The organism is Streptomyces sp. NBC_01288 (genome assembly GCF_035982055.1).
Taxonomy (GTDB): Bacteria; Actinomycetota; Actinomycetes; order Streptomycetales; family Streptomycetaceae; genus Streptomyces.
This window is the reverse complement of sequence record NZ_CP108427.1, coordinates 6,913,884-6,971,554: the sequence shown is the minus strand read 5'-3', so window position 1 is coordinate 6,971,554 and position 57,671 is coordinate 6,913,884. Positions and strand designations below refer to the sequence as shown.

Annotated in this window: 48 protein-coding genes and 2 tRNA genes (1 of these 50 only partly in view); 11 read left to right on the top strand and 39 right to left on the bottom strand. The window is 70.5% G+C overall.

Annotated features, from left to right (window positions below; translation table 11 throughout):
• Window positions 1–17: 17 nt before the first annotated feature.
• The gene (locus OG194_RS31565; protein ID WP_327404171.1) at window positions 18–1,307 is read right to left on the bottom strand and encodes a glucarate dehydratase family protein; all 1,290 of its coding nucleotides are present in this window, start codon (window positions 1,305–1,307) and stop codon (window positions 18–20) included.
• Window positions 1,304–2,200, bottom strand: a complete 897-nt coding sequence (locus OG194_RS31560) for a 5-dehydro-4-deoxyglucarate dehydratase (RefSeq protein WP_327407269.1) — start codon at window positions 2,198–2,200, stop codon at window positions 1,304–1,306. Before OG194_RS31560 ends, OG194_RS31565 begins: the two co-directional genes overlap by 4 nt.
• 147 nt (window positions 2,201–2,347) lie before the next feature.
• Between OG194_RS31560 and OG194_RS31555 the strand changes: the two genes are divergently transcribed.
• Both OG194_RS31555 and OG194_RS31550 read left to right on the top strand, forming a co-directional pair.
• Window positions 2,348–3,130 carry an IclR family transcriptional regulator gene (locus tag OG194_RS31555; protein WP_327404170.1) on the top strand — a complete coding sequence of 261 codons (783 nt, stop codon included), beginning with the start codon at window positions 2,348–2,350 and terminating at the stop codon, window positions 3,128–3,130.
• A gap of 256 nt (window positions 3,131–3,386) precedes the next feature.
• Window positions 3,387–4,721, top strand: coding sequence for an MFS transporter (locus tag OG194_RS31550; RefSeq protein WP_327404169.1), 1,335 nt, complete (start codon window positions 3,387–3,389; stop codon window positions 4,719–4,721).
• Between the two features lie 115 nt (window positions 4,722–4,836).
• Here OG194_RS31550 and OG194_RS31545 read toward each other — a convergent pair whose 3' ends face one another.
• The 10 genes from OG194_RS31545 to hrcA form a co-directional block, all read right to left on the bottom strand.
• A complete protein-coding gene (locus tag OG194_RS31545; protein ID WP_327404168.1) occupies window positions 4,837–5,829 on the bottom strand; it encodes an adenosine deaminase in 993 nt (330 codons plus the stop codon).
• 20 nt (window positions 5,830–5,849) lie between these two features.
• Complete coding sequence (locus tag OG194_RS31540; RefSeq protein ID WP_327404167.1) at window positions 5,850–6,755, bottom strand: ribonuclease Z; 906 nt, start codon at window positions 6,753–6,755, stop codon at window positions 5,850–5,852.
• A gap of 6 nt (window positions 6,756–6,761) precedes the next feature.
• Window positions 6,762–7,115, bottom strand: coding sequence for a histidine triad nucleotide-binding protein (locus OG194_RS31535; RefSeq protein WP_327404166.1), 354 nt, complete (start codon window positions 7,113–7,115; stop codon window positions 6,762–6,764).
• A 120-nt stretch (window positions 7,116–7,235) separates the two neighbouring features.
• Window positions 7,236–10,454 carry a S41 family peptidase gene (locus tag OG194_RS31530; RefSeq protein ID WP_327404165.1) on the bottom strand — a complete coding sequence of 1,073 codons (3,219 nt, stop codon included), beginning with the start codon at window positions 10,452–10,454 and terminating at the stop codon, window positions 7,236–7,238.
• Window positions 10,455–10,499: 45 nt separating this feature from the next.
• The gene (locus tag OG194_RS31525; protein WP_327404164.1) at window positions 10,500–11,060 is read right to left on the bottom strand and encodes a hypothetical protein; all 561 of its coding nucleotides are present in this window, start codon (window positions 11,058–11,060) and stop codon (window positions 10,500–10,502) included.
• A gap of 88 nt (window positions 11,061–11,148) precedes the next feature.
• Window positions 11,149–11,541: a VOC family protein gene (locus OG194_RS31520; RefSeq protein WP_327404163.1), complete on the bottom strand. Its 393-nt coding sequence runs from the start codon at window positions 11,539–11,541 to the stop codon at window positions 11,149–11,151.
• A 16-nt stretch (window positions 11,542–11,557) separates the two neighbouring features.
• Window positions 11,558–12,316: a 16S rRNA (uracil(1498)-N(3))-methyltransferase gene (locus tag OG194_RS31515; RefSeq protein WP_327404162.1), complete on the bottom strand. Its 759-nt coding sequence runs from the start codon at window positions 12,314–12,316 to the stop codon at window positions 11,558–11,560.
• Window positions 12,313–13,434 carry a nitronate monooxygenase gene (locus OG194_RS31510; protein ID WP_327404161.1) on the bottom strand — a complete coding sequence of 374 codons (1,122 nt, stop codon included), beginning with the start codon at window positions 13,432–13,434 and terminating at the stop codon, window positions 12,313–12,315. Before OG194_RS31510 ends, OG194_RS31515 begins: the two co-directional genes overlap by 4 nt.
• 144 nt (window positions 13,435–13,578) lie before the next feature.
• The gene (gene dnaJ / locus OG194_RS31505; protein WP_327404160.1) at window positions 13,579–14,712 is read right to left on the bottom strand and encodes a molecular chaperone DnaJ; all 1,134 of its coding nucleotides are present in this window, start codon (window positions 14,710–14,712) and stop codon (window positions 13,579–13,581) included.
• A complete protein-coding gene (gene hrcA / locus OG194_RS31500) occupies window positions 14,713–15,729 on the bottom strand; it encodes a heat-inducible transcriptional repressor HrcA (RefSeq protein WP_327404159.1) in 1,017 nt (338 codons plus the stop codon).
• Window positions 15,730–15,902: 173 nt separating this feature from the next.
• On the opposite strand from hrcA, the gene OG194_RS31495 reads away from it, so the two are divergent.
• Both OG194_RS31495 and OG194_RS31490 read left to right on the top strand, forming a co-directional pair.
• Window positions 15,903–16,622: an MBL fold metallo-hydrolase gene (locus tag OG194_RS31495; protein WP_327404158.1), complete on the top strand. Its 720-nt coding sequence runs from the start codon at window positions 15,903–15,905 to the stop codon at window positions 16,620–16,622.
• A 34-nt stretch (window positions 16,623–16,656) separates the two neighbouring features.
• On the top strand, window positions 16,657–17,466 hold the full coding sequence (locus tag OG194_RS31490; RefSeq protein WP_327404157.1) for a DUF3097 domain-containing protein: 810 nt from the start codon (window positions 16,657–16,659) through the stop codon (window positions 17,464–17,466).
• Here the strand turns inward: OG194_RS31490 and OG194_RS31485 are convergent.
• The 3 genes from OG194_RS31485 to OG194_RS31475 form a co-directional block, all read right to left on the bottom strand.
• Window positions 17,444–18,013, bottom strand: a complete 570-nt coding sequence (locus OG194_RS31485; RefSeq protein WP_327404156.1) for a Uma2 family endonuclease — start codon at window positions 18,011–18,013, stop codon at window positions 17,444–17,446. The two genes, OG194_RS31490 and OG194_RS31485, sit on opposite strands and share 23 nt — an antisense overlap.
• A 67-nt stretch (window positions 18,014–18,080) precedes the next feature.
• The gene (gene hemW, locus OG194_RS31480) at window positions 18,081–19,313 is read right to left on the bottom strand and encodes a radical SAM family heme chaperone HemW (RefSeq protein WP_327404155.1); all 1,233 of its coding nucleotides are present in this window, start codon (window positions 19,311–19,313) and stop codon (window positions 18,081–18,083) included.
• Between the two features lie 31 nt (window positions 19,314–19,344).
• Window positions 19,345–21,276: a SpoIIE family protein phosphatase gene (locus tag OG194_RS31475; protein ID WP_327404154.1), complete on the bottom strand. Its 1,932-nt coding sequence runs from the start codon at window positions 21,274–21,276 to the stop codon at window positions 19,345–19,347.
• 102 nt (window positions 21,277–21,378) lie between these two features.
• Here OG194_RS31475 and OG194_RS31470 point away from each other — a divergent pair, with 102 nt between their 5' ends.
• Both OG194_RS31470 and OG194_RS31465 read left to right on the top strand, forming a co-directional pair.
• Window positions 21,379–25,548, top strand: a complete 4,170-nt coding sequence (locus OG194_RS31470; RefSeq protein ID WP_327404153.1) for a HAMP domain-containing protein — start codon at window positions 21,379–21,381, stop codon at window positions 25,546–25,548.
• Between the two features lie 12 nt (window positions 25,549–25,560).
• A complete protein-coding gene (locus tag OG194_RS31465) occupies window positions 25,561–26,136 on the top strand; it encodes a response regulator (protein ID WP_327404152.1) in 576 nt (191 codons plus the stop codon).
• A gap of 119 nt (window positions 26,137–26,255) precedes the next feature.
• Here the strand turns inward: OG194_RS31465 and OG194_RS31460 are convergent, their stop codons facing one another.
• Window positions 26,256–28,142 (bottom strand): AMP-dependent synthetase/ligase, encoded by a 1,887-nt coding sequence (locus OG194_RS31460; protein ID WP_327404151.1) that lies wholly within the window; start codon window positions 28,140–28,142, stop codon window positions 26,256–26,258.
• Window positions 28,143–28,426: 284 nt separating this feature from the next.
• A complete protein-coding gene (gene lepA, locus OG194_RS31455; RefSeq protein ID WP_327404150.1) occupies window positions 28,427–30,301 on the bottom strand; it encodes a translation elongation factor 4 in 1,875 nt (624 codons plus the stop codon).
• Between the two features lie 489 nt (window positions 30,302–30,790).
• Here lepA and rpsT point away from each other — a divergent pair, with 489 nt between their 5' ends.
• Window positions 30,791–31,057, top strand: a complete 267-nt coding sequence (gene rpsT, locus OG194_RS31450; protein ID WP_019064182.1) for a 30S ribosomal protein S20 — start codon at window positions 30,791–30,793, stop codon at window positions 31,055–31,057.
• Window positions 31,058–31,468: 411 nt separating this feature from the next.
• Here rpsT and holA read toward each other — a convergent pair whose 3' ends face one another.
• From holA to leuS, 8 genes are all read right to left on the bottom strand, one after another.
• A complete protein-coding gene (gene holA, locus OG194_RS31445) occupies window positions 31,469–32,458 on the bottom strand; it encodes a DNA polymerase III subunit delta (protein WP_327404149.1) in 990 nt (329 codons plus the stop codon).
• A gap of 165 nt (window positions 32,459–32,623) precedes the next feature.
• Complete coding sequence (locus tag OG194_RS31440) at window positions 32,624–32,869, bottom strand: hypothetical protein (protein ID WP_327404148.1); 246 nt, start codon at window positions 32,867–32,869, stop codon at window positions 32,624–32,626.
• Window positions 32,866–33,726: an arylamine N-acetyltransferase family protein gene (locus tag OG194_RS31435; protein WP_327404147.1), complete on the bottom strand. Its 861-nt coding sequence runs from the start codon at window positions 33,724–33,726 to the stop codon at window positions 32,866–32,868. The genes OG194_RS31440 and OG194_RS31435 overlap by 4 nt, the downstream gene beginning before the upstream one ends.
• Before the next feature lie 4 nt (window positions 33,727–33,730).
• Window positions 33,731–36,331, bottom strand: a complete 2,601-nt coding sequence (locus OG194_RS31430; protein WP_327407268.1) for a ComEC/Rec2 family competence protein — start codon at window positions 36,329–36,331, stop codon at window positions 33,731–33,733.
• Window positions 36,332–36,414: 83 nt separating this feature from the next.
• On the bottom strand, window positions 36,415–37,530 hold the full coding sequence (locus OG194_RS31425; protein WP_442811812.1) for a helix-hairpin-helix domain-containing protein: 1,116 nt from the start codon (window positions 37,528–37,530) through the stop codon (window positions 36,415–36,417).
• Window positions 37,531–38,134: 604 nt separating this feature from the next.
• Window positions 38,135–38,980: a DegV family protein gene (locus OG194_RS31420; protein WP_266856636.1), complete on the bottom strand. Its 846-nt coding sequence runs from the start codon at window positions 38,978–38,980 to the stop codon at window positions 38,135–38,137.
• A gap of 108 nt (window positions 38,981–39,088) precedes the next feature.
• Window positions 39,089–39,820 carry a hypothetical protein gene (locus OG194_RS31415; protein ID WP_327404145.1) on the bottom strand — a complete coding sequence of 244 codons (732 nt, stop codon included), beginning with the start codon at window positions 39,818–39,820 and terminating at the stop codon, window positions 39,089–39,091.
• A 152-nt stretch (window positions 39,821–39,972) separates the two neighbouring features.
• Window positions 39,973–42,861, bottom strand: a complete 2,889-nt coding sequence (leuS, locus tag OG194_RS31410; RefSeq protein ID WP_327404144.1) for a leucine--tRNA ligase — start codon at window positions 42,859–42,861, stop codon at window positions 39,973–39,975.
• 444 nt (window positions 42,862–43,305) lie between these two features.
• Between leuS and OG194_RS31405 the strand changes: the two genes are divergently transcribed.
• Both OG194_RS31405 and OG194_RS31400 read left to right on the top strand, forming a co-directional pair.
• A complete protein-coding gene (locus OG194_RS31405) occupies window positions 43,306–44,625 on the top strand; it encodes a cytochrome b/b6 domain-containing protein (protein WP_327404143.1) in 1,320 nt (439 codons plus the stop codon).
• Window positions 44,622–46,235 carry an NADH-ubiquinone oxidoreductase-F iron-sulfur binding region domain-containing protein gene (locus tag OG194_RS31400; protein WP_327404142.1) on the top strand — a complete coding sequence of 538 codons (1,614 nt, stop codon included), beginning with the start codon at window positions 44,622–44,624 and terminating at the stop codon, window positions 46,233–46,235. The genes OG194_RS31405 and OG194_RS31400 overlap by 4 nt, the downstream gene beginning before the upstream one ends.
• A 123-nt stretch (window positions 46,236–46,358) precedes the next feature.
• On the opposite strand, the gene OG194_RS31395 is transcribed toward OG194_RS31400, so the two are convergent.
• From OG194_RS31395 to OG194_RS31380, 4 genes are all read right to left on the bottom strand, one after another.
• Window positions 46,359–46,431: transfer RNA gene (locus tag OG194_RS31395), tRNA-Ala, on the bottom strand.
• Between the two features lie 133 nt (window positions 46,432–46,564).
• A complete protein-coding gene (locus OG194_RS31390; RefSeq protein WP_003976229.1) occupies window positions 46,565–46,798 on the bottom strand; it encodes a hypothetical protein in 234 nt (77 codons plus the stop codon).
• Between the two features lie 3 nt (window positions 46,799–46,801).
• Window positions 46,802–46,975, bottom strand: a complete 174-nt coding sequence (locus tag OG194_RS31385) for a hypothetical protein (protein ID WP_327404141.1) — start codon at window positions 46,973–46,975, stop codon at window positions 46,802–46,804.
• A gap of 68 nt (window positions 46,976–47,043) precedes the next feature.
• Window positions 47,044–48,420 carry an MFS transporter gene (locus OG194_RS31380; protein ID WP_327407267.1) on the bottom strand — a complete coding sequence of 459 codons (1,377 nt, stop codon included), beginning with the start codon at window positions 48,418–48,420 and terminating at the stop codon, window positions 47,044–47,046.
• Window positions 48,421–48,628: 208 nt separating this feature from the next.
• Here OG194_RS31380 and OG194_RS31375 point away from each other — a divergent pair, with 208 nt between their 5' ends.
• Window positions 48,629–49,474 carry a helix-turn-helix transcriptional regulator gene (locus tag OG194_RS31375; protein ID WP_327404140.1) on the top strand — a complete coding sequence of 282 codons (846 nt, stop codon included), beginning with the start codon at window positions 48,629–48,631 and terminating at the stop codon, window positions 49,472–49,474.
• 70 nt (window positions 49,475–49,544) lie between these two features.
• On the opposite strand, the gene OG194_RS31370 is transcribed toward OG194_RS31375, so the two are convergent.
• From OG194_RS31370 to OG194_RS31340, 7 genes are all read right to left on the bottom strand, one after another.
• Window positions 49,545–49,617 (bottom strand) — tRNA-Ala (locus OG194_RS31370).
• 93 nt (window positions 49,618–49,710) lie between these two features.
• The gene (locus OG194_RS31365; RefSeq protein WP_327404139.1) at window positions 49,711–50,376 is read right to left on the bottom strand and encodes a histidine phosphatase family protein; all 666 of its coding nucleotides are present in this window, start codon (window positions 50,374–50,376) and stop codon (window positions 49,711–49,713) included.
• Window positions 50,373–50,816: a ribosome silencing factor gene (rsfS, locus tag OG194_RS31360; RefSeq protein WP_327404138.1), complete on the bottom strand. Its 444-nt coding sequence runs from the start codon at window positions 50,814–50,816 to the stop codon at window positions 50,373–50,375. The genes OG194_RS31365 and rsfS overlap by 4 nt, the downstream gene beginning before the upstream one ends.
• A 153-nt stretch (window positions 50,817–50,969) precedes the next feature.
• Entirely contained in the window at window positions 50,970–52,697 is a 1,728-nt protein-coding gene (locus OG194_RS31355) for an LCP family protein (RefSeq protein ID WP_327404137.1), read from the bottom strand.
• 16 nt (window positions 52,698–52,713) lie between these two features.
• Window positions 52,714–53,403, bottom strand: coding sequence for a nicotinate-nucleotide adenylyltransferase (gene nadD / locus OG194_RS31350; protein WP_026151393.1), 690 nt, complete (start codon window positions 53,401–53,403; stop codon window positions 52,714–52,716).
• A gap of 68 nt (window positions 53,404–53,471) precedes the next feature.
• Entirely contained in the window at window positions 53,472–53,633 is a 162-nt protein-coding gene (locus OG194_RS31345; RefSeq protein WP_019063258.1) for a hypothetical protein, read from the bottom strand.
• A gap of 154 nt (window positions 53,634–53,787) precedes the next feature.
• Entirely contained in the window at window positions 53,788–53,949 is a 162-nt protein-coding gene (locus tag OG194_RS31340) for a hypothetical protein (protein WP_327404136.1), read from the bottom strand.
• Window positions 53,950–54,050: 101 nt separating this feature from the next.
• Here OG194_RS31340 and OG194_RS31335 point away from each other — a divergent pair, with 101 nt between their 5' ends.
• Window positions 54,051–55,181 carry a M48 family metallopeptidase gene (locus tag OG194_RS31335; protein WP_327404135.1) on the top strand — a complete coding sequence of 377 codons (1,131 nt, stop codon included), beginning with the start codon at window positions 54,051–54,053 and terminating at the stop codon, window positions 55,179–55,181.
• Between the two features lie 249 nt (window positions 55,182–55,430).
• Here OG194_RS31335 and OG194_RS31330 read toward each other — a convergent pair whose 3' ends face one another.
• From OG194_RS31330 to OG194_RS31320, 3 genes are all read right to left on the bottom strand, one after another.
• On the bottom strand, window positions 55,431–56,519 hold the full coding sequence (locus OG194_RS31330) for an SCO2583 family membrane protein (RefSeq protein ID WP_327404134.1): 1,089 nt from the start codon (window positions 56,517–56,519) through the stop codon (window positions 55,431–55,433).
• 89 nt (window positions 56,520–56,608) lie between these two features.
• Window positions 56,609–57,190, bottom strand: coding sequence for an SCO2584 family spore wall biosynthesis protein (locus OG194_RS31325; protein WP_327404133.1), 582 nt, complete (start codon window positions 57,188–57,190; stop codon window positions 56,609–56,611).
• Window positions 57,191–57,310: 120 nt separating this feature from the next.
• Window positions 57,311–57,671, bottom strand: the 3' end of a protein-coding gene (locus OG194_RS31320; RefSeq protein WP_266856657.1) for a glutamate-5-semialdehyde dehydrogenase. Its footprint extends 926 nt past the window's final position; the window shows 361 of its 1,287 coding nt (coding positions 927–1,287); the start codon falls outside the window, past its right edge — the gene reads right to left on this strand; the stop codon is at window positions 57,311–57,313.

Genomic DNA, 57,671 nt, shown 5'->3' with positions numbered 1-57,671 from the left:
GGGAGTTGGAGCTGGAACTACCAGCGCGGCATCGACGGCGTGACCCACTCCGGGTCGGTGATCCGCATCGCGGCCGCGTCGTCGCGCTCGCGCAGCGCACCGTCGTCGTCGAGCCACCGCCGGTGCAGGAACTCCAGCTTGGCGTGGTCGAGTTCGACGCCGAGGCCGGGCGCGTCGGAGACGGTGACCTTGGCGTCGGTGAAGGTGAGGCGTTCGGTGAGGACGTCCTCCGACTGCCAGGGGTAGTGGGAGTCGCAGGCGTGGTGGAGGTTCGGGACGGTCGACGCGACGTGGGTCATCGCGGCGAGGCTGATCCCGAGGTGGGTGTTGGAGTGCATGGAGATGCCGACGCCGAACGTGCGGCAGATGGCGGCCAGTTGCTGGGTGTTGCGCAGTCCGCCCCAGTAGTGGTGGTCGGAGAGCACCACCTGCACGGCGTCCTTCGTGAAGGCTTCCTTGATCTCCGCGAACGTCGTCACGCACATGTTGGTGGCGAGCGGCACATCGGTCCCGGCGGACACCTCGGCCATGGCAGGGGTGCCCAACGCCGGGTCCTCCAGGTATTCGAGGACGTCCCCCAACTCCTTCGCCACCTTCAGCGAAGTCTCCACGGACCAGGCCCCGTTGGGGTCGAGGCGCAGGGGGTGGTCGGGGAAGGCCGCCGCCAACGCCCGTACGGCGGCGATCTCCTCGTCCGGCGGGAACACCCCGCCCTTGAGCTTGAAGGACGTGAAGCCGTACCGCTCCTTGAACTTCCGGGCCTGCTCGACGACTCCGGCGGGGTCGGTCGCGGCACCCCAGTCGTCCTTCTCGCTCGCGATGCCCTCGGGGTGGTCGGCCCACTTGTAGAACAGGTACGCGCTGTACTCGACCGCGTCCCTCACCTTGCCCCCGAGCAGGGCGTGCACGGGCAGCCCGAGGGTCTTGCCGAGCGCGTCGAGGCAGGCGACCTCGAAGGCGGAGACGACGGACAGGCGCAGCTTGTCGGCGGTCTGGACACCGCGCAGGCCGCCGACGTCGACCTGTCCGGAGACCCGCGAACTGTCGACGGCCAGCTCGTCGGCGACCGTGAACAGGCCGTTCAGGTCGCTGACTTGACGGCCGATCAGCTTCTGGGCGAAGGGGCGGGCCAGTTCCAGGTACTTGGTGTCGCCGTAGGTCTCGCCGAGGCCGGTGATCCCGTCGGCCGTCTCGATCTCGACGATCAGGCGCGGGGTGTAGGGCTGGTGGACGCCCTGGGTGTTCAGGAGCGGCGGGTCCGCGACCAGGATCGGGGTGAGGCGGACGTCGGCGATGGTGAGGTTCACAGCACGGCTCCTACGAGGTCGAGTCCGGTGGCGAGCAGGGTCGTGAGTTCGGCCAGGTCGGCGGCCGAGGGATCGGTGAGCGGGGCGCGTACGGGTCCCACCGGCTGGCCGCGCAGCCGGGCCGCCGCCTTGACCAGCGACACGGCGTATCCCGGTACCCGGTCGCGGAGTTCGACGAGCGGGACGTAGAAGTCGCGCAGTAGCCGCTCGACGGTCTTGTCGTCTCCGTCCGTCAACGCGGTGAAGAAGGCGTTCGCGATCTCGGGGGCGAAGGCGTGGACGGCCGAGGAGTACGCGGGGACGCCGACGGTGGCGTAGGCGCGGGCCTGGATCTCGGCGGTCGAGGCGCCGTTGAAGAACAGGAAGTCCTCGGGGGCGGCGAGCGTGAGGCGTTGCAGGCGGTCGAGGTCGCTGTGGCCGTCCTTGAGGCCGATGACGCCGGGGATCGCCGCGATCCGCTTCAACGAGCTTGCGGTGAAGGCGACTTGGCCGCGTTGGTAGGCGATGAGCGGGAGCCGGGTGCGGGCGGCGAGCTGCTCCAGCTGGGCCACCAGGCCGTCCTGTGGGGCGGCGACGAGGTAGTGCGGCAGGACGAGCAGCGCGTCGGCGCCCGCCTCCTCCGCGATGCGCGCGAAGCGGGCGGCCTGCGCCCAGCCGTAGCCGACTCCGGCGACGACGGGGACGCGGCCGGCCGCCTCCTCGACGGCGATGGTGACGACCGTGCGGTACTCGTCCTCGTCCAGCGAGAAGAACTCGCCGGTGCCGCAGGCGGGGAACACGGCGCCGGGGGCGGTGGCGATCCGGGCCGCGACATGAATGCGGAAGCCGGCGGGGTCGAGGGAGCCGTCGTCGTGGAAGGAGGTGAGCGGGAAGGAGAGCACGCCGCCCGTCATCCCGTCCCGGAGCCTGCGCACCACGGTCTCCGTGTCGCCGTTCACTGTGCCATCTCCCTATGTAGACGTCATCCACGTATGAAGACAGAGATTAGATACGCGAACCGCGACCGTCAATGGGGCACCCGCGCTCGCTAACATCGCCCCATGTCAGAGCCCGGTGGCGTCCGCGAGGTGAAGTCCGCCGCCCGTACGGTCGAGCTGCTCGAACTGCTCGCCGCGCGCGGCGACCGTCCCGCGCGCCTCCAGGAACTCGCCGACGAGCTGGGCGTGCCGCGCAGCTCCATGTACGCCCTCCTCCAGACCCTGATCGCGCACGGCTGGGTCCGCACGGACATCACCGGCTCGCTCTACGGCATCGGCATCCACGCCCTGCTGACCGGCACGACCTATCTGGACTCCGACCCGCGCGTGCGGGTCGTACGCCCGTATCTCGACGAGGCGTCCCAGGCGCTCGGCGAGACGATCCATCTGGGGCGGCTGGACGGGCGGGACGTGGCGTATCTGGCGACGCGGGAGTCGCACGAGTACCTGCGAACCATCAGCAGGGTGGGACGGCGACTCCCGGCCCACGTCGGCGCCCTGGGCAAGGCACTCCTCGCCGAACGGCCGGACGCCGAGCTGCCCGACGGGCCGTACGAGGCCGCGACGCCGAACACCCACACGTCCCGGTACGCGTTGGCCGCCGACCTCGCTTCGATCCGCGCCCGGGGTTACTCGGTCGATCGCGAGGAGGGTGTCGTCGGGATCGTCGGGATCGGGTTCGCGCTGCGGTACGACAACCCGCCGCTGGACGCGATCAGTTGCTCGGTGCCGGTGGCTCGGCTGACGCCGGAGCACGAAGGGCAGATCGTGGCGGTGATGCGGGAGGTCAGGGCGAAGATCGAGGGCGCGGCGTCTGCGGCCGGTGGGGCTGTGCACTGGCGGTAGTGGGCGCGCCTTCCGAGGGCTGCGCCCCCAGACCCCCGCAGCGGGCAGTCCGAATGACGCCCCCGGCACCGGAAATTGGGCGCTCGTTTACCCGGTCCCCCCTACCCCAAACTGAACGTGCCCCAGATCACACCCCCCGCCCTTCTTTCGTGAACCGCGTGCTTGATACAAATTGGCCGCGCGTCCCTGTCCGTCGACGGTCGTCGCCCCATCCCCCTTTTTTGAGCCGCTTCTTTCGCATGCCCTGGGAACGCCCGTGTTCGCCCGCAGCACCACCACGCCCTGGCCCCTCGTCGCCCTTTTCACGGCCGGGTATCTAGCCCCCTATCTCCTCCCCACCACCGTCGGCAGGCTCGACGCGGGGCTGCCGCTCTCCGCCACGCAGGCCGGTGCCGTCGGCAGTGCGCTGCTGTTGAGTTCGGCCGCGGCGGGGTTTCTGCTCGCCTCCCGGGTCGACCGGGTCGGGCCGCGCACGCTCGCGCGGATCGGTCTCGCCCTCGCCGTTCTCGGGTACGGCTCGGCCGCCCTCACCCACGCCGTCCCCGCGGTCATCGCGGGCGCGGTGGTCGGCGGATTCGGCTCGGGTACGGCCACCACGGTCGCCGCGTCCGGGATCGCCGCCGAACGGGACCCCCATCGCGCGTCCACGCTCGGCCTGTTGTGCGTGTCGGCACTCGCCGGTGCCGTCTATCTGACGGTCCCGCATCTCGGCGCGGGCCACGGCCAACCGCTCGCCGCGATCGCGCTCACGGCACTCGCCGTATGGCCACTGACCGGCCGCCTCCCGGTCCGTACGGCGAGAGAGCACACGCGCGTGGACACCTCCGGACTCCCCCACCGCCGCGCCGGACTGGTCCTCGCCGGCACCCTGCTGTGCTGGTCCCTCGCCCAGAACTCCCTCTGGGGCGTCAGCGGCCGCATCGGCATCGACCAGGCGCACCTCTCCGAGGTCACCGTCGGCGCGGTCTTCGCGATCGCGCTCGGCACGGGGCTGGTGGGCGTGATCGGCGCGGGCACACTCGGGGCCCGGCTGGGGCGCGCGGTACCGATCGGCGCGGGGACGGCGCTCATCGCGGGCTGCATCGTGCTCAGCGCGTCCGCGCACGACCTGAGGACGTTCGCGACCGGCGAGATCGCCTGGAACACCCTCTACCCGGTCGTCCTGTCCTACGTCCTCGGCCTCGCCGCCTCCCTTGATCCGCGCGGGCGTTGGGCCGTCCTCGTCGGCTCGGCCTCGTCGCTCGGCACGGCGGCGGGACCCCTGGCGGGCAGCGTGCTGTCGGCGCGGGCCGGGTTCCCGGCGATGGGCGCGATCCTCGCGGTGGGGCTGGTCGTGATCGCGGTACCGATGACCGGGGTCGCTCTCCACACCGGCGGCCGGCTGCTGGTGCCGGGTACGGTCCGGCGACGCGGGGGCACCCCGGCCGCCGTGGTCGCCTCGTCGACCGGCTCGCCCTGCGGCGCGGTCCCGCAGATCGGCGCCCCCGAACAGCCGGTCGTCGAGATCCCGATGGACACCCCGGCCGTCCCGGCGCAGGGCGCCTACGACACGGCGGGCCCTCGGCAGGCGGCCACGGCCACCGGCGGCTGAGCAGCACATCGACACAGGCCCAAGCCCAGCCCCCCAGGGGCGCGGGGCTGTATCGACGTGCGGCTCCGCCGCGGGGCGCGACCAGCCCCCACCAGCCCGCGGTGTCACCACCGACTTACGAGAACTCGTACGCCTCCACCTCGGCCAGATAACGAACCCGCCGCTCCTCGTCGTCCTCCAGGAAGGACGCGACGAAGGAGTTCCGGGCCAGCTCGCGCAACCGGTCCTCGGTCAGGCCCAGCGCCGAGCGGACCGCGTCGAAGTTGTCGCCCGCGTACCCGCCGAAGTAGGCCGGGTCGTCCGAGTTGACCGTGCAGAGCAGGCCCGCGTCCAGCATGGCGGGGAGGGGGTGCTCGGCGAGGATGTCCACCGCGCGCAGCCGGACGTTCGACAGGGGGCAGAGGGTGAGGGGGATGCGGTCGCGAACCAGGCGCGCCACCAGCTCCTCGTCCTCCATGCAGCGCAGCCCGTGGTCGACGCGCTCCACGCCGAGGATGTCCAGCGCCTCCGTGATGTAGGCCGGCGGACCCTCCTCACCGGCGTGTGCGACGCGTCGTAGACCCAGCGCGGCGGCGGCCTCGTAGACCTCGCGGAACTTCACCGGCGGGTGGCCGACCTCGGCCGAGTCGAGGCCGATGCCGGTGATCCGGTCGAGGTACGGCTTCGCGGCCTCCAGCGTTTCCAGGGCCGAGTCGGCGGACTCGTCGCGCAGGAAGCAGAGGATCAGGCGGGTCGAGACGCCGTGGTTGGTCTCGCTGCTGCCCAGGGCCCGCCACAGGCCCTCCACCACCGTGCCCATGTCCACACCCCGCGCGATGTGCGCCTGCGGGTCGAAGAAGATCTCCGCGTGCCGTACGCCCTGCGCGGCGGCGCGGGCGAGATAGGCGTTGGCGAGGTCCTCGAAGTCCCGCTCGGTGCGCAGGACGGCCATCAGCTCGTAGTAGAGGTTCAGGAAGGTCTGGAGGTCCTCGAAGAGGTACGCCTCGCGGAGTTCCTCGGTGTCCGTGTACGGCAGCTCGACGCCGTTGCGGGCCGCGAGCGCGAAGGCCAGCTCGGGTTCCAGGGTGCCTTCGATGTGCAGGTGCAGTTCGGCTTTGGGAATGGGCATCGAAGTATCGTACGGGTGTTTTACCGCCGTTTCGGAACCGGCACCCTGAGTAGATCGTGCGCCACGGTCAGCTCCCCCTCGAACCCCGCCGCCCGCGCCTGCCGCTCGAACTCCTCCGGCTCGGAGTACCGCTGACTGAAGTGCGTGAGGACCAGGTGCCGTACGCCCGCCTCCTGCGCCACCCCCGCCGCCTGCCCTGCGGTCAAGTGGCCGTGGTCTACGGCCAGTTGCTCGTCCTCGTCCAGGAACGTCGACTCGATCACCAGCAGGTCGCAGCCCTCCGCGAGGGCGTGCACCCCGTCGCAGAGCCGGGTGTCCATGACGAACGCGAAACGCTGGCCGTGCCGTGCCTCACTGACGTCGTCGAGGGTCACGTCGCCGATCGCCCCCTCGCGTTGGATGCGACCCACGTCCGGGCCCTTGATGCCGTGCGCGGCGAGGCGGTCGGGGAGCATGCGGCGGCCGTCGGGTTCGGTGAGGCGGTAGCCGTAGGACTCGACGGGGTGGGAGAGCTTGCGGGCTTCCAGGGTGTACGCGGGGGTGGTGGCGAGTACGCCGTCCTCGGACACCGGGGACTCCGTGATGCCCACCGTCTCGCGGTACGCCGTGGCGTAGCGCAGGCGGTCGAAGAAGCGCCGGCCCGAGCGTGGGTAGTGGGCGGTGATCTCGTGCGGGACCCGGTCCAGGTTGATGCGCTGGATGACTCCCGCGAGGCCGAGGGAGTGGTCGCCGTGGAAGTGGGTGACGCAGATGCGGTTGAGGTCGTGCGCGGCGACGCCGGCGCGCAGCATCTGGCGCTGGGTGCCCTCGCCGGGGTCGAAGAGGATGCCCTCGCCGTCCCAGCGGAGGAGGTAGCCGTTGTGGTTGCGGTGCCGGGTGGGGACCTGGCTGGCTGTGCCGAGGACCACGAACTCGCGTACGGACACGGCGAGTTATCCGGGCGGCCACTGCATGCCGCGGCCGCCCATGACGTGGGCGTGGGCGTGGAACACGGTCTGGCCCACGCCGCTGCCGGTGTTGAAGATGACGCGGTAGCTGTCGAGCTTCTCGTCGGTCGCCACCTCGCCTGCCTCCCGCAGTACGTCTGCGGCGATTGCCGGTTCGGCGGCGGCGAGGGAGGCGGCGTCGGGGTAGTGGACTCGGGGGATCACCAGGACGTGGGTCGGGGCCTGGGGGTTGATGTCCCGGAACGCGACGGTGGTGGACGTCTCTCGGATGATCGTCGCGGGGATGTGGCCTGCGACGATCTTGCAGAACAGGCAGTCGTCCTGCGGGTCCCCTGACATGTGGGTTTCCTCCGAGGCTGGGGGTGCTTTACGCGAGGCATCGTATCGTCGTCTGGTGCGGGTGCGTGGGGGCTGGTCGCGCCCCGCGGCGGAGCCGCAAATCGGCACAGCCCCGCGCCCCTAGGTGGGCAGGGTCGGGGGTGTTTTTGCCGGAGCGGTCTCCAGTGACTCCAGCGCCAGGCGGATTGCCTCGTCCAGCTGGGTGTCCCGTCCCGCCGCATAGTCCTGGGGGCGCTGGACCACCTCCACATCCGGGTCCACCCCGTGGTTCTCGACCCCCCACCCGTAACCCTCAAGCCAGAACGCGTACTTGGGCTGGGTGATCAGCGTGCCGTCCACCAACCGGTACCTGCTGTCGATGCCGATCACGCCGCCCCATGTGCGCGTGCCGACCACCGGGCCGATGCCGAGCGCCTTGATCGCCGCGTTGACGATGTCGCCGTCCGAGCCGGAGAACTCGTTGGCCACGGCCACTACGGGGCCGCGGGGTGCGTCCTCGGGGTAGCTGTAGGGGCGCATGCCTCGGGGGAGGTCCCAGCCGACGATGCGGCGGGCCAGCTTCTCGACCACCAGCTGTGAGGTGTGGCCGCCGCGGTTCTCGCGGACGTCGACCACCAGGCCCTCGCGGGCGACCTCCACGCGCAGGTCGCGGTGGATCTGGGCCCAGCCGGGGGCCTGCATGTCGGGGACGTGGAGGTAGCCGAGGCGGCCGCCGGACTTCTCGTGGACGTAGGCACGGCGGTCGGCCACCCATGCGTGGTAGTACAACGGTTCCTCGTCCGCCAGGGGGACGACCACCGCGTGCCTCGGGTCTCCGCCGGCTGCCGGGGAGATCGTCAGCTCGATCGGTTTGCCCGCCGTGCCGACCAGGAGGGGGGCCGGTCCCGTGACCGGGTCGACGGGCTGTCCGGCCACCGCGAGGATCGCGTCTCCCGTGCGGACCGCTACGCCGGGGGCGGCGAGCGGGGCGCGGGCGTTCGGGTCGGAGGTTTCCGAGGGCAGGATCCGGTCGATGCGCCAACTGCCGTCCTCGTGACGGGAGATGTCGGCGCCGAGCAGACCCTGGCGCTCGCCGTGGCCGTGGCCGCCGCGCGGGGTGACGTAGGCGTGCGAGGTGCCCAGTTCGCCGTGCACCTCCCAGAGGAGGTCGACGAGGTCGTCGTGGGTCGCGACGCGGTCGAGGATCGGGCGGTAGCGGTCCAGGACGCCGGTCCAGTCGACGCCGCTCATGTCCTCGCGCCAGAAGTTGTCGCGCATGATGCGGCCGGTCTCGTCGAACATCTGGCGCCACTCGGCGGCCGGGTCGACGGTCTGGCGGATGCGGGACAGGTCGACGTTGATGTTGGTGTCGTTGTCGTCGTCCTCGGAGGAGGCCCGGCGGTCGCTCGGGACGACGCGGAGTTTGTGGTCGGTCCAGAGCAGGACGCGTTTTCCGTCGCCGCTCACCTCGAAGTGGTCGGCGTCCCCGGCCAGGTGCTCGATGCGCTGCTGGGCGAGGTCGTAGCGCTCCAACTCCGTTTTGGGGTCCGGGTCTTCGGGGGTCGCGCGGGTGGCGCCGAGGACTCCCTGGACCGGGTGGCGCAGCCAGAGGACGCCGTCCTTGGCCGTGCGGAGGTTGGAGTAGCGGCCTGCCTCCACCGGGAACGCGACGATGCGGTCGGCCAGGCCTTCGAGGTCGACGCGGGTGGTGGGGCGGCCCTCGCTGTCGGGGGTCTCCTCCTTGTCGGGGGCCTCGAAGGGGCGGCCGTGCCGCTGCGGTCCGAAGGGGGACGGGGTCGTCGCGGCGAGGGTGATCAGGTGCGGGCGGTCGCCGACCACGAAGGCCAGGTCGAAGACGTGCTCGTCGTAGACCGGGTCGAAGGAGCGGGTGGAGAGGAACACCAGGTGCTTGCCGTCGAGGGTGAAGGCGGGGGCGTAGTCCTGGAAGCGGAGCGGGGTCGCCTCGGTGACCGACAGGTCTGTGGTGTTCGCCAGCTTCAACTGGCGTAGCGGGCGCGGGCCCGGGTGGGACCAGGCCAGCCAGGCCGAGTCCGGGGAGAAGGCGAGGCCCGAGGCGTCGCCGTCCTCGCTGCGGTCCACCTCGCGGACCTCGCCGGTTTCCCGTTCGACGAGGAGGACGCGGCCGTCGTGCGAGCCTACGGCGACCCGGCTGCCGTCGGGGGCCACGGTGAGGGCGAGGACGCGGCCGAGCTGTCCGGCGGCGATTCTGCGCGGGGTGGCGCCGGGGGCGAGGCCGGTGGCGGGGGCGAACTCCAGGGCGTCGTCGCCCTCGGCGTCCGTCACCCACACCACCCACTCCTCGCCGTCGGCGCGGAAGGTGCGGGGCAGCCGGGCGCGGACGCCGGGGGTGGCGGCCAGCGCGCGGGCGGGGCCGGAGCGGTGGGTGACCCAGTGGACGGCGCCGCGCACGGCGACCGCGCTGCCGCGTGCGGTGTGGTCGGGGGACGCGGACCCGAACCAGCGGGCCGCGGGCACCGGGAACGGCTGCTGGTCGATGCGCTGGCCGCCGAGCCGGATGTCGAGGCGGCGCGGTTCGGCGCCGTCCAGGTCGTCGAGGAGCCAGAGTTCACCGGCGGAGGAGTAGACGATCCGGGTGCCGTCACCGGACGCGTGCCGGGCGTAGAAGCCGTCGAGCGGGGTGTGGCGGCGGAGGTCGGAGCCGTCCGCGAGGGAGGAGTACAGGGCGCCGGTGCCCTCGTGGTCGGAGAGGAACGCGATCCGCTCCCCCGCCCACACCGGGTACTCGATGTTGCCGTCCAACTCCTCGTGCAGGCGCGTGAATTCGCCGTCGCCGTCGCGGTCGATCCACAACTTGCCCGCCGTGCCGCCCCGGTAGCGTTTCCACCAGGCGGCCTCGCGGCCCATGGGGGCGGAGAGGAGGACCGTCGCCGTCTCGCCCTGGGCGACGTCGCCGACCCAGCCGTACGGGAGGGTCGTCGCCGGTCCGCCGTCCAGCGGGACCGAACGGGCCCAGCTGCGGCGGAGGTTGGCCTGGCCGTGGGCGCTGGTCACGAGGACCTCGCCGGCGGCGGTCCAGCCGCGCACCTGGGTGCGTGAACTGCCCCAGTACGTCAGGCGTTTGGCGGGGCCGCCGTCGACCGGGGCGATGTGCACCTCGGGGGCGCCGTCGCGGGTGGAGGTCCAGGCGACGGTGGTGCCGTCGGGCGAGATGCGGGGGTGGGTCACCGGCACGTTCTCCGCGCTGACCCGCCAGGCCCGGCCGCCGCTGTCGAGGGACGCCAGCCACACGTCGTCCTCGGCGGTGAAGGCGACCGACTCGCCGTGCAGGTGCGGGAAGCGGAGATAGGCCTGGGCTGCGGACGCTGAGGGCTGAGTCACCTGATCAGGTTATGCACCGGTGCCATCCGCCGACAGCCCTTTGGATCACTTGCCCTCGACAGGCCAGCAGGTCGGGTCGCCCTTGCACCAGATCGTCTTGGTGACCGTGACGGTCGGTCCCGGGCCGTAGGTCAGCGTCGGGTTCGGGTTGTTCACGGACGACGGCGTCGCCGCGTTGCAGTCGCCGAGCCCGGTGACGTGGAAGACCTGCTTCCCTGCCACCTTGGCGACCAGGTCACCGCGCACACACGCGCCGTCGACGGCCCGGGTGACCTTGCCGGTGACGGTGATGTCCCGGTTGTCGGTCGTCTGCCCCTGGCAGTCGACGCTGACGACCGTGGTCTCGGTCGGCGAGGGCGTCTTCCCGGGCGTGTAGGCCTTGTTGTCGTTGCCGTAGTTGCCCGTGCAGGTCAGCCAGCGCACGCCCACATGGTCCCGCTTGAGCTCCGCGGTCGCCGTCTTGTCGGTGGTGTACGCGACGGTCGCCGAGCTGAGATCCCCGGGCTGGCACGCGACGGCCCCGCCCACAGCGACCACCGCCAGCCCCGCCACGGCGGCCACCCGCCGCCCGCGCGGCCGGAGCAGGTTCCGTCTCAACACCCTCATGGGCGGCAGCCTGTCACCGTCGGAGCGCGCGCGGAAGAGCGCATACGGCCACCCGCACGCCGGGGGCGCAATTCCCCGGCGGACGGCCTCAGCCGCGCAACAGCAGCCACTCCTGAAGCTCCACCACATTGCCCTCGGGGTCCTTGAGATGGGCGACCCGCATCCGGTCCGTCATCGGCGCGGGCCCGTGCAGCAGCTCCGCACCCCGGGCGGTGATCTGCTCGCAGTACCCGTCGAGACCGTCCACCCGCAGCACCACCAGCGAACGGTGACCCGTCGCCAAGTCCCCCAGTTCGCCAAGGGTTTGGGCCATCATCGCGCGGTCCTGGAGCGCGATCCCGGCGGACCCGATCGCGGGGCTGAACTTCTCGTACGGTCCCTCGGCCGCCCCCGACTGGGGCTTCAGGCCGAGGACTTCGGCGTAGAAGCGGTAGCAGGCGGCGAAGTCGGTGACGAGCAGCCGTACTTGGGCGAGTTCCACGGCGATCCCCCCTGGTTCAGGACCAGCGTCCGGTACGGCCCAGGAGCAGGGCGGTCGCCGCGGTCCCGGCCGTCGATGTACGCAGCACGCTACGCCCGAGGCGGCAGGCCTTCGCGCCCGCCTCCTCGAAGAGCGCCAACTCCTCGGGGGAGACGCCTCCTTCGGGGCCCACGACCAGCACGATCTCGCCCTCGGCGGGGAGTTCGGCGGTGGCCAGGGGCTCGCCGGCGTAGTCGCGGTCCTCGTGGAGGACGGCGGCGAAGTCGGCTTTGGCCAGAAGTGCCGCAACCTGTTTGCTCGTTGCCGCGTCCGCGACCTCCGGGAAGCGCAGCCGACGGGACTGCTTGCCGGCCTCCCGTGCGGTGGCGCGCCACTTGGCGAGGGCCTTGAGACCCCGGTCGCCCTTCCACTGCGTGATGCAACGGGCGGCCGCCCAGGGGACGATCGCGTCGACGCCGGTCTCGGTCATCGTCTCCACGGCCAGCTCGCCGCGGTCGCCCTTGGGGAGGGCCTGGACGACGGTGATGCGGGGCCGCGGCGCGGGCTCCTCGCTGACGGACTCCAGGTCCATGACGACGAGCCGGTCCTTGCCCTCGGCCGCCTTGACGACGCCCGCCGTCCACCGGCCGCGTCCGTCGGTGAGGACGATGTCCTCACCGGCCCGCATCCGCCGCACGGAAACCGCGTGCCGCCCCTCGGGGCCGTCGAGGACGATCTCACCGCCGCTGAGATCCGGGATCTTCAGGGGGTCGAGGATGAACACCGGCGCGGTCATCGGAGGTCGCCCCCGGACGACAACGCTGTCCGGGCGGAGGCGAGTTCGGCGACCAGGACCTCGACCAGTTGACCGGCGGGCAGCTCGCGTGCCATGCGGTGGCCCTGTCCGGCCCACAGGGCCATGCCCTGCGGGTCGCCGGACGCGGCGGCCTTCTTGCGGAGCGGGGAGGTGAGGTGGTGGATCTCCGGGTACGCGGCGGGGGCGTACGGGCCGTGCTCGCGCATGAAGCGGTTGACCAGGCCGCGGGCCGGGCGGCCGGAGAACGCGCGGGTCAACTCGGTACGCGTGAACAGGGGGTTGGTGAGCGCCTGCTTGTGCAGCGCGTTGGCACCGGACTCGGGGGCGGCGAGGAACGCGGTGCCGAGCTGGGCCGCGCTCGCGCCCGCCGCGAGGGCCGCGGCGATCTGGCTGCCGCGCATCAGACCGCCGGCGGCGACGATCGGGAGGTTCACGGTCTCGCGGATCTGGGCGACGAGGGAGAGCAGGCCGAGGCTCGCGCCGTCGTTCTCCGGGAGGTCGCGGTGGGTGCCCTGGTGGCCGCCGGCCTCGACGCCCTGCGCGATCACCGCGTCGGCACCGGCCCGCTCGACGGCGAGGGCCTCCTCGACGGTGGTGACGGTGACGAGGGTGAAGGTGCCGGCCCGGCGCAGCGAGTCCAACACCTCCGGGGTCGGGATGCCGAAGTGGAAAGAGGCGACCTTCACCGGGTTGTCGAGCAGGACGGACAGCTTGGCGTCGTAGCCGTCCTCACGGCCGCTGTCCGGGTCGCCGAGTTCCGTGTCGTACCACTGGGCCTCACCGGCCAGTTGGTGGGCGTAGACGTCGACCGCGGCCCGATAGGGCAGCGCGGCGACAGCCGCTCCAGTGGAGCCGGTGCTCGCACCGGGGTACTCCGGCTGCGGCATGAAGAGGTTCACGCCGAAGGGGCGGCCGGTCAGACTCCGCAGCTGCTTGATCTCCTGGTACATGCCGTCGGCCGTTTTGTACCCGGCGGCGAGGAATCCCAGCCCGCCGGCCTCGGACACGGCGGCCGCGAGACGCGGGACGGAGACACCGCCCGCCATCGGGGCCTGCACGATCGGATGAGGGAAGAGATCGGTCAGTGCGGAGGACATGACGGCATGTTGTCACGTCCTTTGAACAAGTCCGAATCCGGCCTTGGCCCTGGCACATGCCATTGCTTTCAGCCGGTTCGGCGATGGCGGACGAGGCTGTTCGGAATGAAGAGAGGGTCCGGGGGCGGCTGCCCCCGGACCCTCTCAGCGACCGTTGAAAGCGTCCTTGAGGCGCGAGAACAGCCCCTGCTGACCCGGCTGGAACGTCCCCGTGGGCCGCTCCTCGCCGCGCAGCTTCGCCAGTTCGCGGAGCAGGCGTTCCTGCTCCACGTCCAGCTTGGTCGGGGTGGTGACCTCGACGTGGACGATGAGGTCGCCCCGGCCGCCGCCGCGCAGATGTGTGATGCCCCGGGTGTGCAGCGGGATCGACTGGCCGGACTGGGTGCCCGGGCGGATGTCGACCTCCTCCATGCCGTCCAGCGTCTCCAACGGCACCTTCGTACCGAGGGACGCGGCTGTCATGGGGAGGGTGACCGTGCAGTGCAGGTCGTCGCCGCGGCGCTGGAACATCGCGTGCGGCAGCTCGTGGATCTCGACGTACAGGTCACCGGCGGGGCCGCCGCCGGGGCCGACCTCGCCCTCGCCCGCGAGCTGGATCCGCGTGCCGTTGTCCACGCCCGCCGGGATCTTGACCGTGAGCGTGCGCCGCGAGCGGACGCGGCCGTCGCCGGCGCACTCCGGGCACGGCGTCGGCACGACCGTGCCGAAGCCCTGGCACTGGGGGCAGGGGCGGGACGTCATGACCTGGCCCAGGAAGGACCGGGTCACCTGCGAGACCTCACCGCGACCGCGACACATGTCACAGGTCTGCGCGGAGGTGCCGGGGGCCGCGCCCTCGCCGTTGCAGGTGTTGCAGACGACGGCCGTGTCGACCTGGATGTCCTTCGTGGTGCCGAAGGCCGCCTCGTCGAGCTCGATCTCCAGCCGGATCATGGCGTCCTGGCCGCGGCGGGTGCGCGAGCGCGGTCCGCGCTGCGACGCCGTGCCGAAGAACGCGTCCATGATGTCCGAGAAGTTCCCGAAGCCACCGGCCCCGAAGCCCGCGCCCGCGCCGCCCGCCTGCGAGAGGGGGTCGCCACCGAGGTCGTAGACCTGCTTCTTCTGCGGATCCGAGAGCACCTCGTAAGCGGCGTTGATCTCCTTGAACCGCTCCTGGGTCTTCGGATCCGGATTCACGTCCGGGTGCAGCTCGCGCGCGAGCCTACGGAAGGCCTTCTTGATCTCATCCTGCGACGCGTCGCGACGCACGCCGAGAACGGCGTAGTAGTCCGTGGCCACTTAGGACTCCGCCAGGATCTGTCCGACGTACCGTGCCACTGCGCGTACCGCTCCCATCGTTCCCGGGTAATCCATGCGGGTCGGTCCGACCACGCCGAGCTTGGCGACTGCCTCGCCGCCCGAACCGTAGCCGACCGACACCACGGAAGTGGAGTTGAGTCCCTCGTAGGCGTTCTCGTGACCGATCCGTACGGTCATGCCCGAATCCCCCGCCTCACCAAGCAACTTGAGGAGGACGACCTGCTCCTCAAGGGCTTCCAGGATGGGGCGGATGGTGAGGGGAAAGTCATGTCCGAAGCGGGTGAGATTGGCGGTGCCGCCGATCATCAGCCGCTCCTCGGTCTCCTCGACGAGGGTCTCCAGGAGGGTGGAGAGCACCGTCGCGACCGTGCCGCGGTCCTCGGCCTCGAAGGCCTCCGGCAGGTCCTGCACGAGCAGCGGTACGTCCGCGAAGCGGCGGGCCGCGATCCGGCTGTTGAGCCGCGCGCGTAGATCCGCGAGCGAACTCTCCCCGAAGGGCGCCGGGCAGTCGACCATGCGCTGCTCGACCCGTCCGGTGTCGGTGATCAGCACGAGCATCACGCGCGCGGGGGCCAGCGACAGCAGCTCCACGTGGCGGACGGTCGAGCGGGTCAGGGACGGGTACTGCACGACGGCGACCTGCCGGGTGAGCTGCGCGAGCAGCCGTACCGTACGGCCGACGACGTCGTCGAGGTCGACCGCGCCGTCGAGGAAGTTCTGGATCGCCTTGCGCTCGGGGCCGGTCATCGGCTTGACGCCGGCGAGCTTGTCGACGAACAGCCGGTAGCCCTTGTCGGTCGGGATCCGCCCGGCGCTGGTGTGCGGCTGGGCGATGTAGCCCTCGTCCTCCAGGGCCGCCATGTCGTTGCGCACGGTCGCCGGGGAGACGCCGAGGCTGTGCCGCTCGGTGAGCGCCTTGGACCCGACCGGCTCCTCGGTGCCGACGTAGTCCTGGACGATGGCGCGCAGCACCTGAAGCCTGCGTTCGCTGAGCATCGCGCACACCTCCAGTTCTGGTCGCCGTTTTGGTGCCGGGCTGCCCTTTCCTGGCACTCTGTGCGCGTGAGTGCCAGCGTTCCCCGGCCCAGTGTACGGCCGTGAGGTACACCCCGGGCAAGGCCGGTCCTGCGATGTCACGCGCTGAGTGCCGTCACCGTTAGCGTCGCCGTATGAGGGTGACTTGGGAAGAGGCGGGGTGGGAGCGGCTGGCCGCCGGGGTGGGGCGGTGCCGACTGCCTGGCTGGGACTGCACGGTCGGGCTGGTGATCGGCGGGGACTCGGCGCTGTTGATCGACGCGGGGTCGAGCCTGGCGGAGGGCGCGCGGTTGCGTAGGCAGGCGCAGGCGCTCGCCGGGCGGCGTGTGCCATTTCTCGCGCTCACCCACCCGCATTTCGACCATGTCTTCGGGGCGGCGGCCTTTGCCGGGGCGACGGTTTTCGTGGCCGCGGGCGCGGACGAGGTGTTCGAGAGCGGTGGGGAGGAGTTGCGGGCCGACGCGGTGCGCAACGGGCTGGACCCGGAGGCCGCGGAGAACGCGGCGGACGTCCTCGTACGCCCCCGCGAACATGTGCGGGACCCCACACTGCTCGAACTCGACGACGGCCCGGCGGTCCGGCTGGTGGCGATGCGGGGGCACACCGCCCACGATCTCGTGGTCGTGGTGCCGGGCGACCCGCCGGTCGTGTTCTGCGGCGACCTGGTCGAGGAGTCCGGCGAACCGCAGGCGGGCCCGGACGCGGTTCCGGCGCTCTGGCCGGCGGCGCTCGACCGGCTCCTCTCCCTGGGCGGGGCGGACGCGGTGTACGTGCCCGGTCACGGAGCGGTGGTGGACGCGGGGTTCGTGCGGGCCCAACGGGACGCGTTGGCAACGCGTTTCGGCGTGTCGTGACGGTGGTCGGCCCGGTTCTCCTATCGTCATCCGAATGCGCCAGTACTCCGCCGACCTGACCCCGCCGTGGAAGAAGCCCAAGCCGGCCCCCGAGGTCCCCGCGGAGGCGGGCCTGGTGGTCGAGGAGCCGGGCACCGGTTTCTGCGGCGCGGTGATCCGCTGCGAGGCCGGCACGGTCACCCTGGAGGACCGCTTCGGCAAGCACCGGGTGTTCCCGATGGAGCCGCGCGGCTTCCTCCTGGAGGGCCGAGTCGTCACCCTGGTGAGGCCCGTGTCGAGTCCCCTACGGCCCACGCGTACGGCTTCCGGTTCGGTGGCCGTCCCGGGTGCACGCGCGCGTGTGGCTCGCGCCGGGCGGATCTACGTGGAGGGCCGGCACGACGCCGAACTCGTCGAGCGGGTGTGGGGCGACGACCTGCGCATCGAGGGCGTGGTGGTCGAGTACCTGGAGGGCGTCGACGACCTCCCGTCGATCGTCGCGGAATTCGATCCCGGCCCGGACGCGCGGCTGGGCATCCTGGTCGACCACCTGCTCCCCGGCACCAAGGAGTGGCGCATCGCCCGGTCGGTCACGAGTGAGCACGCGCTCGTCGTGGGCCACCCGTACATCGACATCTGGGAGGCCGTGAAACCGTCCTCCGTGGGCATCGCCGCGTGGCCCCGCGTTCCGCACGGGCAGGACTGGAAGACGGGCGTGTGCCGGTCCCTGGGTTGGCCGGAAAACACCGGTGCGGTGTGGCAGGCGATTCTGGCCAAGGTGGGGTCTTACCGGGATCTGGAGCCGGAACTCCTGGGAAGGGTCGAGGAGTTGATCGACTTCGTCACGGCCGGCGGTGAGGCGTGACGTTCTCGTAGGCGGCGAATTCGCCGGTGTCCAGTTCGACACCGATGGGCTCCAACGGTGTGAGGTCGCCGAACTCGGTGATCCGCCGGCACCGGTAGTCCGCGTTCTCGCCCGTGCCCGTCGGCTCGGTGAACAGGACGCACTGGGCCATGACCGGATCGATGATCAGGTACCCGGGTACCTTTGCCGCCGCGTAGATCGAGCGCTTCACGCTGTAGTCGCGATGGACGCTGTTGGTGGAGACGACCTCGACCGGCAGCGTGATGACCTCGGCAGGCATCAGTCTTCCCCCGTCGGGGCCGGCACCGCGCTCGATCACCACCAGGTCCGGCTGCGGCTCACTCGGCTCTTCGGGGATCGCCACCCGCTGCGTCTGAAGCCGTCTCCAGCCGCTCCAGGGAATCTGGTCCTGAACCGTCTCCACGATCGCGTTGTGTACCAGGTCACGCCTGGCCGTCAGCACGATCTCCCCCCGGAGGAGTTCAGCCCTCAAGCCCTCAGGGGGCTCGAACTCCGCAAAGAACTCGGTGATTCGCCGGTCGCTCACAACGGCAGCCCAGGAAAGTGGATCAGCGACCGGCTCGGCCTCCCGCCCCGGTTCACTCCCCGAGTGATCAGTCCACCAGATCCCGCACCACCGCGTCCGCCAGCAACCGCCCCCGCAACGTGAGCACGGCGCTCCCCTCCTCGTACGGCCCCGCCTCCAGCAGCCCGTCCCGCAGCGCCCGGCGCGAGGCCGCGAGCCCCTCCGGCCGGAGCAGGTCCAGCGGGGCACCCTCGCGGAGCCGTAGCTCCAGCAGGATGCGTTCCACCCGGCGGTCCTCCGCCGAGAGGATCTCCCGGCCCGCGCCCGGGGAGCGGCCGGCCGCCAGCGCCCCCGCGTACGCGCCCGGGTGCTTCACGTTCCACCACCGCACCCCGCCCACGTGCGAGTGCGCTCCGGGGCCCGCGCCCCACCAGTCGGCGCCGCGCCAGTACAGCTCGTTGTGGAGACAACGGCCGGAATTCGACGTTGCCCAGTTGGACACCTCGTACCAGTCGAAGCCCGCCGCCGACATCACCTCGTCGGCGATGAGGTAGCGGTCGGCGTGGACGTCGTCGTCCGTCATGGGGACCTCGCCGCGGCGGATGCGGCGGGCGAGCTGGGTGCCCTCCTCGACGATCAGGGCGTAGGCGCTGATGTGGTCGGGGCCCGCGCCGAGGGCGGAGTCGAGGGAGGCGCGCCAGTCGTCGTCCGTCTCGCCGGGGGTGCCGTAGATCAGGTCGAGGTTGACGTGGTCGAAGCCGGCCGCGCGGGCCTCCGCGACGCAGGCCTCGGGGCGGCCGGGGGTGTGGGTGCGGTCGAGGACTTTCAGTACGTGCTGTTTCGCGCTCTGCATGCCGAAGGAGACGCGGTTGAAGCCGCCGTCGCGGAGGGCCGCGAGGTAGGCGGGGTCCACCGACTCCGGGTTCGCCTCCGTCGTGATCTCCGCGTCCGGTGCCAGGCCGAACTCGTCCCGGATCGCGCCCAGCATCCGTACGAGATCGCCCGCCGCGAGCAGCGTGGGCGTGCCGCCGCCGACGAAGACCGTGCGGACCGGGCGCGGGTCGTCGCCGAGGACCTTGCGGGCCAGGCGGACCTCGTCGATCAGGGTGTCCGCGTAGTTGTCACGGGAGGCCAGCACTCCGCCCGTGCCGCGCAGCTCGGTCGCCGTGTAGGTGTTGAAGTCGCAGTAGCCGCAGCGGGTCGCGCAGTACGGGACGTGCAGATAGAACCCGAGGGGGCGGTCTACGGCCCCGGCGAGCGCCTGTGCGGGCAGTGAGCCGTCTTCGGGGACGGGATCGCCGTCGGGGAGTGCGGAAGGCATGCCTTCCATTGTCCAGCACCCGTACGACTGTCTACTCCGCCTGTTCCGCCTGGAGCACCAGCAGCGCCATGTCGTCCTCCGGGGGACGGCCGCCGAACTCGTGCACCAGGCGTTTGATGCGCTCCGCGATCAGCTCGGCGTTCAGGCCCGCGCACCCCGCGAGCGCGGTCGCGAGGCCGTCGCCGTCGTCGAACTGGACCGACCCGGAGCGGCGCTCGGTCACCCCGTCCGTGACGCACAACAGGCTGTCGCCGGGCCGCAGTTCGAAGGTCTCGCTGGTGTATGTCACGTCCTCGATGACCCCGAGGAGGGTCTGCGGGCGGGCTGCCGTGCCGACGCTGCCGTCCGGGCCGAGGAGCAGGGGCAGCGGGTGTCCGGCGGAGGCGAGGGTGCAGCGGACGCCGCCGTCGAAGGGGACCAGCTCGCCGTAGAGGAGGGAGAGGAAGCGGGGGCCGTCGCCGACCGGGCCCGGCATGCCGCCCGCCGCCACCATCGCGTGGGCGGCCGCGTCGGCGGCCTCGGTGGCGTCGTCGAGGAGGAGCTGGTTGAGGCGGTCGAGGACGTCGGCGACGCCGTAGCCCTCGCGGGCGAGGAGCCGTAGCCAGGGGCGGGCCAGGCCGATCACTACGGCGGCCTCGGGGCCCTTGCCCTGGACGTCGCCGAGGGCGAAGCACCAGCGGCCGTCGCCGGCCGGGAAGACGTCGTAGAAGTCGCCGCTGGGGCCGCCCTTGTCGCAGGGTTCGTAGACGAGGGCGCTGTGCAGGCCGGGGATCTCGGCGACGGCGCCGGGCAGCAGGCCGCGCTGGAGGACGCGGCTGATGGTGGCCTGGCGGGCGTACTGGCGGGCCGCGCCGATCGCGAGCGCGACGCGGCGGCTGAGGTCCTCGACCAGGCCGGTGACCTCGTCGGGGAAGCGGGGCAGCCCGGACCGCCCGATGACGAGCGTGCCGAGCGGGCGGCCGCCCGCGATGAGGCGGTACGACAGTGCCGCGCCGTGGGTGCCGTGCGGGCCCAGTGCGTCGGCGGGCCAGGGGTAGGAGACGGGCCGCAGGGAGTCCGGCGGGCGGGGCGGGTCCTTCTCCAGGGCGCGGCGCAGTTCCTCGATGCGGTTCTCGCTGCCGTGCCAGACGCGGGCGAGGCGCGGCCCGGCGCCGGCGCCCTCGCCCCAGCCGCCGCGGCCCGTCGCCTCGTCCTCCAGCCAGACGGCGCACCAGTCGGCGAGCCTCGGCACGATCAGCTGTCCGGCGAGCGCGGCGACGAGGTCCTCGTCGAGCTGTCCGGCGAGCAGGTCGGAGGCCTCGGCGAGGAAGGAGAGGGCGCCGCGGCCGAGCCAGTCCCGGTCGCGTTCGGCGCGATGGGGGTCCCCCCGCTTGAGTGTGTTCGAGAGTGGGGGAGGTTCGGGGGCGAGGATCTCGGCTACGCGGAGGCCGCGCTCACCGGCGTAGGTCTCCAACTCCTCGGCGGCCGGGGTGCCTTCGGCGGGCAGGCGGGCCCATACGGTCTTGACGCCGGTGCGGTAGGTGACGCCCCAGGCCTCGGCGAGGGTGGAGACGAGACGCAGGCCGCGGCCGAACTCCGGTGTCTCGTACGCCTGTTCGGCGCTGTTGTCGCGCGGGGCGCGGGAGGGGTGGTGGTCGGCGACCTCGACGACGATCGAGTCGGTGTCCTCAAGCCGGCACACCAACTCGACGTCCGTGCCCGCGTGCACGACGGCGTTGGTGACGAGTTCGCTGACGACGACCATCGCGTCGTCGGCCAGCCGGTCGGTGAGCTTCTCGGTGCCGGGCAGGCCGAGTTCGGCCCATTCACGGAGCGCGGAGCGCACCAGACCGCGGGCGGAACCGGGCGCGAGAGGGCTGCCGGAGAGCGTGGCGCGCACCGTCGTACGCCGGTCCGCGCCGTGGTGCGCGGGCGCATCGGGAGCACGCGAAGTGGTCTCCCGTTGCGTCGGTATGGCCCCCATGCGCAGCTCCCCGAGCAGTTCGGACGAATACGCCTCGATCGATGCGGACAGAGTGACAGACTGACCGCGGCCATAAGCGCCGAGTTACCGAAGTGGGCCGCCATGAGTGAGAACAGTGCTACGCGTGTGCTCGAAGACGGTCACAAAGACGACTGGATTCGAGCATCCGATCTCCGTCCGCTGCTCGCCGTGATGACGGCCGCCCGCGACGGGGACTTCACGAAGGCGCCGGAGACGGGCCACGGCATGGTGGCCGAACTGACCGCCGCCTTCAACCAGATCATGGACCGCAGCACCCACTTCAACTCCGAGACGCAGCGCGTCAAACGGGAACTGGTGCGCCACGGCCGCCTCGACGAACGCCTCTCGGCCAGCCCCGGCCAGGGCAGTTGGACCTCCCGCGTCAACGACGTCAACCAGCTCCTCGACGCCCTCGTCGCCCCGGCCGCCAACGCGACCCGCGTGCTGGACGCGGTGGCGGGCGGCGACCTGACCCAGCGGGTCGATCTGCACGACGGCAGCAGGCAGTTGCGCGGTGATCTACGGCACCTGGGCCGGGCCGTGAACAAGATGGTGGACCAACTCTCCCTGTTCACCGGGGAGGTGACCCGGGTCGCCCGCGAGGTCGGCACCGAGGGCAGACTCGGTGGCCGCGCCAAGGTGACCGGTCTGTCCGGCAGTTGGCGTGATGTGACCGAGGCGGTCAACACCATGGCGTCCCGGCTGACCGCACAGGTACGGGACATCGCCCTGGTGACGACGGCGGTGGCGCGCGGCGACCTGACCCGTACGGTCACCGTCGAGGCGACCGGCGAACTGCTCGAACTGAAGCTCACCGTGAACACGATGGTCGACCAGCTCTCCGCCTTCGCGGACGAGGTGACGCGCGTCGCCCGAGAAGTGGGCACCGAGGGGCAGTTGGGCGGCCGGGCGCAGGTGCGGGGCGTGTCCGGGGTCTGGAAGGACCTCACCGACAACGTCAACTTCATGGCCTCGAACCTGACGTCGCAGGTCCGCAACATCGCCCAGGTGACGACGGCCGTGGCGAACGGCGACCTGAGTCAGAAGATCACGGTCGACGCGCAGGGCGAGATCCTCGAACTGAAGTCGACCATCAACACGATGGTCGACCAGCTCTCCGCCTTCGCCGACGAGGTCACGCGCGTGGCCCGCGAGGTCGGCACCGAGGGCAACTTGGGCGGGCGGGCCCAGGTGCGAGGCGTCTCCGGCGTCTGGAAAGACCTCACCGACAACGTCAACTTCATGGCGGACAACCTGACTTCACAGGTCAGGAACATCGCCCTGGTGTCCACCGCCGTCGCGCAGGGCGACCTCGGCAAGAAGATCACGGTGGAGGCCAAGGGCGAGATCCTGGAGCTGAAGTCCACGATCAACACCATGGTCGACCAGCTCTCCGCCTTCGCCGACGAAGTGACGCGCGTGGCCCGCGAGGTCGGCACCGAGGGCAACCTCGGCGGTCAGGCGCAGGTGCGGGGCGTCAGCGGGGTCTGGAAGGACCTCACGGACAACGTCAACTTCATGGCCCTGAACCTGACTTCACAGGTGCGGAACATCGCCCAGGTCACCACCGCCGTGGCCAACGGCGACCTGTCGAAGAAGATCACCGTCGACGCCCGCGGCGAGATCCTCGAACTCAAGGACACCGTCAACACGATGGTGGAGCAGCTGCGCGCCTTCGCCGACGAGGTGACCCGGGTGGCCCGCGAGGTCGGCACCGACGGCCGACTCGGCGGCAGGGCTCAGGTGTTGGGCGTCTCCGGGGTCTGGCGCGACCTGACCGACAACGTCAACTACATGGCGGACAACCTGACTTCACAGGTCAGGAACATCGCGCAGGTCGCGACGGCCGTGGCGCAGGGCGACCTGTCGAAGAAGATCGACGTGGACGCGCGCGGCGAGATCCTGGAGCTGAAGACCACCATCAACACGATGGTCGACACCCTCTCCTCCTTCTCCTCCGAGGTCACGCGTGTCGCCCGCGAGGTCGGCTCCGAGGGCCAACTCGGCGGCCAGGCACGGGTGGAGGGCGTCTACGGCACCTGGAAGCGCCTGACGACCAACGTGAACGAACTCGCGCTCAACCTCACCACGCAGGTCCGCGCGATCGCCGAGGTGGCCTCGGCGGTGGCCCAGGGCGACATGTCCCGCTCGATCACGGTGGAGACCCAGGGCGAGGTCACCGAGCTCAAGGACAACATCAACCTGATGGTGGCCAACCTCCGCGAGACGACCCGCGCGAAGGACTGGCTGGAGTCCAACCTGGCCCGCCTCGCCGCGCTGATGCAGGGGCACCGGGACCTCATGGAGGTCGCCGACCTGATCCTGCGCGAGCTGACCCCGCTGGTGAACGCGCAGTACGGGGCGTTCTTCCTGGCCGATCCCGACGAGGACAGCCTGCGAACGGCCATCCCCGCCAAGGGACTTGCCTTCATCGCCGGGTACGGGGCGGCACAGGGGGCGACCGTGGACACGGGCGGGATGCCGGTGCACGGGCTGGTGCGGCAGGCGGCGCGGGAGAAGAAGCGGATCCTGGTGGAGGAGGCGCCGCCGGACTACATCAAGATCAACAGCGGGCTCGGGGAAGCCGCCCCGGCGAGCGTGGTCATCATCCCGATCATCTTCGAGGACAAACTCCTCGGCGTGATCGAACTGGCCTCCTTCTCCCGCTTCTCCGACGTCCACCTCGCGTTCTTCGACCAGTTCGTGAACACCATCGGCGTCGCGATCAACACCATCATCGCCAACTCCCGCACGGAGTCCCTGCTCGGCCAGTCCCAGCGGCTGGCCACGCAGTTGCAGGAACGTTCGGACGAACTCCAGAAGCAGCAGGCCGAGTTGCAGCGGTCCAACGCCGAACTGGAGGAGAAGGCAGCCCTGTTGGCGACCTCCTCGCAGTACAAGTCGGAGTTCCTGGCGAACATGAGCCACGAGCTGCGCACCCCGCTGAACTCACTGCTGATCCTGGCGCGGCTGCTCTCCGACAACCCGGACGGTCATCTCTCCGGCCAGGAAGTGCAGTTCGCGACCACGATCCACCGCTCCGGCTCGGATCTCCTCCAGCTCATCAACGACATCCTCGACCTGTCGAAGATCGAGGCCGGCCGGATGGACGTACGCCCGAAGCGGCTCCCGCTCATCAAGCTCCTCGACTACGTCCACGCCACGTTCCGCCCACTCACCCTGGACCGGGGGCTCTCCTTCGAGGTGTCGGTCGGCGAGGACGTACCGCGCGAACTGTGGTCGGACGAGCAGCGGCTCCAGCAGATCCTGCGCAACCTGCTGTCCAACGCCATCAAGTTCACCGCGACCGGCCGGGTCGAACTCCGCGTCAACCGGGTCAAGGACCCCGAGCACCGCTACTCCGACGTCAGCGACGAGGTCATCGTCTTCGCCGTCTCCGACACCGGGATCGGCATCGCCGCCGAGAAACTCCCGGTGATCTTCGAGGCGTTCCAGCAGGCCGACGGCACGACCAACCGCAAGTACGGCGGCACGGGGCTCGGATTGTCCATCAGCCGTGAGATCGCGGGCCTGTTGGGCGGCCGTATCGTCGCCGAGAGCGAGCCGGGACGGGGATCCACCTTCACTCTCTACGTCCCCGTCGTCAGCCCCGGGCACGCGGCGGGCGGCGCGCCGCTCACCGAGGACCGCGAACTGCCGCTGCTGCCCGAGCAGTTGTCCAGCGAGCCGTTCACCTCGACCGAGGTCGACGACTCGTGGCCGACGCCCACCAAGCTGGAGGCGTGGAAGGCCGGGCGGGCGGGTCAAGTGCTGCCCGGGCGGCGGGTGTTGATCGTGGACGACGACATCCGCAACGTCTTCGCGCTCACCCACGTCCTGGGCCGGGTCGGCATGCCGGTGCTCTACGCGGAGAACGGGCGCGAGGGCATCGAGACACTGGAGCGCAATCCCGACGTCGAACTCGTGCTGATGGACATCATGATGCCGGAGATGGACGGGTACGAGACCATCGCCGCCATCCGCCGCGCCCCGCGCTGGACCGGGCTGCCCATCGTCGCGCTCACCGCGAAGGCGATGCCGGGCGACCGGGAGAAGTCCATCGCACGGGGCGCCAACGACTACGTACCCAAGCCGGTGGATGTCGATCAGCTGCTGACCGTCGTCTGCGCGCTGCTGGATCCCGAGGCCGAGGCCGAGGCGGGGGCCGAAGCCGGGGCCGCGTCCGAGGACATCGCGGCGGCGGATCCGGGTACTTCAGGAGCAGCGGCGGTTCCGCCGACGACTGAGTGAGGCACCGTCATCATGAGCGCTGAGGCAACGACCGACGAGCGCGCCAGCATCCTCCTGGTCGACGACATGGAGGACAACCTGGTCGCGCTGGAGGCCGTCCTGGGGTCCCTCAACGAGCCGCTGATACGGGCTCGTTCGGGCGAGGAGGCGATGAAGGCGCTGCTGCGGCAACGCTTCGCCGTGGTCCTCCTCGACATCCGGATGCCGGGCATGGACGGGTTCGAGACCGCCGCCAACATCAAGCGGCTCGACCAGACCAAGGACGTGCCGATCATCTTCCTGACCGGGACGGACTCGGATGCGGGGTATGCGTTCCGGGGGTACGCCACGGGTGCCGCGGACTATCTGACCAAGCCCTTTGATCCCTGGGTGCTGCGGGCCAAGGTGAGCGTTTTTCTCGAACTGCACCGGAAGAACCAGTTGTTGGAGCGGATGCTGGCGCGGGAGCAGGGGCAGTTCGATGAACTGGCGTTGCGGCTCAAGGAGATTGAGGCGCGGGTGGCTGCGAGTTCGGTGGATGAGGTGCGGGAACTTCGGTACCAGGTGCGGGAGATGGGGCAGCTGGTACGGGATATGCGGCGGCGTTAGGCCCTAGGCGAGTGGGTTCGTGCGCGTTCGGTGGGGGCTGGGCGCGCAGTTCCCCGCGCCCCTAGGGGATTGGGCCCGGCCCGTCCCTGGAGGGTTGGGCCCGGCCTCCCACCGAACAACTACGCCTCGCGTGAGCCCGCGTACATCTCGTCGATCAGGTGCTTGTACTCGCGTTCCACCACCGGGCGCTTGAGCTTGAGGCTCGGGGTGATCTCGCCGTGTTCCACGTCCAGGTCGCGCGGGAGGAGGCGGAACTTCTTGATGGTCTGCCAGCGCTGGAGGCCGGCGTTGAGTTCCTTGACGTAGGCCTCGATCATGGCGACCGTCGCGGGGGCGGCGACGACCTCGGCGTAGGACTTGCCGGCGAGGTCGTTGTCCTTCGCCCACTCCAGGATGGACGGTTCGTCGAGGGAGATGAGGGCGGTGCAGAAGTTCCGGTCGGCGCCGTGGACCAGGATGTTGGAGACGTACGGGCAGACGGCCTTGAACTGGCCCTCGACCTCGGCGGGCGCGATGTACTTGCCGCCGGAGGTCTTGATGAGGTCCTTCTTGCGGTCCGTGATGCGGAGGTAGCCGTCGGGGGACAGTTCGCCGATGTCGCCGGTGTGGAACCAGCCGTCCGACTCCAGGACTTCGGCGGTCTTCTCGGGCAGCCCGTGGTAGCCCTCCATGATGCCGGGGCCGCGCAGCAGGATCTCGCCGTCGTCCGCGATGCGCACCTCCGTGCCGGGCAGCGGCTTGCCGACCGTGCCGGTGCGGTAGGCCTCGCCGGGGTTCACGAAGGAGGCCGCGGAGGACTCGGTCAGGCCGTAGCCCTCAAGGATGTGGATGCCGGCGCCGGCGAAGAAGTAGCCGATGTCGGGTGCGAGCGCGGCCGATCCGGAGACGCAGGCGCGCAGCTTGCCGCCGAAGGCCTCGCGGATCTTCGCGTAGACCAGCGCGTCGGCGACCTTGTGCTTGGCGGCGAGGCCGAAGGGCGCGGTGGCCGTGCCGGTGCGGCGGAAGTTGTCCTGGGTGACCTTGGCGTACTCGCGGGCGACCTCGGCCGCCCACTGGAAGATCTTGTACTTGGAGGCGCCGCCCGCGCGTGCCTTGGCGGCGACGCCGTTGTAGACCTTCTCGAAGATGCGCGGGACGGCCGCCATGTACGTCGGCTGCACGATCGGCAGATTCTCGATGATCTTGTCTACGCGGCCGTCGACTGCGGTGACATGCCCGATCTCGATGTGGCCGGACGTGAGCACCTTGCCGAAGACGTGGGCGAGCGGCAGCCACAGGTACTGGACGTCCTCGGGGCCGAGCAGTCCGGTCGCGGCGATGGCCTTCGCGAGGTACGACCAGTTGTCGTGCGGGAGCCGAACTCCCTTGGGGCGGCCGGTCGTTCCCGAGGTGTAGATGATCGTCGCGAGCTGGTCCTTGGTGATGGCCCCGACCCGCTCCTTGATCAGGTCCGGGTTCTTCTCCAGGTACGCGGCGCCGCGCTGCTCCAGCTCGGCGAGGGTCAGCACCCAGTCGCCCTCTTCGGCTCCGGTCTCGACGCCGGTCGGGTCGATGACCACGACGTGCGTCAGCTCGGGCAGGTCGACTCGCTTCTCCCGCGCCTTGGCGAGCTGCGCCGCGTCCTCCGCGATGAGGACCCTGCTGCCGGAGTCGGCGAGGATGAACGTCGACTCGTCGGCGTTGGTCTGCGGGTACACCGTGGTCGTGGCGGCGCCGGCGCACAGGATGCCCAGGTCGGCGAGGATCCACTCGACGCGGGTGGCGGAGGCGAGCGCGACGCGCTCCTCGGGCTGTACGCCCAGTTCGATCAGACCGGCCGCGATCGCGAAGACCTGCTCGGCGGCCTGTGCCCAGGTCAGCGACTTCCAGTCGTCGGGGCCCTCACCGGAGGCCGCCGGTACCGGGTAGCGGTAGGCCTCGGCGTCCGGCGTGGCCGCCACGCGCTCCAGGAAGAGGCCCGCCACGGACGGCGGACGGTTCTCGATCAGGGTCTGTGTGTCGCTCACGACATCCTCCGGGGCCCGCGACAGTGCGGCTACTGGCTCATTGCTGCGGCGGTTGACTCAATGCGGCTGGGGGCTCATACGGCTGTTGTTTAACTCACGAGTAACTATCGAGCAGTGATCAGAGTAAGCCGCGACCGGCCGGTGCGTAAGAGGCGGTGGACAGTCACTTCGAACAGAGCCATGACCACTTCGCGCGGAGCCAAGACATAGGGCCCGCGGCGCCGAAGCGCAACGGGCCCTGTGAATCGCCTGGCTATCGTCCGGAATTTCAGTGTACGGGGCCGCTACTTCTTGCCCTTGGCTCCGGGACCGCTGTCGTCGCTGGACAGCACCGCGATGAAGGCCTCCTGGGGAACCTCCACGGAACCCACCATCTTCATCCGCTTCTTGCCCTCCTTCTGCTTCTCCAGCAGCTTCCGCTTACGGGAGATGTCACCGCCGTAGCACTTGGCGAGGACGTCCTTGCGGATGGCGCGGATGGTCTCGCGGGCGATGACCCGGGAGCCGATCGCGGCCTGGATGGGCACCTCGAAGGCCTGCCGCGGGATGAGCTCCCGCAGCTTGGCGACCAGCCGCACGCCGTACGCGTACGCCGCGTCCTTGTGCGTGATCGCCGAGAAGGCGTCCACCTTGTCACCATGCAGCAGGATGTCGACCTTGACCAGGCTGGAGTCCACCTCGCCGGTGGGCTCGTAGTCGAGCGAGGCGTAGCCGCGGGTCTTGGACTTCAGCTGGTCGAAGAAGTCGAAGACGATCTCCGCGAGGGGCAGCGTGTAGCGGATCTCGACCCGGTCCTCGGAGAGGTAGTCCATGCCGAGCAGGGTGCCGCGCCGGGTCTGGCACAGCTCCATGATCGAGCCGATGAACTCCGACGGCGCGAGGATCGTCGCGCGTACGACGGGCTCGTAGACCCTGTCGATCTTCCCCTCGGGGAACTCGCTCGGGTTGGTGACGACGTGCTCGCTGCCGTCCTCCATCTCGACCCGGTACACCACGTTCGGCGCGGTCGCGATGAGGTCGAGCCCGAACTCGCGCTCCAGCCGCTCCCGGATCACGTCCAGGTGCAGCAGCCCGAGGAAACCGACGCGGAAGCCGAAGCCCAGCGCCGCCGAGGTCTCCGGCTCGTAGACGAGCGCGGCGTCGTTGAGCTGGAGCTTGTCGAGGGCCTCGCGCAGCTCCGGGTAGTCGGACCCGTCCAGCGGATACAGGCCCGAGAAGACCATCGGCCTGGGGTCCTTGTAACCGCCGAGCGCCTCGGTCGCGCCCTTGTGCAGGGTGGTGATCGTGTCACCGACCTTGGACTGGCGGACGTCCTTCACACCGGTGATCAGATAGCCGACCTCGCCGACCCCGAGCCCGTCCGCGCCGAGCATCTCCGGCGAGTTCGTCCCGATCTCCAGCAGCTCGTGCGTGGCGTTCGTGGACATCATCCGGATCTTCTCGCGCTTGGTGAGCAGTCCGTCGATGACCCTGATGTACGTCACGACGCCGCGGTAGGAGTCGTAGACCGAGTCGAAGATCATGGCGCGGGCGGGCGCGTCCGCGTTCCCGACCGGTGCCGGGACCTCCTTGACGACCTTGTTCAGCAGTACGTCGACACCGATACCGGTCTTGGCGGACACCCGCAGCACGTCGTCGGGGTCGCACCCGACGAGGTTGGCCAGCTCCTCCGCGAACTTCTCCGGCTGCGCGGCCGGCAGGTCGATCTTGTTCAGTACGGGGATGATCGTGAGCTCGTTCTCCATCGCCAGGTAGAGGTTGGCGAGGGTCTGGGCCTCGATGCCCTGGGCTGCGTCCACGAGCAGCACGGTGCCCTCGCAGGCGGCGAGCGACCGCGAGACCTCGTACGTGAAGTCGACGTGTCCCGGGGTGTCGATCATGTTGAGGATGTGGGTACTGCCCTTGTCGGCCCCCTCGGTGGGGGCCCACGGCAGACGCACGGCCTGGGACTTGATCGTGATGCCACGCTCGCGCTCGATGTCCATGCGGTCGAGGTACTGAGCACGCATCTGCCGCTGGTCGACCACTCCGGTCAGCTGGAGCATCCGGTCGGCGAGCGTGGACTTGCCATGGTCGATGTGCGCGATGATGCAGAAATTGCGGATCAACGCCGGGTCGGTACGGCTCGGCTCGGGCACATGGCTGGGGATCGCGGGCACGCAGGGTCCTGATTCTTGAGGCGTCCGCAGTGTCTGCGGTCTCGGGTCGGATCGATACGTAGCCTCCATCGTCCCACGCGTGGGAGGTGCGGTCCGGTTTGGGCCGGTGCGGGTGGGTAACCATGGGGGTTTTCGCGGGTCGGTTCGGTGGCGGGTTCGGGGACCCAGGAGCTTCTCGGGGAGCGGGAAGAGTGGTCGGGTGTGTCTGGGGCCGCTCGGGGACTCGGGCTGCGGTTCGAGGAGGCCTGGGGCTGCTCGGGAGTCGTGGCAGGCGCCTGGCCTGGGGTGACAGACGAAGGGTGCGGTCCGGTTCAGGCCGGTGCGGGACGGTGACCGGTGGCCCCTCGGCGACCGGTTTGGGTGGGCCGGTGGGCGGCTGGTAGCCTGGGTAGCTGTGTCTCATGCCCTCTCGGCGCGAGGCGCAACCCAAGGAAAATCATCGGCCCGGGACCCGTGCGGCCCCGTGCCAGAACCTGCAAAGGCTCATTCGTGGCGAACATCAAGTCCCAGATCAAGCGGATCAAGACCAACGAGAAGGCTCGACTGCGCAACAAGGCCGTCAAGTCCTCCCTGAAGACCGCGATCCGCAAGGCCCGCGAAGCCGCTGCCGCGGGTGACGTCGAGAAGGCCACCGAGTACCAGCGCGCTGCCGCGCGTCAGCTCGACAAGGCCGTCGCGAAGGGCGTCATCCACAAGAACCAGGCCGCCAACAAGAAGTCGGCGCTTGCTTCCAAGGTCACCGCGCTCCAGGGCTGATCCTCCGCACTTGCCTCGGCCCGCGCTCGCGCGGACCGGACCAGTAGCAATCCACCGTGAGGACAACGTCGAGCCCTCTACCTCGATTCACGGACAGACATCGTGGTCGCCACGCCACGTACAGTGCCCCCGGACCCACTTCGGGGGCATTGCTGTTTCCCCATCCCCATCCAACGTCCCCGTCCGCATCCACGTCCCGCCGTATCTCCCCGCGATGTCCCGTAACTGGGGCAGAGTCGCCGAGGCCGGTCCGGCGGAGCAGGTCGCAGGAGATCGGCGGTGCCCGATGCGCGCCGACGGCCGACGGCAACACCGCGGATGGCCGTGCCATGCAACACCCCGCGTCCACGGCATGGTCCGCCGTGTCGACAGCCCTGCGGGGCAATACGTCAACCCTGCGGGGCAACGCGTCTAGGCCTGGCCCCGCGACCGGGCCGCCCGGGCGATCGCGACGACCGCCTTCTCCAACGCGTACTCCGGATCGTCCCCACCACCCTTCACTCCCGCGTCCGCCTCGGCCACCGCCCGCAGCGCGACGGAGACCGCGTCCGGTGTCCACCCCCGCATCTGCTGCCGTACCCGGTCGATCTTCCACGGCGGCATCCCCAGCTCACGCGCCAGATCCGCCGGCCGTCCTCCGCGCGCGGACGACAGCTTCCCGATCGCCCGCACCCCCTGCGCCAACGCGCTGGTGATCAGCACCGGCGCCACCCCGGTGGACAACGACCACCGCAGCGCCTCCAGCGCCTCCGCCGTCCGCCCCTCCACGGCCCGGTCCGCGACCGTGAAGCTCGACGCCTCGGCCCGACCTGTGTAGTACCGCCCGACGACCGCCTCGTCGATGGTCCCCTCGATGTCGGCGACCAACTGGGAGACGGCGGACGCCAGTTCGCGCAGATCACTGCCGAGGGAGTCGACCAGCGCCTGGCAGGCCTCCGGCGTGGCCGATCTCCCGGTCGCCCGGAACTCACTCCGCACGAACGCCAACCGGTCCGCCGGCTTCGTCATCTTCGGGCAGGCCACCTCCCGCGCCCCGGCCTTGCGCGCGGCATCGAGCAGCCCTTTGCCCTTGACCCCGCCGGCGTGCAACAGCACCAGCGTGATCTCCTCGGCGGGCGCCCCGAGATACGCCTTCACGTCCTTGACCGTGTCCGCGGACAGGTCCTGCGCATTGCGTACGACCACGACCTTGCGCTCCGCGAAGAGCGACGGGCTGGTCAACTCGGCGAGCGTGCCGGGCTGCAACTGGTCCGAAGTCAGGTCACGTACGTCCGTGTCGGCGTCGGAGGCCCGAGCAGCGGCCACCACCTCCCGCACGGCACGGTCGAGCAGGAGGTCCTCCTGGCCCACGGCAAGCGTCACCGGGGCGAGAGGGTCGTCGTTCGCAGTCTTCCTGGCCATCGCGTAAAGCATCGCACGCGCCACTGACAACGCGTCCCGCGTGCGGGGGTCGGACGGGGGTGCGGAGGCGGGTGCGAGGCCGGGTACAGGTTCGGGTGCGGCGCGGGTTCGGGTGCGAGTCCGGCACGGCTTCGGGCGCGAGTCCGGCCGCAGAACCGGCCGCCGCTACGGCTCCTCGCGCCAGCCGTCCCACTCCCCCGCGAACGCGTCCAACTCCGCGGGGTCGAGCCGCCCGTCCTCGTCCCGCAGGACGAGCAGCCACTGCGCGTCCTCGGCGTCGTCCTCCCCGGCCAGCGCGTCCCGCACCAGCCGGGGTTCCTCGTCGAGCGCGAACCGCTCCCCGAGTGCCGCCGCCGCCTCCTGGGCCGCGTCACGGTCGGGCAGCACCAGCACATGTCTCACATCGCTCACGGAGACATTTTCTCCCCACGCCCCCGCACCTCCGGAACCGACCCCAGCTCGATCCCGAACCGCTCCCGGTACACCCCCAACACCTCGTCGTCCGCGGTCAGTTCACGTACGTCCCGCGTCCCCTCCCCACTGGTAGTCGTGAGGGTCCGGCCGGCGAGCGTGATCCTCCCGCCGTCCTCCAGGAGCCGCGAGCAGACCAGTGACCGGGTGAAGTGCGAGGCCGGTGACGTGCTGTGCCACCACGCCCCGGCCACGAAGTCGGCGAGCACCCGGGGCCGTACCTCCAGGCGGTACTCGGGCCTTCCGTTCCGCACCACGTCCAGGTCAGCCGCCTCCCCCGAAACCGCCCCCGCTCCGGACGCCCCGCCCCGCACCCCGGCCACATCCGGTCCCGACGCGACGACCCTGAAGATGCCGCCGGGATCCTTCTGCTCTCCCCGCTCCTCGAAGGCCAGCGGATAGTGACTGTGCGTCCCGAACCCCACATCGGCCAGCCACACGCCCCCGTCCACCGTCCGCACCCGCAGCGCGAGATGGTCGTACGGAATCCCCGTCCGCCCCTCGTCCCCGTACACCCGCGCCGTGAGCAACACGACCTCGAAGCCGAGCGCGGTGAGCAACGCGCCGAACAGACCGTTCAGTTCGTAGCAGAACCCGCCCCTGCCCGCACCCACCACCTTGTCCAGCAGCCGGTTCTCCTCCAGCATGATCTCCTCTCCCAGATGGATCGACAGATTCTCGAACGGCACGGTCTGTAGATGGCGCAGATGCAGCTCACGCAGAACATCGGCGGAGGGCGACGCCGGGTGCTGGACTCCCAGCCGGCGGAGATAGGCATCAACCTGTGCGGGGTTCATGCCTTCAGTCTCGCGCCACCCGCAGCCCGTCTCCTTCCCCACTCACCGCCAACGCCCCGTCCACATCCGTCCGCAGGACCACCGCGCCCATGGCCCGCAGCGCCGCGACCGTGCTGGGGGCGGGGTGCCCATAGGTGTTGTTCTCTCCACAGGAGATCAACGCCAGCCGCGGGGCCACCCTGCGTATCAGGTCCGGATCTTGAAAAGCTGATCCATGATGGGCGACTTTCAATACGTCCACGCCTCCCACCAGCGCGGCCGCCGGTGACCTCAACAGCTCCTGCTGGGCCGGGGGTTCGAGGTCCCCGAGCAGCAGCAGTCGCAACCCGGCCGCCCGTACCAGCAGGGCGACGCTCGCGTCGTTCGGCCCGTCCGGGTCCGGCGCCGGGCGCGGTGGGGGCCACAGCACCTGCCAGGACAGCGGGCCGGTGCGTCGCTGTTCCCCGGCTACGGCCCGGGTGATCGGGATGTGCCGTTCCGCCGCCTCCCTCCGTACGAACTCGACCTGTTCCGCGGGCTCTTCGAAGGACGTCGTCTCGATCGCGCCCACCGAGCGGCCCCGCAGCACCCCGGGCAGCCCCGCGACGTGGTCGGCGTGGAAATGGGTCAGTACGACGAGCGGAATCCTGGTGATGCCGAGCGTGCGCAGACACTGGTCGACCAGCTTCGGATCTGGCCCGGCGTCCACCACCACGCCGGTGCCCTTGCCCGCCGCGAGGACCGTCGCGTCACCCTGTCCGACATCGCACATGGCGAATCTCCAACCCGGCGGCGGCCACCCCGTGATCACCCGGGTCAACGGCGCCGGCGCCACCACGATCAGCACCAGCAACAACCCGCAGACTCCGCACAGCCAGGGGCGCTTCAACAGCCGCCGCCCGACCAGCACCAAGGCCGCGACAGCCAGCGCGAGCAACAGCGCCCCGGTCCAACTGCCCGGCCAGTCCACTCCCCCACCGGGCAGCGCCGCGCCGGTCCGGGCGACGTCCGCGATCCACCCGGCGGGCCAACTCGCGCCCCAGGCAAGGACCTTGGCCACCGGCATCGCCACCGGTGCAGCCGCCAGTGCCGCGAAACCCAGCACCGTGGCCGGTGCGACGGCGATCTCCGCGAGCAGATTGCACGGCACCGCCACCAGACTGACCCGCGCCGACAGCACTGCCACGACCGGCGCGCACAACGCCTGCGCGGCAGCGGCGGCGGCCAGCGCCTCGGCCAGCCGCGGCGGAACCCGGTGCCGACGCAGCGTCTCGCACCAGCGCGGCGCGAGCGTGAGCAGGGCACCGGTGGCCAGCACGGAGAGCAGGAAGCCGTAACTCCGGGCCAGCCACGGGTCGTAGAGCACCAGCAGCAGTACGGCCGTCGCCAGGGCCGGGATCAGTGATCTGCGGCGGCCGGTCGCCAGGGCGAGCAGCGCGACGGCACCGCAGGCCGCGGCCCGCAGCACGCTCGGGTCGGGGCGGCACACGACGACGAACCCGAGTGTGAGCATCCCGCCGAGCAGTGCGGTCGCCCGGAGGGAGATGCCCAACCGGGGTGCCAGACCCCGGCGTTCGATGTGCTGGGCGAGACCGGGTGGTCCGATGAGGAGGGCGAGCAGGATGGTGAGGTTGCTTCCGGAGACGGCGAGGGTGTGCGCGAGGTCCGTCTCCTTGAACGCCTGGTCCAACTCGGGTGTGATCCGCGCGGTGTCCCCGACGACCAGCCCCGGCAGCAACGCCCGCGCGTCCGCCGACAACCCGTCGGTGGCCTCGCGCAACCCGGCCCGCAACCGGCCCGCGAACCGCTGCGCTCCGGACGGCCCCTCCACCACCTCCGGCACCGGCTGGTTCCGCACCCGCAGCACGGCCGCGACCCGATCCCCGCTCGTCAGCGAGGGCGCCAACCGCGCGGTCACCTTCACCCGCGTCGACGGAAGCAGCCCGAGCCAGGGCGAACGCTCCGGCCCACCACCGGAACCCCGTGCCCCGCCCACACCCTTGGAGGACGAACCCGGGTCGACGATCAACAACACCGGCGCCCGTGTCTCCGCGACCGTCCCGTCCAACTCCTCGACCCGCCGCACCTCGGCGTCGACCAGCACGGAGACCGGAGCCGCGTGATCCCCGCTGACCCGGGGCCGGGTCAACCGTGGATCGGAACCGACCTCCACCTCCGCGGTCACGGTCGCGTACTCCCGCGCCAGCTCGGGCACCGGGCCACGGCGCAGATCCGCCCCGTGCAGCCCGGCGGAGGCGGCGGCCGCGGCGATGGAGAGGAGCAGGGCGGCGATCGAGACCCTGGGCCATGCGGCCTGCCGCCATGAGGGTGCGGGGCGAACTCCCTCCGGTGAGAGGTCAGAGCGATCGTCCAGCTGTGTCGGGGCGTGGCTGCCGCCTGACCCTGCCCCTGCCCCCGCCCTGTCCCGTCGCCGCGTCACCAGCAGCAGCACGAGCGCCACGGCCAGCGAGGAGACGGCGACTCCTGTGACCCAGTCCGGCGACGCGTCCAGCGCCAGTGCCGCCGTCGCCCAGGCCGCGAGCGCGGGCGGTACGAGTCGTAGGTCCGTCGGTCCTTCCTGTTGGGGGTGTGCGGCACCCCGCCGGCTTCCGGAGTCGGCGTGCACGGTTCGGCGGGCCGGCGAGGAGACGTCGTCCTGTGCCGTGCGGCGAGGCGTCGCGGGCTCGGGCGGATCGTCGTGGACGCAGGTCATGGCTGTACCAGGTCCCGCAGATCGGCGAAGCGGCGGTCGCCGATGCCGTTGACCTGGCGCAGCTCGTCCACCGAGCGGAAACCGCCGTGCTGGGTGCGGTAGTCGATGATGTGCTGCGCCAGCACCGGGCCGACGCCGGGCAGGGTGTTGAGCTGGTCGGCGGTGGCCGTGTTGAGGGAGACCGGAGCCGTCGGAGCGGCTCCCGCCACCCCTGTGATGTTCGCACCGCCGCCCGCACCAGGCGCCGCCGCAGGAGCAGTACCGCCGACGACGATCTGCTCCCCGTCCACGAGGAACCGAGCCCGGTTGAGCCCCTCGGTGTTCGTGCCCTGACGCACCCCACCCGCCGCCCGCAACGCATCGGTCACCCGTGAACCGGCCGGAAGCCGATGAACCCCGGGCTCCCGGACCTTGCCGCTGACGTCCACGACGATCTCGGTACCGGCGGCACCCGCGGCACCCCGAGCTCCGACCGACGAGGCACGCGGCCCGGCCCCCTTCCCCCCGGCCGCACCGCCGCCGCCGTCCTTGCCGCCACCCTCTTCCCCGTAGGGAGCCGCCACCACCTCCGGTGCGCGAACGGGCTGGGTCCGGCCCACCCAGAAGTGCTGCACGGCGAAAACCGCGGCCACCACGAGCAGGACACCGAGCGCGACCACGTTCCGCCGCTCCAGCCCGCACCGCGTCTGCACCCACACCGGCATCCGCTCCCGCAGAGCCACCCCGACCCGCTCCCGCCAGACCCCGGCCGCACGATCCCGCCCGGCACCGGCCTCTCCGGAACCGCTGAACTCCCCAACGCCTCCAGCCGTTTCGGCTCCTCCGACCACTCCGGCGTATGAGAAGACATCAGGCTCCAGGGCAACACGCACAGGCGAACCCACCCGGACCACCCGCTGCCCCGAGCCCAACACCGCCCCTGCCCTCAGCTCCCGCTCCGACCTGGGCTCCGGCTCCCGCTCCCGAACAGCCCACGGCCCGGCATCGACAGGCGCCGGGAAACGAAGCCCCGCCGCCCTGACCACTGGCGGAACAGCCCGCCCCCTCGCCTCACTCGCGGGCGGACCAAGAGCCCCCGCGACTTCACCCACCCGCGCAGGAGAACTCGCCATGACCTCGCCCACCAGCTCAGGGGAACTCGCCATAGCCTCGGACCCCGGCGGGCGAGAATCCCCCATAGCCTCGACCCCCGGCGGAGCAGGAAGCCCCACACCCTCGCCCTCCACCGGAAGAGACCGCCCCGCCCTCTCCCCTACCGGCGCCCCAGAGCCCTCACCCCCGCTCCCGCACCCACCCGGCGGCCCATTCCCCAACTCCCCCCGCTCCCCGGCACGTTCACCACCTTGACCACGTTCGCCGAAGAGCAGTTCCGCCCGCCGCCGAAGTTCCTCCGCCGAAGCCTGACGCTGTGCCCGCCCCCGTGCAGGCGCGCGGCGATGCCGAGTTCGGCCGTCGGAGGACGGGGCTCGGCCCGGGCCGCTGGTCGCAGTCGCTGTGTGTGAGCGTGATCGAAGTGCCATGCGCCGAGGATCGGGCATTCCGCGACTTCGCGATGATCTTGGTCAATTCCCGGGGACGACCGCCCAGTTGTGGATAACTCCGTCACCCGTACGAGCGTCACCCACCCAAGGCACCGGCCCGGGACACCGACCCAAAACGCCAGCCCGCGACCCCGTCCCCGCCACCCTGGCGAACCCCACCCCCCGCCGAACCCCGTCACCGAGGCGAAACCACAGCCCCCAACAACCCAGGCCCGGTATGCGCCCCGATCACCGCCCCGACCTCGCTCACATGCAGATCGGCCAGCCCCGGCACCCGCGCCCGCAACCGATCCGCGAGCGCCGACGCCCGCTCGGGTGCGGAGAGATGGTGAACGGCGATGTCGACCTGCGCACTGCCCGCCCGGTCCGCCGCGAGTTCCTCAAGACGGGCGATCGCCTTCGACGCCGTCCGTACCTTCTCCAGGAGTTCGATGCGCCCGCCCTCCAGCTGGAGCAGCGGCTTCACGGCTAGCGCGGAGCCCAACAGGGCCTGCGCCGCGCCGATTCGGCCGCCCCGGCGCAGATAGTCGAGGGTGTCGACGTAGAAGTACGCGGAGGTGCCGGCGGCCCGTTTCTCCGCGGCGGTGACCGCCTCGTCCACCGTGCCGCCCGCCTCCGCCGTCTCGGCCGCGGCGAGTGCGCAGAAGCCGAGCGCCATCGCGACCATCCCGGTGTCCACGACCCGCACCGGCACCGGTGCCTCACGCGCGGCGACGACCGCCGCGTCGTAGGTGCCCGACAGTTCGGCGGAGAGGTGGAGGGAGACGATGCCGGTGGCGCCCGACTCGGCGACCTTGCGGTAGGTCTCCGCGAAGAGCTGCGGGCTGGGGCGCGAGGTGGTGACCGGGCGGCGCTTCTGCAGGGCCTGGGCCAGGGAGCGGGTGGAGATCTCGGTGCCCTCTTCGAGCGCCCGGTCGCCGAGGACCACGGTCAATGGCACCGCTGTGATGCCGTGGCGCTCCATCGTCAGCGGCGGCAGGTAGGCCGTTGAATCGGTGACGATCGCGACATGGCGGGACATGAGCTGGAGGTTACCTGCCGTAGCGGCCGGGCGGCAGCCCGACCCCTTTCACCTGGGCCGGAACCGGCCGGATCACACCATGCCGAACTCTCACACCGTGCCGCCCGATCAAGTCGTGCTCTCCGGGCGGGGTTTCTTCTGCCAGGGGTAGGTGGGACGCCGTCCTGGCGGGGTGATGGCGGACGGGGCCGGTTCCTCGGCGGCCGGGCGGGAGCGCGGGGGCTCCGGCCAGGTCTGCCGATCCGCCGTGGCGTCGGCGGGCGGGGCGTCCGGCCACGGGGACGATGCGGGATCGACCTTCGTCCAGTGCCGCAGGGCACCTGCCTCCATGTCTATCTGGGCGCTCAGCGTGTCCAGGTCGTCCTCCGCGAAGCGGCCGGCGCGGTCGCGGGCCGCCCAGCGCAGGGAGTCCGCCGACTTCGTGATGCGCTCGGTGCGCTCGCGCAGGGCGGGCAGCCGCTCGGCGAGTGTCCTGCGGTCCGGCTCGGACTCCAGGCGCCTGAGCTCGCCGTCGAGTTCACGGCCGTGGGCGCTGAGCCGCTGGAAGAGGCCCAGGGACTCCTTGAGCGACTCGTCCTGGGGCACGCCCGCGTGCAGCGCGTCCTGGGTCGCACGCATCGATGTGCGCAGTGCGAGCCGGAGTTGGGCCACCTGTCCCTGGGGGCCGGGCTGGGCGAAGGACTTGGCGCGCAGGGTGTGGTCCTCGACCGAGCGCCGGGCCTGCGCGACCGTACGGTCGACGCCGCGCTTGGCCGCACCGACCGCCTTGACCGCCGCATAGCCGCCAACGACCACGAACAGCAGGAAGAGAAGGGCGAAGACTGTGATCACGGCTTCCAACGCTCCTCCACCGGCTCCGGGCGGCACACGCCGCACCGCCCTTCAACGGTAAACGCAACGGGCAGGTCCGGAGTTCCACAGGAACCCTGGACCTGCCCGTAGGGGACTACCCCGAGGCAGCCGCCCCGACGCCGTCGAAGAGCTGCACAGAACTACGCCGGAACGATGTTCACCAGCTTCGGCGCCCGCACGATGACCTTGCGGATGCCCGCGCCGCCCAGCGCGGCGACGACCTTCTCGTCGGCCAGCGCGACCTTCTCCAGTTCGGCGTCGGAGATCGTCGGGGACACCTCCAGGCGCGCCTTGACCTTGCCCTTGATCTGCACGACGCAGGTCACACTCTCGTCCACGACGTACGCCGGGTCGGCGACCGGGAAGTCCTGGTGGACGACCGTGTCGGTGCGGCCCAGCTTGCGCCACAGTTCCTCGGCGACGTGCGGGGCCAGCGGCGCGATCAGCAGTACCAGTGACTCGGCGACCGAGCGCGGCAGGGCGCCGCCCGCCTTGGTCAGGTAGTTGTTCAGCTCGGTGACCTTGGCGATCGCCGTGTTGAACCGCAGGCCCGCCAGGTCCTGGCGCACCCCGTCGATCGCCTTGTGCAGGGCACGCAGCGTGTCCACGTCGATGTCGGCGTCCTCGGTGTCGACGACCGTGACCTCACCGGTCGTCTCGTCGACGACGTTGCGCCACAGCCGCTGCAGCAGCCGGTACTGGCCCACCACCGCGCGCGTGTCCCACGGCCGGGACACGTCCAGCGGGCCCATGGCCATCTCGTACAGGCGCAGGGTGTCGGCGCCGTACTCGTCGCAGATCTCGTCCGGAGTGACCGCGTTCTTCAGGGACTTGCCCATCTTGCCCAGCAGCCGGGAGACCTTCTCGCCCTGGTGGTAGTACTCGCCGCCCAGCTCCTCGACCTCGGCGGCCGGCACCGGGAAGCCCCGGCTGTCCCGGTAGACGTAGGCCTGGATCATGCCCTGGTTGAACAGCTTGTGGAACGGCTCCGGGGACGAGATGTGCCCCAGGTCGAACAGCACCTTGGACCAGAAGCGCGCGTACAGCAGGTGCAGTACGGCGTGCTCGGCGCCGCCGACGTACAGGTCGACGCCGCCGTGCGGCATGCCCGCGCGGGGGCCCATCCAGTACTGCTCGATGGCCGGGTCGACCAGCTTCTGGTCGTTGTGCGGGTCCAGGTAGCGCAGTTCGTACCAGCAGGAACCGGCCCAGTTCGGCATGGTGTTGGTCTCGCGGCGGTACTTCTGGGGGCCTCGGCCGTCGCCCAGGTCCAGGGTGACGGCGACCCAGTCCTCGTTGCGGGACAGGGGCGTCTCCGGAGACGTGTCCGCGTCGTCCGGGTCGAAGGTGCGCGGCGAGTAGTCCTCGACCTCCGGCAGCTCCAGGGGCAGCATCGACTCGGGCAGCGAGTGCGCGATGCCGTCCTCGTCGTAGACGATCGGGAAGGGCTCGCCCCAGTAGCGCTGGCGGCTGAACAGCCAGTCGCGCAGGCGGAAGTTGACGGTGCCCTCGCCGATGCCCTTGCGGGCCAGCCACTCCGTGATGCGGGCCTTGGCCTCGGCGACGGGCAGGCCGTCCAGGGAGATGTCGTCGTTCGAGGAGTTGATGATCTTCGCGTCGTAGGACCCGAAGGCGTCCTCCCACGTGGACGTGTCCGTCCCGCGGCCGTCGGTCGGCTCGACGATGCAGGTGATCGGCAGCTCGAAGGCGCGCGCGAAGTCGAAGTCGCGCTGGTCGCCCGCCGGGACGGCCATGATCGCGCCGGTGCCGTAGCCCATCAGTACGTAGTCGGCGATGAAGACGGGCAGCCGCTCGCCGTTGGCCGGGTTGGTCGCGAACGCGCCGGTGAAGACGCCGGTCTTCTCCTTGGCCTCGGTCTGCCGCTCCACGTCGGACTTGGTGCCGGCCTGCGCGCGGTACGCGGCGACGGCCTCCGCCGGGGTGGCGTGCCCCCCGGTCCACGCGTCGCGCGTGCCCTCGGGCCAGGCGACCGGCGTGACCGTGTCGACCAGCGGGTGTTCGGGCGCCAGCACCATGTAGGTCGCGCCGAACAGGGTGTCGGGGCGGGTGGTGAAGACGGTGATGTTCTCGCCGTCCACGGGGAAGTCGACGCGGGCGCCCTCGGAACGGCCGATCCAGTTGCGCTGCTGCAGCTTGATGGCCTCGGGCCAGTCCAGCTCCTCCAGGTCCGCCAGCAACCGGTCGGCGTAGGCGGTGATGCGCATGTTCCACTGGCGCAGCTTGGCCTTGAAGACGGGGAAGTTGCCGCGCTCGGAGCGGCCGTCGGCGGTGACCTCCTCGTTGGCCAGGACGGTGCCCAGGCCGGGGCACCAGTTGACGGGCGCTTCGGAGGCGTAGGCCAGGCGGAACTCGCCCAGGACGTCGGCACGTTCGGTGGCGCTCAGGTCGGGCCACGCGCGCGTGTGCCCCGGTACGGCACGCTCACCGGTCTCGAACTGGGCGATCAGCTCGGCGATCGGGCGGGCCTTGTCGGCCTCGTCGTCGTACCAGGAGTTGAAGATCTGGACGAAGATCCACTGGGTCCACTTGTAGTACTCGGGGTCGATCGTGGCGAACGACCGGCGCTTGTCGTGGCCCAGGCCCAGCGCGCGCAGCTGGGACTTCATGTTGGTGATGGCGGCCAGGGTGGTGATCCTGGGGTGCTCGCCGGTCTGGACGGCGTGCTGCTCGGCGGGCAGGCCGAAGGCGTCGAAGCCCAGCGTGTGCAGCACGTTGTGGCCGGTCATCCGCTGGAACCGGGCGAACACGTCGGTGGCGATGTAGCCCAGGGGGTGGCCCACGTGCAGGCCCGTACCGGAGGGGTACGGGAACATGTCCATGATGAACTTCTTGGGGCGGGCGGCCAGTTCGGGGTCGCCGGCCAGGTCACCGGTCGGGTTCGGCGCCTCGTAGGTGCCCTCGGCATCCCAGAAGTCCTGCCAGCGTGCTTCGATGTCCGCGGCCATCGCGGCCGTGTAGCGGTGCGGGGCGACCACCTCGGCGGCGGCAGCGGGGTTCGTCTCGCTCATGATCCTCAAAGCTCCATCGATCGTCTCTGCCAGCGGCTGCGACATTTCAGGCTGTGACATCCACCATGTGACGTCCAGCAAATGAAAAATCCCCTCGCACAGGAGGGGACGCCGCGCTGATTCCGACCTCACCGTCACCGGTGGTCGGGACTGATCAGCGCGGCTCGCTAAGCAGAAGGCGTACGGCACGCATGGCGTCAGAGTACCGCAGCCCTTGAGCACAACGCGACGCGCTTCCGTATCACCCTTGGCACCCTGTCCACACCGGCGTGGACTGACCCCGGTTCAAGGATTACCTTCGCGTACCACCCACTACGGGACATCACAGCAAGCGCATTGTCGTTTGATAACAACGCAATAACTCAAACCTCGTACCCACCGGTATGGAGCCACTTAGAGTTCGGCAGCGGGACCGCTTTCCCGATACTGCTCGGAGTTGCCCCCATGAACGCTCGTCGTAGTACCAGTTCGCTCCCCAAGCCGGGCCGCTCGGCCTATGGCGTGGTGAGCCTCGTCGTCCTGATCTTCATACCCGTGTTCGTGCTGGCCGGAGGCAGCCAGGTACAGGACTTCCTCAACTTCGGTGCGGGTGTTCTCTCGCTCGTCTCCCTCTCCTGCTCGGTGATCTGGGGGCTCGTCGCCCAGGACCGGGTCATCCTCAACATCCGCCAGCGGATCGTGGCGCAGGGCATCCACCGGGTGACCGCCGTCGGCTCGATCGCGTTCCTCGTGGTGCACATCACGGTCAAGCTGGCGCTCGACCACACCGTCCTGATCGCCGCGCTGATCCCCTTCAGCCTCGGCGTGAAGGGCAGCGCCGGGCTCATCGGCCTCGGCTCGCTCGGCGGCCTGCTGATGATCTTCGTGGGCATCACCGGCGCCCTGCGCAACCAGTTCGCGTCCCCCGCGCCGGTCGCCGCCCGCTGGCGCGCGATGCACATGCTGGCCTACCCGGCCTGGTGCGCGGCCCTGGTCCACGGCCTGTTCGCGGGCCGCGCGGCGAAGCCGTTCTTCATGATCTCGTACGAGCTGTGCCTGGTCGGGGTCGCCGCGGCCCTCGCCCTGCGCTCGGCGCCGCGCCCGTTCAAGCGCAAGTTCGCCAACAAGGTCGCCATGCTCCTGGGCAACGAGGAGCGGCCGGGTCTCGACGAACTCGACGCGAGCCGCGGCCGGGTGTCCGAGTCCGGGCTGTCGGGCTACGAGAAGCGCGAGAGCCGGCGCCCCGCGCAGCCCTCGTTCACCGAGACCGGGTCGATGCCGCGCGTGGACCCCAACACCGCGTACGAGACGCGGTCGATGACCCCGGAGACGGCCAAGAACGACTTCGCGGCCGCCTACCGCACCGCCGACCCGTCCACCGGTCAGATGCCGTTCGTCACCGACCAGACCTCGCGCATGAACATGCCGATGGACATGCAGAACACGCAGGCGGTCCCGCGCGCGGACAACGGCGGCAGCACCTCCGGCAGCTGGCCGGTCCCGTCACCGCCGCCAGTCGGCGAGGCGCCCCCGTCGGCGTACGACCCGCTCCAGGACACCGGGTACAACATCCCTACGTACAACAACAATTCGGGCGCTGGCGGCTACGGCGAGGGATACGTGTACGACACCGGTGAGTCGAACGGCGCCTCCGGTACGTACAACCCCAATGACACGTACAACAGCGGTCCCGCCACTGATCAAACGCCCAACGCTTCGTACGACTTCGACGCGCAGGGCGGCTCGGGCGAACCTTGGAACACGCCTTCCGGAGGCTATAGGTGAACGAGGCCCTGCCCGACGTCCCAGAAGTCCGCGTGGTCGGGCTTCCGCAGCTCACGTCAGGCTTCGACCTTGTCGAGAGACTCGACCTGCCCATGCACCTGAAGGTGCACGGACCGCTCGAACCGATGGGCGGGGAGCAGCTCGCGAAGCTCTCCGAGGCCATCAACCTGAAGGGCCGCGGCGGCGCGGGCTTCCCCTTCCACAAGAAGCTGCGGTCGGTCGCCGAAGCGGCGATCAAACGCGGTGTACGACCGGTCGTCGTCGTCAACGGCAGCGAGGACGAGCCGGCCTGCCGCAAGGACACGGTGCTCATCAACCGTGCCCCGCACCTCATCCTGGACGGCGCCCTCCTGGTCGCCGAGGCCCTGGGTGCCCGCACGCTCGTGGTGGGGGTCACCCGTGAGTCGACGCAACGCTCCATGGAGGCCGCGCTCTCGGAACGCGGTCTGAGCAACACCCGCCGTTCGGCGCTGAAGGCGTTCGTCCAGCGCAACCCGGTCCGCATGGTCACCGGTGCCGCCGCGTCGCTGATCCGCTCGATCGACGGCGGCCCGGCGGTCCCGCCCGGCCGCAAGGTCAGCGCCTCCCAGAACGGCGTCGGCGGCGTCCCCACCCTGCTCTCGAACGCCGAGACCTTCGCCCAACTCGCCATCGCCGCCCGCATCGGCCCCGAGCGCTACGGCAACACCGGCCTCTACGACGAGCCCGGCACCGTCATGCTCACGGTCTCCGGGGCGGTCGCGCGCCCGATGGTGATCGAGGTCCCCACGGGTGTACCGCTGCGCTACGTCCTTCAGTTGGCCGGTGCCCCGCCGGTCCCCCAGGGTGTGCTGACGGGCGGTTACCACGGCAAGTGGATCGACGCGGCGACGGTCAACGAGGCGATCGTCTCCCGCAACTCCCTGGACGCGGTGGGCGGTGCGCTCGGCGCGGGCGCCATCATGCCGATCACCCAGGAGACCTGCCCGCTGGGCGAGTCACTGCGCGTGGCCCAGTGGCTGGCCGACGAGAGCGCGGGACAGTGCGGTCCCTGCTACCTCGGTCTGCCCGCCGCCGCGCGCGGCATGGAGGACATCCTCAACGGCGGCGGCCCTGCCGCCCTGGAGGCGCTCAAGCAGGTCGCCAAGGCCGTGAAGCGGCGCGGCGCGTGCTCACACCCGGACGGCTCCGCGATGTTCCTGGAGTCGACCATCAAGGCGTTCACGGACGACCTCGCCGCCCACGTCCTCGGAAACGGCTGCGGAAGGCCCGTGGAGGGCGTTCTGCCGCTCTTCGAGGGCGGCCAGCTCCCGGCGGGCATCACGAGCGGCGCGGAGGCCGAGGAGAGCGGTCCCAGCCGTCAGAAGATCTACGTCGACTGGACGCTGTGCCGGGGCCACGGTCTGTGCGCGGACATCCTCCCGGAGGTCTTCGAACTCGGCGCGGACGGATTCCCCACCGTCGCGCAGGCCCAGGTGCCGCGGTACGCGGAGGCGAAGGCGCTCCGCGCGGTGCGCCGTTGCCCGGCGCTCGCCCTGCGCCTGGAGGAGGAGACCGCGCGGGACAAGGGCCCGTCCCGCAACCTGCCGGTCCTCTCCCAGGGCCGCGGCCGGCGGGCTCTGGGCCGCTGAGCACACGAACAGCGGGCCGCCTTCTTAAGAAGAGGGCGGCCCGCTGTTCCGTGAACGGCGCCAACTCCCCCTGAACACACCGAAGGCGGGTCATCCTGTGGGATGACCCGCCTTCGATTTCTGTGGAGCTAAGGAGAATTGAACTCCTGACCTCCTGCATGCCATGCAGGCGCTCTACCAACTGAGCTATAGCCCCGCGCGGTGTGCTGCCAGGTCTCCCCGGCTGCGACGCAAACATTACCGGTGGACCCGGTGGACCACCAAATCGTTTCCGTCCCCGTGATCGTGACCGTCATCGCCGGGACCTCCTCGCGGGGTCCCGGCCGGGGTCAAGCGGTGACGAAGGAATAGAACCGTTTCAACGTGCAGTGCTCTTCCAGGAGTCGACCATAGATCGGCTCGCCCTCGAGTTCGCGGTACGTCTCGATCGGATCGCCTTTTATGATCAGCGCCCGCGCGCACTCCTCGCACCAGTACTGGTAGTCGGGATTCACCGGTTCCATGTCACGGACGATCGGCGTCCCACTGCCGCACCAGTCGCACTTTCGCCTGTGTGCACCCATCGATCAGCTCCAGCTGTGGCCGCAGGCCGTGCACACGTAGGAAACTCCGCCGTTGTCACCGAGGACTTGGGCCACGTGGGCGGAACCGCAGGAAGGGCAGCTCAGGCGGGTGATCGTATCCCGTATCAACGCCGCATCGAAGAGGTGGTCGACCTCCTCGATGATGTTCGCAGGCATCGCTACTCCCTCCCGTCGGGCCGCGCCCCCTCCGGCCGTTTGATTCTGCCACGGCCGGACCAATACGGTCAGCGACGCCTCAGTACCAGTCCGGACACGGCACCCACCGCGGCCGTCCCCGCCAGCGCGAACATGCACGCCAAAAGCGCCTCCGCAGAGGTATACGCCCCCGGGGCCCCAAGTGACTCAAGCCGGTTCAAGAACAGTGTGCCGAAAACCGCGACCCCGATCAGCTGACCCAGCTGCGCGACCGTGGACAGCAGACCGCTGGCGTCCGCCGCGTCCTCGGGCCGCACGGTCGCGAGGGCCCGGGTCAGCGTCGGACTGAAGGCGAGCGCGAGCCCGGCCCCCACGCCGACGTACGCCACGTACAGTACGGCCCCGCCGCGGTCGCCGCCTTCGAACGCCAGGCCGACTCCCGCGACGGCCGGGATCGTGATCAGGAATCCGAGCGGGGTCAGCGCCCGCTGCCAGGCCGCCGGCCACCTGCGCCAGGTCAGCCCGACCGCCCCGAAGACGACCGCCGTCGGCGCGAAGGTGAGACCGGCGCGCAGCGCGCTGAACCCGAGGCCGCCCTGGACGTGCAGGGTGAGCGCGAACAGGAAACCGGCGTTGATGGCCATGACCGCCAGGATCCGGAAGACGGCGAGACCCATGCCCGGGTGACGCAACACACGTGGTGCGATCAGCGGGGCTCCCCCGCGCCGGGCGAGCCGGGACTCGTACACGCAGAACGACGCGAAGAGGACGGCCGCCGCGATCAGCGAGAGCCAGGACCACAGCGGCCAGCCCTCCTCCTGCCCCAGCACCAGCGGCACCGTCAGCAGCGAGACCGCCGAGGCGAGCAGCACAAGACCCGGCACGTCGAAGGCCCGCGCGCGCTCCGGCTCCGCCCCGGCGTCCCTCGGCAGCACGCGCCTGCCGAGGAACAGGAGTACGACGCCCACGGGCACGTTGACGAGGAACACCGGCCGCCAGCTCGTGCCGAACAGGTCGGCGCTGACGAGGACCCCGCCCAGAATCTGCCCGGCCGCGGCGCCGACGGCGATGACCGCCGAGTAGACGCCGAGCGCCCGCATCCGGGCCTCGCCGACGAAGTGCCGCTGGATCAGGCTCAGCACCTGAGGAATCATCAGCGCCGAGCCGGAACCCTGGATCAGGCGGAACACGATCAGCTCGGTCGAGCCCTGGGCCAGGCCGCAGGCGAGCGAGGCGGCGGTGAAGAGGGCGAGCCCGGCGAGGTGGACCCGGGCGTGACCGAGCCGGTCGCCGAGCCGGGCGCCGGTGATCAGCAGCACCGAGTACGTGATGGTGTAGCCGGCGATCACCAGCTGCAAGTCGGCGCCGGAAGCCCGGAGTTCGGTGCCGATGGTGGGGGCGGCGACGTTCACGATGAACACGTCGAGCAGCGCCATGAACAGGGCCGCGAGCAGCACCGCGAGCATCGGCCCACGGCGATTGTCAGTGCCGGGGTCTTTACTGGTGGCAGGAGTTGGAACGGGTGCGGAATCCGGTTCCGTACGGGGTGATGTCGTCATGCGGTCGAGCGTGGGGGCATTCCGGTACGGGTGCCGAGAGCCCGCTGATGCTGGTACCGGCAGCACCTGGCAGGGACCAGGTCGGGCGTCGAGTATGGGGGATGTGACGATGGGGATGGGGACGACACAGCGCCGCCGGCCCGAGCTGGCCGCGTTTCTGCGCAGCAGGCGCGCCCGGGTGACACCGCACGACGTCGGCATGCCGCCGGGCTTCCGACGCCGTACGCCGGGACTGCGCCGCGAGGAGGTCGCGCAGCTCTCCGGAGTGGGCGTCACCTGGTACACGTGGCTCGAACAGGGGCGCCCGATCAACGCCTCCGCGCAGGTGCTGGACGCCGTGGCGCGCACGCTCCGGCTCGACGCGCCGGAGCGGGAGCATCTGTACCACCTGGCCGAGGTGCCGTACGCGCATCCTCCGGAGGCGATGGTGCAGTCGGTGGGGCCGGAGATCCAGGGCATCCTCGACGCCCTGGAGCCGCGCCCGGCGGTGGTCTACAACTCGCGGTACGACATCCTCGCCACCAACTCCCCCTACCGGACGGTGTTCTGGCTGGAGCCGCTGCCGCCGGGCCCGATGCCGAACGCGCTGTGGAAGCTGTTCACGGTGCCGGAGGAGGAGTGCCCGCTGCTGTACCGGGAGACGGAGCTGCCGGTGATGGTGGCGACGCTGCGCTCGGCCTACGGGGTGCATACCGGCGAGCCCGTCTGGGAGGAGTTCATACGCGGGCTGTCGGCGGCCAGTCCGCTCTTCGCGCGGCTGTGGAGGAGCGGGGACGTGGCGGAGCCGGGGCGGCGGGTGAAGACCTTCCGGCACGCGGAGGTGGGCGAGATGCGGATGACGTCGGTGTCGTTGTCGGTGAACGGCATGCCGGAGTGCCGGATCGTGGTCTACACCCCGGCCGACGAGGAGACTCGGCTCCGCGCGGAGGCGCTGACAGCGACGAAAAGATCCCACCCCTGAAAGGGATGGGATCTCATCGATTCGATCGTGGACGACTCTCGATCCTTGACAACTCAAGAGTGTCGATCTGTGGAGCTAAGGAGAATTGAACTCCTGACCTCCTGCATGCCATGCAGGCGCTCTACCAACTGAGCTATAGCCCCGTGTGTTCTTCCCGCTCGGCGGGCGAACAAGAAGAACTTTAGCCTGCGACCTGCCGGAAAGTGAAATCCGGGGTCGGGGCCCTGGAGGGCCGCTCAGTCGTCGTCGCCGAGCACCGGTTCCGGGAGCGTGCCGGCGTTGTGTTCCAGCAGGCGCCAGCCGCGGGCGCCCTCGCCGAGCACGGACCAGCAGCAGTTGGAGAGGCCGCCGAGACTCTCCCAGTGCTGGGACTCCAGACCGAGGAGACGCCCGATGGTGGTGCGGATCGTGCCGCCGTGGCTGACCACCACGAGGGTGCCGTCCTCGGGCAGCTTCTCGGCGTGCCGCAGCACGACGGGGGCGGCCCGGTCGGCGACCTCGCTCTCCAGCTCGCCGCCGCCGCGGCGCACCGGCTCCCCGCGCTTCCACGCGGCGTACTCGTCGCCGTGGCGGGCGATGATCTCCTCGTGCGTCAGCCCCTGCCAGACGCCCGCGTAGGTCTCCCGCAGGCCCTCGTCGTGGGTGACGTCGAGGTCGGTGAGGACGGCCAGTTCGGCGGCCGTGTTCGCCGCCCGCTTCAGGTCGGAGGCGACGATCGCGTCCGGCTTGAGGGAGGCCAGCAGCCGGGCCGCGCGGCGGGCCTGGCCGATGCCCGTCTCGGTGAGCTCGACGTCCGTGGTGCCCTGGAAGCGGCGCTCCACGTTCCACGCGGTCTGGCCGTGCCGCCACAGGATGACGCGTCGGCCCCGGCCCGCCTTGCGGCCGTCGGCCCCGGCGGTCACCGCACCTCCCCGAACTCGGAGGCGTCCTCCTCGGCGCGCAGCTTGGCGTGCTCGGCAGCCTTGCCGCGGGTGGCCTTGGCCTCGGCGGGGAGATCCAGCTCGGGGCAGTCCTTCCACAGCCGCTCCAGGGCGTAGAAGACACGCTCCTCGCTGTGCTGGACGTGGACGACGATGTCGACGTAGTCGAGCAGGATCCAGCGGGCGTCGCGGTCGCCCTCACGGCGCACCGGCTTGGCGCCGAGTTCCTTGCCCAGCCGCTCCTCGATCTCGTCGACGATCGACTTGACCTGACGGTCGTTGGGAGCGGAGGCCAGCAGGAAGGCGTCCGTGATCGACAGCACATCGCTGACGTCGTAGGCGATGATGTCGTGCGCGAGCTTGTCGGCGGCCGCCTGGGCGGCGGCGGAGATGAGCTCGATGGAGCGGTCAGTGGCGGTCACTACGCGGCTTTCGGTCGGCGGTCAACAGACCTCAAGGGTCTCACGGACCGCGGACGGCGCCCCACGTGAATAACGGATCATGCCCCTGACGCCGGTCCGGACACCGGCTCCGGCCTCCGGGGCATGCTCCGTCACCCAACCGCTACGCCGCCGTCACGATGGCGACGACGGCTTGTAGTCCGCTCCGAGGACCACCGAGACATCGGCGTTCGCGGCGACTGTGCCCTTGGTCACGGTGCTGGTGGGCAGGCCCAGGGTCTTGGCGACCTCGGTGGCGTTCTCCTTGTCGGCCGCGTCGGAGTACGTGATCTTGGACGTGGCCGAGGTCCCGGACGCCGTGCCGGCCTCCAGGAAGGTGAAGCCGCCGTTGAGGAGCACGACACGGGCCTTCTCGGTGTCGTCCTTGACGCCGGTGGCGTTCTGGACGGCGACCCGGACCGCCGAACCCTCGTCGGGGCTCTTCGCGGTGCCGCCCAGGATGTCCTTGACGACGCTGGCGGAGGCCTGCGCGGTCAGGGTGCCGTCGTTCTGGACGGGCAGCAGGGCCGTCTTGTAGTCGCCGCTCTTGGCGAGGTCGGCGAGCTTGGCGAGGAAGGTGCCGAGGTCCTTGTCGGTGAGCGGCGGGTCCAGGATCTGGGCCAGGGTCTGCACGGTGGTGGTCGCCGCCGTCGGGTCGGAGGTCAGCTGGCGCAGCACGCCCTGCATGACCTGGCCGAACCGCTCCAGCTGGGCGTTCTGGGCCTCGCCGGAGGCGCGGTAGGTGGCGTAGGCGACGGCCATCTTGCCGCTGAGGGTCTGGTCCTTGCCCTTGTGGACGAGCGGCGCGGCGTTCTTCTTCGTCGCGTCCGGGTCGGGCACGTCGGCGTTGGTGTCGAGGTCGATGTTGCCGACGAGGTCGACCAGGTTCTGGAGGTAGGGGGTGTCCAGCCGCCAGGTGCCCTCGATGTCGGTGCCGAGGACCGTGTTGAGCTGGTCGACGGTCCCGGAGGTGCCGTCGTCGCCGACCGACTTGGCCAGCGTCGTCGTGTTGCCGTCGTCGTCCGTGAGGGCGAGGGAGTTGGGCAGCAGCACGGTGGTGCCCTGCTTCAGGGTGGTGTTGTCGACGAGCAGCACCGAAGAGGTACCGCCCTTCGCGGTGTTGTGCAGGTGGACGACGATCACGTCGCGGTTCTGGGCACCGGTGGCCGTCGTGGTGCCCGACTTCGCGGCGGAGGAGGACACCCCGGGGAGCTTCCCGGCGTACCAGAGGTAGCCGACACCGCCGGACACGACCAGCGCGAGGGCCACGACGAGGGCGACCATGCGGCCGCGGGCGCGGCGCTTGGCCTCCTCGCGGCGCTCGGTGCGGTTCTCGGTGAAGTTCAGCCAGTCGATGACGTCCTCGGAGTCGTCGGTCGGCTCCTCCACGAAGGCGAACTGCTCGGTGCGGTAGTCCCGTTCACCCGTGTCCGGGGCCTTCGGGGCTTCGGCTTCCGTGTCCTCGGCCGGACCGGACTGCTGCGGGATGTAGGCGGTCTGCTCGGCGACCCGGGGCTGCTGTCCGCTGCTCGCGGTCTGCCCGTAGGGGTCGTAGGCCGTCGTCGTCCCGGTGGCGTAGGGGTCGTAGCCGGACTGGGGTGCCTGCCGGCCCGTGTCGTAAGGAGTGCCGGGCTGCTGGGCGCCCGTGTCGTACTGGGACGGCTGCTGCTGGGTGCCGGTCGCATACGGGTCGTAGGCGTAGCCCTGTTGCTGCTGCTGCCCGTACGGGTCGTACGGCTGCTGCTGCGGGGGCTGTTGGGTCTGCTGGGCCGGGACCTGCCGGTAGACAGGCTGGTTGTACTCGTCGTAGCCGACGAGTTCGTACTGGTCGCCGCCGTACCCGGCGTCGTATCGGTCGTTCACCGGTGCCCCTCTCGGCTCACTCGCCGCGGTACAGCTCGCGCTTGTCGATATAGCGCACGACTCCGTCGGGCACCAGGTACCAGACGGGATCTCCCTTCGCGACTCTCGCACGGCAGTCTGTTGAGGAGATGGCCAGCGCGGGAACCTCGATCAGCGAGACGCCGCCCTCCGGGAGACCCGGGTCGGTCAGCGTGTGGCCGGGGCGGGTGACCCCGATGAAGTGCGCGAGGGAGAACAGCTCCTCCGCGTCCCGCCAGGTCAGGATCGCGCCGAGGGCGTCGGCGCCGGTGATGAAGAAGAGGTCCGCGTCGGGGTTGAGCGCCCGCAGGTCACGCAGGGTGTCCGTGGTGTAGGTGGGGCCGCCGCGGTCGATGTCGATACGGCTCACCGAGAACTGGGGGTTCTCGGCGGTCGCGATGACCGTCATCAGGTAGCGGTCCTCGGCCAGGGCCACCTTGCGGTCGGTCTTCTGCCACGGCTGACCGGTCGGGACGAAGATCACCTCGTCCAGGTGGAACTGCGCGGCGACCTCACTGGCCGCCACGAGGTGCCCGTGGTGGATCGGGTCGAACGTTCCGCCCATGACGCCGAGACGGCGCTTGCCGGGGTTCGACGGGCCGTTGTTGCGCGGGCCGTTCGCCATTCGGATCTCCGTGCCGCGCGTCGTGTCGTTCGCCGGACCGGTAGGCATGTCCTGCTCTCCCATGCGTGCAGACCCTACCGGCCCGGTGTGAAGGCCCCGAGACCCGTCCAGCGGACAGAAACGGACAGACCCTAGCGGTCGCGGTTGAAGCGGGTGGTGATCCACAGCAGGAGCATCAGGAGCAGAAAAGCGCCGCCACCGGTGATGATCGGCTGGAGGCTCTCATGGTTGCCCCCGCCCTCCCCCTCGGCGGCAAGAGTGACCAACTGGGCAGCAGTGCCGTGGAAGCTCATCTTCAGCAGAACCTATCCGGTGTGGGCGGGATAAAGATGTCGGCCCATGGTAATCGGGCACCCCGGCGACGATCACGCCGACTCCGCCATTGGAAGCCGACGGGCAGCCGACCGGAACACGATCTGGGGTCCGACAGGGAACTCGACGGGCGTCTCAGTCGTCCTTCTGTTTGTACCCGCGCAGCAGGAACCACGCGGTCAGGATGCAGCCGAAGAACATGACGATCAGTACGACCTTGAGCAGGTCCCCCGACCCTTGCCGGGGGGCGGCGTTCGCGGCCTCTGCGAGCCAGGCGGCTGCGGAATGGGGCTCCATGCGTTGACTCCTTCGCTGTACTGCCCGTCCACGGTATCTCCGCCTAGGCTGGGCTCTGCTTCGGGGGCACTCAGGGCACTCACACGCACATGGGGGACCACATGTCCGAAGACGGCCACGAGCAGAACGGGCACGAGAACGTACCGAGCAGGCAGCGCAGGCGCTTCGAGGGGATCTCCTCGCGTGCCTACGAGCACCCGGCCGATCGCTCCGCCCTGGTGGCGCTGCGCAAGCTGACCGGGTTCGACACGGTGTTCAAGGCACTCAGCGGGCTGCTGCCCGAGCGCAGTCTGCGGCTGCTGTTCCTGTCCGACTCGGTGCGCGTGTCGGACCAGCAGTTCGCGCACCTCAACGACATGCTGCGGGACGCCTGTTACATCCTGGACCTGGAGAAGGTCCCGCCGATGTACGTCAACCAGGACCCGCAGCCCAACGCGATGTGCATCGGCCTGGACGAGCCGATCATCGTCGTCACCACCGGCCTGGTCGAGCTGCTCGACGAGGAGGAGATGCGGGCGGTCGTCGGCCACGAGGTGGGCCACGCGCTGTCCGGCCACTCCGTGTACCGCACGATCCTGCTGTTCCTGACCAGCCTCGCCCTGAAGGTCGCCTGGATCCCGCTGGGCAACCTCGCGATCCTGGCGATCGTGACGGCGCTGCGCGAGTGGTTCCGCAAGTCGGAGCTGTCCGCCGACCGCGCGGGTCTGCTGGTCGGCCAGGACCTGCGGGCCTCGATGCGCGGCCTGATGAAGATCGCGGGCGGCAACCACCTGCACGAGATGAACGTGGACGCGTTCCTCAAGCAGGCCGAGGAGTTCGAGTCGGGCGGTGACCTGCGCGACTCGGTGCTGAAGATCCTGAACGTGCTGCCCCGCTCCCACCCGTTCACCACCGTGCGGGCGGCCGAGCTGAACAAGTGGGCCGAGTCCCGCGACTACCAGCGGATCATGGACGGCCACTACCCGCGGCGCAGCGAGGACAAGGACACCTCGGTCTCGGACTCGTTCCGCGAGTCGGCGGCGAGCTACGCCAGCAACGTCAAGAACTCCAAGGACCCGCTGATGAAGCTGGTCAGCGACTTCGCCGGCGGCGCGGGCGACCTCGGCGGGCGGGTGCGGCGCGGCTTCGGCGGCTTCGCGAGCTCGACCCCGCAGAACGAGCCGCCGTCGGGCTCGGCCAACGGCACGGAGCAGCCGCCCACGGACGACACACCGCCGCGCGACGGGAACTGACCCGCACAGCCCCACCTCGGAGAACGCCTGCGCGGTCGGTCCGGGTGCACCCCGGCCGACCGCGCGGCCGGTCCGGGTGCATCGCGCTCACCCGCAACCACGGCCACGCGGCCTGCCCGAACTCACGCCCAAACCTTGCCGCCCATCCGGGACACCACCCCACCCGGAAAGCCGTCCCGCGTGCGAAGCCGCCCCACCCGGGAAGCCCATTTCCGGGGACACCGTCCCCGGAGCCGAAAATAACGAAACTCACACCTTCGGCTGCGCGCCCGTGGCCAGTGATCCGCACAGTGCCGTCGCGCTGCCCGTCGCGTACGGGTCCGTGCCTGCCGGGCCGCCCGCCTTCGCGGTCTGGCCGGCGAGCAGGGGGCGCAGGTGGGTCACGGAGTCCTCGGCGCAGGACAGGGGCCCCGCCTGGACGTAGGAGACGACGAGCTGGGCCTGGTGCATGCGCAGGTCGTCGCGGTCGAAGCGGAAGTGCAGTTCGCGGCGGACGGTGAACAGGGACACCTGGGCCTGCTCGCCGGAGCCGGCCGAGGCCGTCGTGCCGGTGGGCCGTAGCGCGTAGACGAAGATTCCGTCGGCGGTGACTTCGAGGGTGGACGAGTCGATCTCGGTGGCCGCCAGGGTGCCCTGGACGCGGATCTTGCGGTCGGCGAGCTGGACGCGTGAGGGGTCGAAGCGAACCAGCCATCCGGTGGGCTCGTGCCGGCCGTCGGCGGTCGGGTGCTCGAAACTCTGGTCGAACTGGTCGAGTTGGTCCGGGTCGACGAGGACGCGCGCTGGGCGGATCTGTCCGCCGGTGAGGACCGCCGGGTAGAGCGAGGACTCCACGAGGTAGTCCTTGGCGGTGCTCAGGGCGGCGATGACCTGGCTGTCCGAGAAGTGCGCGGTGCGCCGCGCGGCCGGCAGCGGTACGCCCTCGGCGCCGACGCTGAACTGCGCGGCGGGGCTGTGCGCGTAGAGGTCCTCGGCGTCGGCCGCCCCCGGCACCTTGCCCTGGGGGGACAGCGGGATGACGGTCATCCGCAGCGGCTCGACGGGCTGCTGGGCCGTGGGGGTCGTGTAAGGGTGACGTACGCCCATGTAGATCGCGGTGCCGAAGGCGACGGCGATCAGCATGACCAGGATCAGGGCCTGGCGGGAGAGACCGCGGCGCAGGGCCGGGCGGCGGCGGACGGCGGGGGCGTGGTCGGCGAGGCGCTCCTGCGCGGAGAACTCCTGGAGACGGGCAGCGCGGACGAACGACTCGTCGAAGACGACGGATCGGTACTCGTCCTCACCACCACCGGGAGCGCCCTCGGGCGTGCCCTCAGGTGGGTCTCCTGGACCGCCCATACTTTCAGAGTAGGTCTCTGGAGCCTCAGGTAAACGCCCTGGTACACGACAAGTTCTGACAGGTTCTCACCGGGCCCCTCACAACTCGCTCAGGGCGTGCGCGGTACGGCGGACAGCGGTGGCTGGGAGTTGTCGGCGGAAGCGGAGGGGGCCGCCGCCGTGCCCTGTTCCACTCCGGTGGACGCCGGGGGCGGTACGCGGTCCCTGCCGCCCGAGGAGGCGCCGCGGTAGACCGCCGAGAAAGCCAGGGCGACCATGCCAATGCCCATCACGAGGGCGAGGAGCCAGGCGACGGGGCGGTGCCAGCGGACCTGTTTGCCGTAGGTCCCCGGGGCGCCGTAGCGGCCCTCGACGACATCAGGGTCGTCCAGGTCGTCGAGTTCCGGATCATGGCCGAATTCGCGTCCGTAGGCGTCCTCGAACGGATCGTCGTCGCCTCGTCCGCGTCTGCCGTGCTGCGCGCGGCGGGCTTCGGCCTCGGAGGCCTCGGCTCTTGCCTGCGCGGCGGCCAAGAGGCGCTCGACAGCGGTCGGCTCGTGTACCACGGCCGCCCGTATGAAGGCCTCGTCGAAGACCACGGATGCGAACTCTTCGTCCGACATTCCGCGGTCGTGGTCGTCGTCGGGCTCCCAGCCGTCGGGAAACGGCCTGCCCCCCACGTCCTCCGGCACCTCTCCAGAGTAGACCTGGGGGGTCAATTTGGGCAGGCGGTAGGGAAATTCATCCGTTGGGTGAGACGCCTCTCCCCCGACGAGCCGTTATGCCCACCGCATATGCCGAACAGCGGGGCCTCAGCGGCGGATGTGCCCGTCGCCCGTGACGATGTACTTGGTGCTCGTCAGCTCCGGCAGGCCCATCGGGCCCCGCGCGTGCAGCTTCTGGGTGGAGATGCCGATCTCCGCGCCGAAGCCGAACTGGCTGCCGTCCGTGAAGCGCGTCGAGGCGTTGACCGCGACGGTGGTGGAGTCGACCAGCTGGGTGAAGCGGCGGGCGGCCTGCTGCGAGCTGGTGACGATCGCCTCGGTGTGGCCGGAGCTCCACAGCCGGATGTGCTGGACGGCCTTGTCGAGCGAGTCGACGACGGCGGCGGCGATGTCGTAGGAGAGGTACTCGGTGTCCCAGTCCTCCGGGGTGGCCTCGACGACCGTGGCC

Excerpts from the sequence above, each read along its gene's own strand:
- OG194_RS31560 (WP_327407269.1), bottom strand. The coding sequence starts at position 2,200 with ATGACGGGCGGCGTGCTCTCCTTCCCGCTCACCTCCTTCCACGACGAC.
- OG194_RS31555 (WP_327404170.1), top strand. The coding sequence starts at position 2,348 with ATGTCAGAGCCCGGTGGCGTCCGCGAGGTGAAGTCCGCCGCCCGTACG.
- OG194_RS31545 (WP_327404168.1), bottom strand. The coding sequence starts at position 5,829 with ATGCCCATTCCCAAAGCCGAACTGCACCTGCACATCGAAGGCACCCTG.
- OG194_RS31535 (WP_327404166.1), bottom strand. The coding sequence starts at position 7,115 with ATGTCAGGGGACCCGCAGGACGACTGCCTGTTCTGCAAGATCGTCGCA.
- OG194_RS31525 (WP_327404164.1), bottom strand. The coding sequence starts at position 11,060 with ATGAGGGTGTTGAGACGGAACCTGCTCCGGCCGCGCGGGCGGCGGGTG.
- OG194_RS31515 (WP_327404162.1), bottom strand. The coding sequence starts at position 12,316 with ATGACCGCGCCGGTGTTCATCCTCGACCCCCTGAAGATCCCGGATCTC.
- OG194_RS31510 (WP_327404161.1), bottom strand. The coding sequence starts at position 13,434 with ATGTCCTCCGCACTGACCGATCTCTTCCCTCATCCGATCGTGCAGGCC.
- hrcA (WP_327404159.1), bottom strand. The coding sequence starts at position 15,729 with ATGCTCAGCGAACGCAGGCTTCAGGTGCTGCGCGCCATCGTCCAGGAC.
- OG194_RS31495 (WP_327404158.1), top strand. The coding sequence starts at position 15,903 with ATGAGGGTGACTTGGGAAGAGGCGGGGTGGGAGCGGCTGGCCGCCGGG.
- OG194_RS31490 (WP_327404157.1), top strand. The coding sequence starts at position 16,657 with ATGCGCCAGTACTCCGCCGACCTGACCCCGCCGTGGAAGAAGCCCAAG.
- hemW (WP_327404155.1), bottom strand. The coding sequence starts at position 19,313 with ATGCCTTCCGCACTCCCCGACGGCGATCCCGTCCCCGAAGACGGCTCA.
- OG194_RS31475 (WP_327404154.1), bottom strand. The coding sequence starts at position 21,276 with ATGGGGGCCATACCGACGCAACGGGAGACCACTTCGCGTGCTCCCGAT.
- OG194_RS31470 (WP_327404153.1), top strand. The coding sequence starts at position 21,379 with ATGAGTGAGAACAGTGCTACGCGTGTGCTCGAAGACGGTCACAAAGAC.
- OG194_RS31465 (WP_327404152.1), top strand. The coding sequence starts at position 25,561 with ATGAGCGCTGAGGCAACGACCGACGAGCGCGCCAGCATCCTCCTGGTC.
- holA (WP_327404149.1), bottom strand. The coding sequence starts at position 32,458 with ATGGCCAGGAAGACTGCGAACGACGACCCTCTCGCCCCGGTGACGCTT.
- OG194_RS31435 (WP_327404147.1), bottom strand. The coding sequence starts at position 33,726 with ATGAACCCCGCACAGGTTGATGCCTATCTCCGCCGGCTGGGAGTCCAG.
- OG194_RS31425 (WP_442811812.1), bottom strand. The coding sequence starts at position 37,530 with ATGGCGAGTTCTCCTGCGCGGGTGGGTGAAGTCGCGGGGGCTCTTGGT.
- OG194_RS31420 (WP_266856636.1), bottom strand. The coding sequence starts at position 38,980 with ATGTCCCGCCATGTCGCGATCGTCACCGATTCAACGGCCTACCTGCCG.
- leuS (WP_327404144.1), bottom strand. The coding sequence starts at position 42,861 with ATGAGCGAGACGAACCCCGCTGCCGCCGCCGAGGTGGTCGCCCCGCAC.
- OG194_RS31405 (WP_327404143.1), top strand. The coding sequence starts at position 43,306 with ATGAACGCTCGTCGTAGTACCAGTTCGCTCCCCAAGCCGGGCCGCTCG.
- OG194_RS31390 (WP_003976229.1), bottom strand. The coding sequence starts at position 46,798 with ATGGGTGCACACAGGCGAAAGTGCGACTGGTGCGGCAGTGGGACGCCG.
- OG194_RS31385 (WP_327404141.1), bottom strand. The coding sequence starts at position 46,975 with ATGCCTGCGAACATCATCGAGGAGGTCGACCACCTCTTCGATGCGGCG.
- OG194_RS31380 (WP_327407267.1), bottom strand. The coding sequence starts at position 48,420 with ATGCTCGCGGTGCTGCTCGCGGCCCTGTTCATGGCGCTGCTCGACGTG.
- OG194_RS31375 (WP_327404140.1), top strand. The coding sequence starts at position 48,629 with ATGGGGACGACACAGCGCCGCCGGCCCGAGCTGGCCGCGTTTCTGCGC.
- nadD (WP_026151393.1), bottom strand. The coding sequence starts at position 53,403 with ATGGGAGAGCAGGACATGCCTACCGGTCCGGCGAACGACACGACGCGC.
- OG194_RS31345 (WP_019063258.1), bottom strand. The coding sequence starts at position 53,633 with ATGAGCTTCCACGGCACTGCTGCCCAGTTGGTCACTCTTGCCGCCGAG.
- OG194_RS31340 (WP_327404136.1), bottom strand. The coding sequence starts at position 53,949 with ATGGAGCCCCATTCCGCAGCCGCCTGGCTCGCAGAGGCCGCGAACGCC.
- OG194_RS31335 (WP_327404135.1), top strand. The coding sequence starts at position 54,051 with ATGTCCGAAGACGGCCACGAGCAGAACGGGCACGAGAACGTACCGAGC.
- OG194_RS31330 (WP_327404134.1), bottom strand. The coding sequence starts at position 56,519 with ATGGGCGGTCCAGGAGACCCACCTGAGGGCACGCCCGAGGGCGCTCCC.